We start from the raw sequence: 56,042 nt of genomic DNA, 5'->3' as shown, positions 1-56,042 counted from the left end.
GGGGTTCATGACTCTCCTTGTTCAGGCCCGACCGGGCCCGAGGCGGTGGGTGGGTGTGGCCTCAGGACGGGAACGCGCGCGGCGCCTTGCCCGCGGTCGCCTGCTCGAGCATCGGCGTGAGCCGGTCGAGGGCGTACTCCAGGCTCAGCGGGGTGAGGAAGTAGAGGGCTCCGGCGAGCGTGCCGTCGGTGTAGATCGCCCGGTTCTCGGCCACGGCCGGCAGCGTGTCGATCGTGCCGAAGCCCTGGAGCACGTCGAACATGTCGGCATCCTCGGTCGCGAAGACGACGACGTCCGCCTCGATCAGTGCGGTGTTCTCCGCCGAGATCTCGGCCTGCGACCCGAGGTCGGGCGCGAAGTCGTCGAGGCCCTGGGTCATCGTGAAGCCCAGGTCGGTGAGGAAGCTGGTGCTCAGGCCGTCCGGGTAGACGTAGAGGATCCCGTCGTAGGGCCCGCCCTGCGAGAACGTCGCGGTCCTGCCCTCCCACTCGGGGTGCTCGGCCCGCACCTCGGCGAACCGGCCCTCGACCTCGTCGATCAGCGCCTGGCCGTCGGCCTCGCGACCCAGCGCCTTCGCGACCTGGAGCACCTGGTCCTGCCAGGGCGAGAAGTACGGCGTGGAGCCCGCCACGTTGGTGACCGTCGGCGCGATCGCCGACAGCAGCTGGTAGTCCTTCTTGGTCATGCCGGAGTTCGTGCCGATGATCAGGTCGGGCTCCAGGGCCGCGATCTTCTCGAACTCGATGCCGTCGGACTGGCTCAGCACCTCCGGCTCCGCGTCGCCGAGCAGGTCCTGCGCCCAGGGCCAGGTGGCGTGCGGCTGCTCGCCGTACCACTCGGTGACCGCGACGGGGGTGACGCCGAGCTCGAGCAGCACGTCCTGCTCGGTCAGCCCGACGCTGACGACCCGCTCGGGTGCCTCCTCGATCACGGTCTCCCCGAGCCGGTGCTCGACGGTCACCGGGAAGGAGGCGTCGGCCGCACCGGAGGGAGGTGCGGCCGACGCGTCGGGCTCCTCGTCGGAGCCGCAGCTCGCGAGCAGCGTGACGGAGAGCGCGAGAGCCGCGGAGGCGGCGAGGGGACGCAGACGCATGATCGGCCTTTCAGTAAGGTAAGGCTTACCTTAGATCATGCGCCCCTGCGCGGAACAGGGGGTCCAGATTCCCGGCTCAGAGCCGGCTCAGAGGATGCGGTGCATCCAGCCGAAGGTGTCCTCGGCCCGGCCGAACTGGATGTCGACCAGCTGCTCCCGGATCCGGCTCCACAGGCCCGGTCCCCCGTCCGCCGTCTGCTGTGGGGTCGGCACCGAGCCGCCGTCCCACTTCAGCTCGCCGACGGGGGTGACGACCGCAGCGGTGCCGCACGCGAAGATCTCGGTGATCGCGCCGCTGGTGACGCCCTCGCGCCACTCGTCGATGGAGAACCTGCGCTCCTCGACCGGATGCCCCATCTTGCCGGCGAGCTCGATGATGCTGCCGCGGGTGATGCCCTCGAGGATCGTGCCGGTCGCCGGGGTGACGATCCGACCGTCGGCGTACACGAAGTACATGTTCATGCCGCCGAGCTCCTCGACGTACCTGCCCTCCTGGGCGTCGAGGAAGACGACCTGGTCGCAGCCGTGGCCGCTCGCCTCCTGCTGGGCGACCAGCGAGCTGGCGTAGTTGCCGCCGGTCTTGGCCGCACCCATGCCGCCGCGGCCCGCGCGGGTGTACTCCTCGGTGAGCCAGAGGCTCACCGGCTTCGCGCCGCCCTTGAAGTAGGAGCCCGCCGGGCTGGCGATCACCATGAACGTGACGTGCTGGGACGGGCGCACGCCGAGGAACACCTCGGAGGCGAACATGAACGGCCGCACGTACAGGCTCTTCTCGGTCGAGCCGGGGGCGGTGGTGTCGGGCACCCAGCGCTGGTCGGCCTCGACGAGGGCGTCGACCGCCTGCACGAAGAGGTCGGGCTCGAGCACCGGCAACGCCAGCCGGTGGCTCGAGCGCACCATCCGCGCGGCGTTCTCCTCCGGCCGGAACGACCAGATCGAGCCGTCGGCGTGCCGGTAGGCCTTCATGCCCTCGAACGTCTCCTGCGCGTAGTGCAGGACGGCCGTCGCGGGGTCCAGGGTGAGCGGGCCGTACGGCTCGATCCGCGCGGCGTGCCAGCCGGCGTCCGGGGTCCATTCGACCGTGAACATGTGGTCGGTGAAGTGGGTGCCGAACCCGGGGTCGGCAAGGATCTCGGCGAGGCGCTCGTCGGAGACCGGGGCGCTCGACCGGGTGATGCTGATCTCCATGGGGGACAACTTAGTAGGCCTTCCTAGCAAATGGAGCCGGAGGTCCCCCTCGGGCGTCGGGGTTTCGGCTGCTGACAGCCAGAACCCGCACGACGCGCCGAGGGCCACCGGCGTGTCGTGCGGGTTGCGGCTGCTGACAGCCGAAACCCGCACGGATCGCGGGCAGCCTCAGCCGGCTACTCGCGCGGCGATGGCGTCGCCGATCTCCGACGTACGCCGGGCGGCACCTGGCGTGCGGGCGGCGAGGTCCTCGACGACCGCGGTCTCGATGGCCGCGGCGGCGTCGGCGTGCCCGAGGTGGTCGAGCAGCAGGGACGCGGAGAGGATGGCGGCGGTCGGGTCGGCCTTCTGCTGGCCCGCGATGTCGGGCGCGGAGCCGTGCACCGGCTCGAACATGGAGGGGGTCGTCCGGTCGGGGTTGACGTTGCCGGAGGCCGCCAGGCCGATGCCACCGGTGATCGCGGCGGCGAGGTCGGTGATGATGTCGCCGAAGAGGTTGTCGGTGACGATCACGTCGAAGCGCGCGGGGTCGGTGGTCATGAAGATCATCGCCGCGTCGATGTGCATGTAGTCGGTGGTCACCTCGGGGTACTCCGCGGCGACCGCCTGGAAGATCCGCCACCACACCGAGCCGGCGTTGACGAGCACGTTGGTCTTGTGGACCAGCGTCAGCTTCTTGCGCGGGCGTCGCTGGGCTCGGGCGAAGGCGTCGCGGACGACGCGCTCGACACCGAACGCGGTGTTGACCGAGACCTCGGTGGCGACCTCGTGCGGCGTACCGACACGCAGGGCGCCGCCGTTGCCGGTGTAGGGACCCTCAGTGCCCTCACGGACGACCACGAAGTCGACCTCTCCGGGGTCGGCCAGCGGGCCGGGTACGCCGGGGAAGATCCGCGACGGCCGGAGGTTCACGTAGTGGTCGAGCTCGAAGCGGAGCCGCAGCAGCAGGCCGCGCTCGAGGATGCCCGGAGGCAGGTTGGGGTCGTTGGGCTTGCCGCCGACGGCGCCGAGGAGGATCGCGTCGTGCTCGCGGATCTCGCCGAGCACGGAGTCGGGCAGCACCTCGCCGGTGGCGAGGTAGCGCTCGGCGCCGAGGTCGTAGCGGGTCTGCTCGAACTTCACGCCCGCCGGAGACGCGACCTCGAGCACCTTGAGCGCCTCGGTCGTCACCTCCTGGCCGATGCCGTCGCCGGGGATGACGGCGAGCTTGATCGCGCCGGATGCGGTGGAGGTCGAGTCAGTGGTCATGGGGCGAGAGGTTAGTTGTCGTCGGGCCGCTGGCCGCCGTTGTCCCGCAGGTCGAGCGACGCCTGGACGGCGGCGGTGATGTTCTCGTGGCTGCGCGGGTTCTCGGGGTGGTGCTGGGCCGGGCCCCATTCGGGGTACATGTCGTACATCGGTCTGGTCTCTCTCGTGAAGGGTCGGATGTGCTGGGTGCCGAACGGCTCGATGCACCCGGAACGAAGACCCTCCGAAGCGGAGACCGGGCCACTCGTGGATCACACGAGGAGAAGGACCACCAGAGTGCGGATCGCGCTTGCCGTGATGGGCGATCACGCCGCGGAGACGTCTTCGATCGAGATGCATCGAGAGGCCGTCAACGCCGAACACCGCGGCGAGGTGGCCTCTCTGTCAGGCCTCGCCGCGGCAGTCGATAAGTACGAAGACGCTCCGCATGGTGACGCCACCGTACGGCAGGAGTCCCGGCGACGACATCTGATTCCGCGGAGTGTTCGGAATGCGAGACGATCGTCCCGGAGTGAAAGACTCGAATCCATGAGTGCTCCCCCGGATCTGCCCGAGATCGTGTCCCGCGCGTTCGAGGTCTCCCGCAAGGCCGGGTACGTGTCGTTCTGCCGCAACGAGACCGGCCGGCTGCTGGCCACCCTGGCCGCCACCCGCACCGGCACGATGGCCGAGTTCGGCACCGGCTGCGGGGTCGGCACCGCCTGGCTGCGCTCCGGCCTGCGCGGCGACGCCACCATCCTCACCGCCGAACTGGACGCGAGGCTCGCCGACGCGGCGGCCGAGATCTTCGAGGACGACCCTCAGGTCGAGGTGCGCTCGGCCGACTGGTCGACGCTGCTCGACCAGGGGCCGTTCTCCCTGCTCTTCCTCGACTCCGGCGAGCCGACCGAGGTGAGCGTCGACGCGATCGCCGACCTCGTCGAGGAGGGCGGCCTGGTCGTGCTCGACGACTTCACGCCCTGCGAGATGTGGCCCCCGGTGACCTACGGGCGCGTCGACACCCTGCGCGAGCAGTGGCTCACCGACGACCGGTTCACCGCCGTCGAGGTGATGGTCGCCCCGGACGCCTCCGTGGTGCTGGCCACCAGGCGCTGACGCGCCGGGTGGTTTCGAGGCTCAGGCCTGGCGGCCTTCGCACCTCAACCACCGGAGCGGTGGTTGAGGTGCGAGCGCAGCGAGCCTCGAACACCGATCCCTCAGATGTCGGTCGGCATCGCGTTGGTGCCCTGCTTCATCCGCTCGCGGAAGCTGCCGGTGGGGAACTCCCGGTCCTTGAGCCGCTCCATGAAGCCGCGCAGCGTGCGGGTGCCGTACGCCGGGGCGACGTGGTCGACCACGGACCAGTACTTCGCCGCCTCGAGGTAGTAGGCGACCGGTCGCAGCTGCTTGCTGACCCGGCCCAGCCGGGCCAGCCGCGCGGTCTTCCGGTCCCAGGCGGTCATCGTGACGACGTCCCACTGCGGCTCCCGACCGGTGACGTCGAACATCATCTGACCGGCGCCCCGGAGGGTGACCACGTTGTCCTCGACCCACGGGCCACCGACGGGCAGCACCCGGCCGATCGCGGCGTCGGCGAGCACCTGGTTGACGATGAACTCGGCGAGGTCCTCGCGTGCGATCGGGTTCACGACGCTGTACTCGCCGTGGTCGAAGATCCGGTAGGCCAGGCCGTTCTTGACGTCGCCGAAGGTCGCCGACAGGTACGGGAAGTACGCCGTGGGCCGCACGATCGTCCACGGGAGCGCGCCATGGTGCTCGCCGATCAGCTCGCCCTCGACCTGGAGCTTGTAGACCTGCGGGATCAGCTCGGGCCGGTAGACGCCGTAGTCGCTGACGTGGATGAACTGGCGCACGTCGTGCGCCACGGCCGCCCGGATGCCGTTGACGACCGCCTCGTGGTCGACGAGCCGGCACTCCTCGGCATCGTTGGGGCGGCGCCCGCTGAGCAACGAGACCACCACGGCGGTCGGGCCGGCGGCGACGGCGGCGACCACGTCGCCGGCCCGGGTCGGGTCCCCGACGATCACCTCCGCCTCGGCGTACTCGGGCTGGTTCTTGACCTCCGCGCTCCGAGCCAGCACGGCCGGCCGGTAGCCGCGGCGGGCGAGCTCGGGCACCAGGGCCCTGCCGATGTAGCCGGTGCCGCCCAGCACCAGCACCCGTTCGCCGTCGCCGGTGCCGCTCGGGCCGGTGGCGTACGCCGTGGAGTCGGTCGTCAGGAGCCGCCGGCGCAGCTCGCGGCTGTGCTGCTGGGCGGCGGTGGCGTCGAGGTGCGCGATCGTGCTGAAGGCCATGAATAGATCATATACAGATTTACCGGTCGAGGCGGACGGTCCACGCGGGGAGCCACAGCTGGGTGAGCGGCCCGATCGCCAGCGCATAGAGGACCGTGCCCAGCCCGAGCGTGCCGCCGAGCAGCAGGCCGACGAGCACGACCGCGACCTCGATGCCCGTGCGCACCAGGCGCAGCGAGCCGCCGGTGCGCCGGGCGAGGCCGGTCATCAGCCCGTCCCGCGGACCGCGGCCGAGCTGGGCGCCGATGTACATCGCCGAGGCCAGCCCGCAGAGCACCACGCCGCCCACCATGAGCCCGAGCCGGAGCACCATCGCGTCCGGCCGCTCGAGCACGGCCAGGGTCGCGTCGGCGGAGAGGCCGACCACGAGCGCGTTCGAGATCGTGCCCAGGCCCGGCATCTCGCGCAGCGGGATCCAGAGCAGCAGCACCACGAAGCTCATCAGCACGACCGCCTGGCCGAGTGTGAGCGGCAGGTGCCGGATCAGGCCGGAGTGCAGCACGTCCCACGGCGCCAGGCCGAGGTCGCCGCGCACCATCAGCGCGAGCGAGACGCCGTACGCGACCAGGCCGACGTAGAGCTGCGGCAGCCGGCGACCGAGCCGACCGGCGCGCAGCTGCGCGATCGGGCCGAGGTCGCTCAGTCCGGAGGGCGGGCCGGTCGGGGCGCTGGCTAGCGTGCTCACCGGGCCATTCTGCTGGCCGATTGGCCTTCTCCGAAATAGCCAATCGTGGAAGAGTGGTCTGCATGACCGCCTCGATCAGCGCCGGCCGCGTGGCCACTCTCGTCGGCGACTTCGACCGCTCCCCGGCGTACGCCGGCCTGGCCGACGCGCTCACACTGCTGATCGGCGACGGCCGGATCGCCGTCGACACCCGGCTGCCCAGCGAGCGCGAGCTGACCGCGGCGCTCGGCGTCTCGCGCACCACGGTCACCCGGGCCTACGCCGCGATCCAGGAGGGCGGGTACGCCGAGGCCCGGCGCGGCGCCGGCACGTTCACCCGGGTGCCGGGCGGGCGCAGCCGCGCGCACGACCGGGCGCTGCTGCCCCGGCCCGGCGACGGCGACGCGATCGACCTCAACTGCGCGGCGCCGTCGGCGCCCCCGGGCATCGCCCGGGCCTACGCCGAGGCCGCGGCCGACCTCCCGGCCTACCTGGGCGGCCACGGCTACTTCCCCGCCGGACTGCCGGAGCTCCAGGCGGCGGTCGCGGCCGCGTACGACGCCCGCGGGCTGCCCACGACGCCCGACCAGGTGATGATCACGCCCGGGGCGCTGACGGCCGGCGCCGTGGTCGCCCAGGCGTTCACCAGCCCCGGCGACCGGGTGCTGGTGGAGTCGCCGACCTACCCCAACGCGACCGACGCGCTCCGCCACGCCGGCGCGCGGCTGGTGCCGAGCGCGGTCGACCCCGACGGCTGGGACCTCGACGCGATCGCGGCGACGCTGCGGCAGACCGCACCCCGGCTGGCCTACCTGATCCCCGACTTCCAGAACCCGACCGGCCACCTGATGACCGACGCCCAGCGCGAGGAGTACGCCGCCCACCTACGGCGCAGCCACACCACGGCCGTCGTCGACGAGGCGCACCAGGCCCTCGCGCTCGACGGCCGGGCGATGCCGCGCCCGTTCGCGGCGCACGCCCCCGACACGATCACGATCGGCAGCGCCAGCAAGTCCTTCTGGGGCGGGCTGCGGCTGGGCTGGATCCGAGCGCCGCACGAGCGGATGGAGCGGCTCACCCGCGCCCGGATCAGCCTCGACCTCGGCGCCCCGGTGCTCGAGCAGCTGGTGCTGACCCGGCTGCTGGCCGACGCCGACGAGGTGCTGGCCGTCAACCGCGCCCGGCTGCGCGAGCAGCGCGACGCGCTGGCCGGCGCGGTGCGCGACCGGCTGCCCGCGTGGTCCTTCCACCTGCCGATCGGCGGGCTCGCGCTCTGGTGCCGGCTGCCCGCCGCCCTGGGCACCGCGCTGGCAGCCGAGGCCGAACGGCGCGGGGTGATCATCGCCCCCGGCCCGGTGTTCGCCGCCGAGGGCGGCCTGGACACGTTCGTGCGGATCCCCTGGACCCGGCCCGTCGACGAGCTGGTCGAGGCGGTGCACCGGCTCGCCGAGGCCTGGGCCGTGGTCCGCGAGCGGCCTGCCGGGGCGACCCCCACCGGTCGGGTGATGGTGGCCTGACGGCCGACCTCCTCGACCCGGACCGGCCTCGACCTGGATCCAGACTCAGTCCGCGAAGGAGTCCAGCAGCGCGTCGGCGGCGGTGTACGGATCGGTCTGCCCCGCGACGACGGCCGCGGCCAGGTCGTCGAGCTCGGAGCGGCCGTGCACGTCGCCCCAGCGGGCGCGCAGCGCGGTGACGGCGATCGCCTCGATCTCGTCGCGGGCGCGGCGGGCACGCCGGCGCCCGAGCTCGCCGCTCGACTCCAGCCAGGCGCGGTGCCGGTCGATCTCGGTCACGACCTCGGCGAGGCCCTCGCCCCGCTGCGCGACGGTCAGCACGATCGGCGGTCTCCAGGCACCCTCGGGGCGGTCGGCCAGCGCGAGCATCGAGCGGATGTCGCGGCGCACCTGCTCGGCACCGTCGCGGTCGGCCTTGTTGACGACGTAGAGGTCGCCGATCTCGAGGATGCCGGCCTTCGCCGCCTGGATGCCGTCGCCCATGCCGGGCGCGAGCAGCACCATCGTGGTGTCGGCCAGCCCGGCGATCTCGACCTCGCTCTGGCCGACGCCGACGGTCTCGATCAACACCACGTCGCAGCCCGCGGCATCGAGCACCCGCAGCGCCTGCGGGGTGGTCCAGGAGAGCCCGCCGAGGTGGCCGCGGGACGCCATCGACCGGATGTAGACCTCGCGGTCGAGCGCGTGGTCCTGCATCCGCACCCGGTCGCCGAGCAGCGCACCGCCGGAGAACGGCGACGACGGGTCGACCGCCAGCACGCCGACCCGCTTGCCGCTGCGGCGCAGCTCGGTCACCAGCGCGCTCGTCGACGTCGACTTGCCGACCCCCGGCGCGCCGGTGAGACCGATCACCTGGGCGTGGCCGGCATGCGGCGCCAGCGCCGCCATCACCTCACGCAGCAGCGGCGACTCGTCCTCGACGAGCGAGATCAGGCGCGCGACGGCCCGGGCCTCGCCGGCGCGAGCGCGCTCGACGAGGCCCGGGACATCGACGTCAGCTCTTCGGGACACGCACGATCAGGGCGTCGCCCTGGCCGCCGCCGCCGCACAGCGCGGCGGCACCGACGCCGCCACCACGGCGCTTCAGCTCGAGCGCGAGGTGCAGCACCACGCGAGTGCCGGACATGCCGACCGGGTGGCCCAGCGCGATCGCACCGCCGTTGACGTTGACGATCGAGGGGTCCAGCCCGAGCGCGCGGGTCGACTCGATGCCGACCGCGGCGAACGCCTCGTTGAACTCGACCAGGTCGAGGTCGGCGGCGCTCAGGCCCTCCTTCTCCAGCGCCCGCTTGGTGGCGTTGGCCGGCTGCATCTGCAGCGAGGAGTCGGGGCCGGCGACCATGCCGTGCGCGCCGATCTCGGCGAGCCACTCCAGGCCGAGCTCCTCGGCCTTCGCCTTGCTCATCACGACCACGGCGGCCGCGCCGTCGGAGATCTGGGAAGCCGAGCCAGCGGTGATCGTGCCGTCCTTCGCGAACGCCGGCGGCAGCTTCGCGAGCGACTCCGCGGTGGTGTCGCCGCGCACGCCCTCGTCGGCCGACACCACGATCGGGTCGCCCTTGCGCTGCGGGATCGTCACCGGGACGACCTCCTCGTCGAACACGCCGTTCTTCCAGGCCTCGGCGGCCTTGCGGTGCGAGGCGGCCGCGAACTCGTCCTGCTCCTGGCGGGTCAGCTTCACACCCTCGGCGTTCACCTGCTCGGTGAGGCCGCCCATCGCCTGCTGGGTGGCCTGGTCGTAGAGCGCGTCGTACGCCATCGAGTCGACCAGCTTCACGTCGCCGAACTTGAAGCCCTCACGCGACTTCGGCAGGAAGTGCGGGGCGTTGGTCATCGACTCCATGCCGCCGGCCACCACGATCTCGACCTCGCCCGCACGGATCAGCTGGTCGGCCATCGCGATGGTGTTGAGCCCGGAGAGGCAGACCTTGTTGATCGTCATCGACGGCATGGTCCACGGCAGCCCGGCCGCGATGCCGGCTGCGCGGGCGGGGTTCTGGCCGGAGCCGGCCAGGATGACCTGGCCCATGATCAGGTAGTCGACCTGCTCGGGCCGCACGCCGGCCTTCTCGATCGCCCCCTTGATGGCGATCCCACCCAGCTCGCTCGCCGACAGGCTCTTCAAGCCGCCGAGCAGGCGGCCGATGGGGGTGCGCGCACCCGCAACGATGACGGACGTACCGGACATGGATGCCTCCAGACTTCGTGGTCGATCTGTGACCGACCTTACCCACGCACGATGGCAGCGGCGAGGGTGGAAAACGTCACACGCACTCGCCGCGAGCAGCGCGGCGTAAGACCATGTCCGCCATGAGCATGGAGATCCCCGCGCAGCTGTTCACCGCCATCGACCACGTCGGCATCGCGGTCGCCGACCTGGACGCCGCGATCGCCTTCTACGAGGAGACCTACGGCATGCGGCTCGCCCACCAGGAGGTCAACGAGGAGCAGGGTGTGCGCGAGGCGATGATGGCCGTGGGCGACTCCGGGAGCCACATCCAGCTGCTGGCCCCGCTCAACGAGCAGTCCACGATCGCGAAGTTCCTCGACAGCAAGGGCCCCGGTATCCAGCAACTGGCCTACCGGGTCACCGACGTCGAGGCGGTGAGCGCCATCCTGCGCGAGCGCGGACTGCGCCTGCTGTACGACGAGCCGCGCCGCGGCACCGCCGACTCGCGGATCAACTTCATCCACCCCAAGGACGCCGGCGGCGTGCTCGTCGAGCTCGTCGAGCCGAACCCCGCCGCGACCGCTCACTGAGGCACACCTCACAGACGGTGTGCCGCACCGTTACCGATGGGTAATCTCCCGCCCAACCCAGCCGCTCGACCCACTCACGCAGGAGCCGACGTGCAGCACATCCTCGACGCGATCCTGGCCGGCGACTCCGCCGCCGCGGACTTCGCCGCCCTCGAGATCCCCGACCACTACCGCGCCGCGACCGTCCACAAGGACGAGGTCGAGATGTTCGAGGGCGTCATGACCCGGGAGAAGGACCCGCGCAAGTCGCTGCACGTGGAGGACGTGGCGCTGCCCGAGCTGGGGCCGGGTGAGGCGCTGGTGGCCGTGATGGCCTCGGCGATCAACTACAACACCGTGTGGACCTCGATCTTCGAGCCGGTCTCGACGTTCGGGTTCCTGGAGCGCTACGGCCGGCTCTCCCCGCTCACCAAGCGGCACGACCTGCCCTACCACGTGGTCGGCTCCGACCTGGCCGGCGTGGTGCTGGCGACCGGCCCGGGCGTGACGAAGTGGCAGCCGGGCACCGAGGTCGTCGCCCACTGCCTCTCAGTCGAGCTCGAGGACCCCGACGGCCACGACGACACGATGCTCGACCCGCAGCAGCGGATCTGGGGCTTCGAGACCAACTTCGGTGGCCTCGCCGACATCGCGCTGGTCAAGGCCAACCAGCTGATGCCCAAGCCGGCGCACCTGACCTGGGAGGAGGCCGCCTCCCCCGGCCTGGTCAACTGCACCGCGTACCGCCAGCTGGTCTCCAAGAACGGCGGCGACATGAAGCAGGGCGACAACGTGCTGATCTGGGGTGCCTCCGGCGGCCTCGGCGGCTTCGCCACCCAGTACGCCCTCAACGGCGGCGCCACCCCGGTGTGCGTGGTCTCCTCCGAGGACAAGGCCGAGATCTGCCGCTCCATGGGCGCCGAACTGGTCATCAACCGCAACGCGGAGGGCTACCGGTTCTGGAAGGACCCCCAGACCCAGGACCCGAAGGAGTGGAAGCGCCTCGGCGCGAAGATCCGCGAGCTCACCGGCGGCGAGGACATCGACATCGTCTTCGAGCACCCCGGCCGCGAGACCTTCGGCGCCTCGGTCTTCGTCACCCGCAAGGGCGGCACCATCACCACCTGCGCCTCCACCAGCGGCTACATGCACGAGTACGACAACCGCTACCTGTGGATGAACCTCAAGAAGATCGTCTCCTCCCACTTCGCCAACTACCGCGAGTCCTGGGAGGCCAACCGCCTGATCGCCAAGGGCAAGATCCACCCCACCCTCTCCCGGACCTACGCCCTCGACCAGGTCGGCCAGGCCGCCCTCGACGTCCACCAGAACGCCCACCAGGGCAAGGTCGGCGTCCTGTGCCTCGCCCCCGAGGAGGGCCTCGGCGTCCGCGACCACCAGATGCGCGAGCAGCACCTCGACGCCATCAACCGCTTCCGCGGCGTCTGAGCACCCCGGCCTCAAGGACCCGGGGGGTTTCTGGCGAGGCGGGGTGGGTTGTTGCGGGTGGATCGGCAACACTGGACCGCACACACCCGACCCGCGAAGGAGTAGCGCCGCGATGAGCGACCAGGGACTGTCCATCTTCGACGACAACGAGCCGGAAGAGGACGAGACCCGCGCCGCCGCGGACGATGGCGCGGACGCGACCCAGGTGCTCCCCGCCGTGCCGTCGCGCGCGCCGAGGTCTCCCGCCCAGGCGCCGGCCCGACAGCAGGGGTCGGGACAGCCGGGCTCCGGACAGCGGGCCCCGGAGCGGCCCTCCCCGGTCCCGCCGACGGCCGCGGCGGCGACCCCCGCCCCGGTGCTGCCTCCGCGGGCCCCGGCGACCGCCCAGCCCGCGGCGGCGGGGGCCCTCCCCGTGGTCCGTCGGGGCGGCTACGACCGCGAGGCGGTCGACGTCCGGCTGCACCAGCTCGCCAGCGAGAAGGCGGGCCTCAGCGCCAGCCTCGCCGAGTCCGAGCAGCGCGCCGTCGGCCTCGAACAGCAGGTCGCCGGGCTGCGCGCCGAGCTCGAGGAGAACAAGAACCCGTCGTACGCCGGACTCGGTGGCCGCGCGAGCGCGATGCTGCGCCTCGCCGAGGAGGAGGCCGCCGAGGTCCGCGCGACCGCCGAGCGCGACGCGGCCGAGATCCGCGAGCAGGCCGGGCGCGACGCCAAGGCGACCCGGGCCGATGCGATGCGCGAGGCCGAGGACATGCGGCTGGTCCAGCTCAAGGAGCTCGACGAGCACCGCAGCCGGCTGGTCGCCGACGCCGAGCAGGAGCGGTCGCTGGCGCGCAGCGAGGCCGAGGACCTGGTGGCGACCGCCAACCGGGAGGCCGCCCAGCTCCGGCTCGCCGCCGCCCAGGAGGCCAACGAGCTGCGCACGGCCGCCAAGCGCGAGGCCGAGCAGCTGCGCGCCGCGGCCGACCGGGAGGTCCAGGAGTCCCGGCGCACCCTCGCGGTCGAGAAGGAGCGGCTCGCCCGCGAGGCGACCGACCACCACGCCAGCGCCACGGCCGAGACCCGCCGGCTGGTCGAGGAGGCCGAGGAGCGCGCATCGGCGGCCGAGCAGCGCGCCCAGTCCGCGGCCGCCCAGGCCGCGGAGCACCGCGGCCAGGCCGCGACCGAGGCCGAGGCCCTGCTCAGCCGGGCCCGCCGCGAGGCCGAGCAGATCGTCGCGACCGCTCGCACCCAGGCGGAGTCGATCACGTCCTCCGGGGCGGCCGAGGCCGAGCGCGAGCTCGCGGCGATCCGGGCCGAGGTCGACCGGATCACCAAGCGCCGTGACGCGATCACCGCGCAGTTGGCGTCACTGAGCGAGGTCATCTCCGGCTTCGCGAAGGATGACGCGTGACCGAGCCGCCGGCGCGGGCGGAGGCAGAGGAGTCGGAGGAGTCGGAGGCGGAGGACGGCGTCGCCGGCATCCCCACCGACGAGGACTACCTCGGCGAGCCCGGCCCGCCGCTCGACCACCACGCACCGTTCTTCGTCGGCTTCGTCGGCGGGCTCGGCGTGCTGGTCGCCATCTGGATGGCGACGCAGATCCAGGCCATCGGCTCGACGCTGATGCTGATCGTGGTCTCGCTGTTCCTGGCGGCCGGCCTCGACCCGGCGGTGCGCTGGTTCGAGCGGCGGGGCATGCGCCGCTCCTACGCCGTACTCACGGTGATCCTGGCGTTCCTGGCGGCCCTCACGCTCTTCATCGTCGCCATCGTGCCGGTGATCGCCGACCAGGTCCGCTCGCTGACCGACAACGTGCCGCACTGGCTCGACCAGCTGCAGCGCAACCGCCAGGTGCAGCGGCTCGACGACGAGTACGACATCCTCGAGAAGGTCCAGGACTACGTCACCAACGGCGACTTCGCCGGGGCGCTCTTCGGCGGCGCCGTCGGCATCGGCCTGGCCGTCCTCGGAGCGCTCTTCAACGGCTTCATCATCGTGGTGCTGACGCTCTACTTCCTCGCGTCGCTCCAGACGACGAAGGGCGCGCTCTACCGCCTCGCCCCCGCCTCCCGGCGCGACCGGGTGTCCCGGCTCGGCGACCGGGTCGTCCGCAGCGTCGGCGGCTATGTCTCGGGTGCCTTCATCGTCGCGCTGTGCGCGGGCATCTCGTCGCTGATCTTCCTGTTCGCCGTCGGCCTCGGCGAGTACGCCGTGGCGCTGGCCTTCGTGGTGGCGCTCCTCGACGTGATCCCGATGATCGGCGCCACGCTCGGCGCGGTCATCGTCACCGCGATCGCGTTCGCGGAGGACTGGAAGATCGGTCTCGCCTGCGCGGTCTTCTACATCGTCTACCAGCAGGTCGAGAACTACGTGATCTACCCGCGGGTGATGTCGAAGTCCGTCGACGTCCCCGGCGCGGTCACCGTGATCGCCGCGCTGGTGGGCGCCGCGCTCTTCGGTGTCGTCGGCGCACTGCTGGCGATCCCGACCGCCGCGTCGATCCTGATGCTGGTGCGCGAGGTGTGGGTCAGGCGGCAGGACTCCCGCTAGTGGTCATCGCTGTTGATACGTCGGGGGTATCCGTGCTCAGGGTGCGTGCCTCGCAAGGCGGCGGCGCGACGGCATACCTGGTTGTCTACCGAGCGTCGCCAACGCGGCGAGGTGCGTGCACTGGGTGCGTAGACCCTGGGTGAATCAACGGTGATGGCCACTAGGCCGTGCTTAAGGCAGCTCGCCGGCGACCGGGGCCGCGGCGGTGGTGCGCTCCCCCAGCTTCACCCCGACGACGCCGACGAGGATCAACACCCCACCGAGCAGCTGGACCGGTCCGGGCAGCTCGTCGAGCAGCAACCACGCGAACACCACGGCAGCCACGACCTCGAGCAGCGCGACGAACGACGCGAGGCGCGAGCCGAGGCGGCGACCGGCGGCGATGCCGGTTGTGTACGGCACGGCGGCGGTGACGACCCCGAGGAGCACCAACGGCACCCACCAGGCGACGTCGGTGCCGGCGTACGCCACCTCGGCGGTCGCGCGCCGCATCGGGAGCACGCCGACCAGGCCGGCGAGGCCGAGCACCCCACCGCCGACGAGCAGGCCGCCGGCCGCGAGCGCCATCGGCGGCAGGCCGTTGTCCTCGTCTGCGGAGATGACGAAGTACGTCGCCGCGCCGACCATCGCGGCGAGCGCCCACAGGACCCCGGCCGCGGAGAGACCGACGCCGGAGACGAGGTCGAGGACCAGCACCAGGCCGACCGCGGCGATGCCGGCGCCGACCAGCGTCACCCGCCCGGGCCGGTGGCCGTGTCGCAGCCACATCCAGGCCACGACCGCGGCCGGCGCGGTGTACTCGATGAGGAGCGCCGGCCCGACCTGCATGTGCTGGACCGCCGAGAAGTAGCAGAACTGGGCACCCGCGACGGCGATCGTGCCGTACAGCAGGATCAGGCTGGCGTTGCGGCGCACCAGGCCCCACCGGCCGCGCAGTGCTAGCAGGCCGAACGGCAGCACGACCAGCGCCGCCAGGGAGATCCGGATCAGCACGATCGCACCCGGGCTCCAGCCGGACTCGAGCAGCGGGCGCGCGAGCGGGCCGGAGAGGCCGAACGTCGTCGCGGAGACGACCGCGAACGCCAGCCCGGCGGGCAGCCGGGAGCCCGCTGCCGCCTCCGGGGCGGTCGTCGACGGGTCGTCGGCCAGTTTGCTCACGGCTGATGCTATCCCGGCAATCTTCTACGAATGTCGTGACCTTTCAGTAATATGTCAACATGCCCTTGGCGAATGACACCACGATCACGCTGCAAGCAGCGGTCGTGCTCGCCAACTCCGCGATCGGCACCGACACGCTCACCGAGCTCGACCAGCTGGACGCCTGGTACGCCGAGTACCTCCACACCGGGCGGCGGGCGGCGGGCGGCGACGAGCTCGACAGCGTGCGGGCCGTGCGTCCGATCCTCTACGACCTGCTGAGCGCCGACCGCGACCGCGCGGCCGAGCTCGTCAACGAGCTGCTCGCGGAGTCGGGCACGGTCCCGCAGCTGGTGCGGCACGGCGACTGGGACTGGCACCTGCACGGGGTATCCCCCGACGCCGGGCCGGCGACCCGCATCGTCGTCGACACCGCGATGGCGATGGTCGACGTCATCCGCGACGACGAGATGTCCCGCCTGGGCATCTGCGCCGACGAGACCTGCACCGGCATCGTGCTCGACCTCTCGCGCAACCGGTCGCGCCGGTTCTGCTCCACGGCCTGCGGCAACCGCAACGCGGTCGCTGCCTACCGCGCGCGCCAGGCACGCGGCTCCTAGCCTCGCCCGTGACCGGCGTCAGCCCAGGAAGCGGCGCAGTACCTCGGTGAAGACCTGGGGCTGCTCGGAGTGCACCCAGTGCCCGGCGTCCTTGACGGTCACCCGCCGGTTGCGTGGGAACCAGCGGTCCATCGCGGCGGCGTACTCGTCGCGGACGTAGTCCGAGCGCTGACCCGCGATCCACAGCGTCGGGCCCTGGTACGGCGGGGTGCCGGCGAGCGCGTCCTCCGGCCAGCCGCTGAGTGCGGCGATGTCGCGGCCCAGCACCTCGAGGTTGGGCTGCCACGACCAGCCGTCATCGCCGCGGCGCAGGTTCTGGAGCAGGAAGCTGCGCACCGTCGGATGCGGCACGGCGGCGGTCAGGGCGGCGTCGGCGTCGCGCCGGTGCTCGAGCCCGTCGAGATCGAGGGCCCGCATCGCCTGGATGTAGCCGATGAACTCGCCCGCCGACCCGTAGCCGACCGGCGAGACATCGACGACGCACAGCCGCTCGACGAGCTCTGGGTGGCGCAGCGCCAGCACCATCGCCGCCTTGCCGCCCATCGAGTGTCCGACCAGCGCGACCGGGTCGTCGGCCCGGAACAGCTCCGCGACCCGGTCGGCGACGTCGACGTAGTCGAAGTGGTCGGGCCACGGCGAGCGACCGTGGTGCGGCATGTCGACCAGCAGCACCCGATAGTCCTCGGCGATCGCCTTGGCGACGGTGGTCCAGTTCTTGCCCTGGCCGAAGAGGCCGTGGCAGAAGGCCACCAGCGGACCGCTCTCCCCCAGCGTCGTGGTGTGGAGGGACATGGCGCGAGGTTAGTTCAGCACCCGGCGGTCGCGCCGCGCGGGCCCGGCCCTCGGTCGGCGGGCGAGGTCAGAAGTCGAAGCCGTCGAACATGTCGCCGAGGCCGTCGCCGAGACCACCGATCGCGTCGCCGATCCCGTCGCCGAGATCGCCGATGCCGTCGCCGATCGCACCGATGCCGTCGCCGAGCATGTCGAAGCCGCCGAGACCGCCGAAGAGCAGGCCGGTGAAGAGCACGGGGCCGAGGCCGCCGAAGGTGCCCACGGCGTACGGCTGGTAGGCGGGCCCGGCCTGGTAGTAGGGCACCCGCTGAGTCCCCGCCATCACCATCCGCGAGTCGGGGTCGGCGCCGGCGGAGACCCGCTCCGCGTCGAGCGCGCAGGCGGGCACGTCGCGCGGCACGCCGCCCGCGGGCGCCCACGGCACGTCCGTCACGGACAGGCCGTGGCGCGGGTCGAAGAAGCAGGGCGGCCGCCGGGTCGGCAGCGGCTCACCGGCCACCCGGGCCTGCACGCAGGCGATCGCGTAGCGGCCGTCGTCGAGGATCTCGGTCACGTGCCGGACGTGGTCGGGCTGCGTCATCGAGTCGGCGGCGGTCTTCGCGGACTCGTAGGCGTCCAGCGCCCGCTGGTAGTCGGCGTTCTCGCCCGGGCTCAGCTCGCGGCCGGCCAGCTCGAGATCGAGCTCCTGCAGCTGCTCGCCGAGCGACGTCACGTCCTCGAAGACGAGCTTGCGCACCGGCGCCAGCTCGGCCTCGCGGCGCTGGAGCTCGCGCTCCTTCGAGCGGCGCGACGCGACGACGGCCACCCCGATCGCGGCGGCGATGAGGAGCAGGATCAGCAGGCCTTCCATGGCACCAGCGTACGTGGACCGCCACAGGCGGCCGAGGCTCAGGCGCGAGCGGGCTCGTCCGCCTCCTCGGCCCGGTCGTCGGCGGTGAGGGGCTGGGCGACGCTCTCCAGCGACCGCCCCTCGGCCTTGACCCCGAGGAACGCCTCGACGATGCCCGCGCCGATCATCAGCACAGCGCCGACGAGGTAGCCGAGCGCGATGCCGGTGATGTCCTGGTCGGCCGACGCCCGGTCGATGAGCCAGCCGAAGAGGAGCGGCCCGCTGATGCCGCCAGCAGCCGTTCCGATCGCGTAGAAGAACGCGATGCAGAGCGCTCTGGTCTCCATGGGGAAGACCTCGCTGGCGGTCAGGTACGCCGCGCTCGCACCGGCCGAGGCGAAGAAGAAGATCACCGCGCCCAGGATCGTCAGCGACAGCGCGGTCACCGAGTCGAGCAGGAGGCCCGTCACGCCGAGCAGCGCACCCGAGAACACGTAGGTGAAGGTGATCATCCGCACCCGGCCGATCCGGTCGAAGAGCGGGCTCAGCACCAGGGCGCCCGCGAAGTTGCTGGCCGCGAACGCCGCGATGTACCAACCGGTCTGCTCCACGCCGAGGAACGTGCTGAGAGTGTCGCCGTAGGTGAAGAAGAAGGCGTTGTAGAGGAACGCCTGGCCGACGAACAGCGAGAAGCACAGCACCGTGCGCTTGGGATAGAGCGTGAACACGGTGCGGGCGATCATGGTGAACGGGATCGTCTTGCGCTGCCGGATCGTGATCGTCTCGCCGGTCTCGGGCAGCCGCTCTCCGGACTCCTCCTCGACGGTGTCCTCGATGCCGCGGACGATGCGCTCCGCCTCGCCGTCGCGGCCGTGGATGAACAGCCAGCGCGGGCTCTCCGGCACGTTGCGGCGCACCAGGAGGATGCCGAAGGCGAGGATCGCGCCGAGGCCGAACGCCAGTCGCCAGCCCCACTCGGCGGAGATCACCGTCGGGTCGAGCAGCGGGATCGTCAGCAGCGCCCCGCCGGCAGCGCCGATCCAGTAGGAGCCGTTGATGGCGACGTCGACGCGGCCCCGGTACCTCGCGGGGATGAGCTCGTCGATGGCCGAGTTGATCGCGGCGTACTCGCCGCCGATGCCGAAGCCGGTGAAGAAGCGCGCCGTGAAGTACCACCATGGCGCCATCGAGAAGGCCGTCAGCACCGTCGCGCACGTGTAGACGACCAGGGTGACGATGAAGAGCTTCTTGCGTCCGAACCGGTCGGTGAGCTGTCCGAAGAACAGCGCACCCAGGCACGCGCCAGCGACGTAGATCGCGCCGGCGAAGCCGACGTCCCAGCTGCTCAGCCCCAGCCCGGTCTCCGGGTCCTTGAGCGCGTCCGACATCGAGCCCACGATCGTGACCTCGAGCCCGTCGAGGATCCAGACGGTGCCGAGCCCGATCACGATCAGCCAGTGCCACCGAACCCAGGGCAGCCGGTCCAACCGGGCCGGGATGTCGGTGGTGATCCGTCCTGTCTCCGCTCCCATGGGCCGATCCGTACCCGGGGATGCGGATCGGCAAGCCGGGTGGTGGTTTCGAGGCTCGCTTCGCTCACACCTCAACCACCGTCACTGCGGTTGAGGTGCGAGGAGTGCCAGCGACGAGCCTCGAATCCACCGCGCAGGGCTCAGCGGCTGCTGTAGTCCCGGAACCCGCGCTTCGTCTTGCGGCCCAGGTAGCCCGCGGTGACCAGGTGCTCGAGCAGCGGCGCCGGCGCGAACCCGGGCTCGCGGAACTCCAGGTAGAGCTCGCGCTGGATCGCCAGCGACACGTCGTTGCCGACCACGTCGAGCAGCTCGAAGGGACCCATCGGCAGCGCGCAGCCCTGCTTCATCGCGGTGTCGATGTCGTCGGCGGTGGCGTAGTGCGCCTCGAGCATCTTCACGGCGTCGTTGAGGTAGGGGAAGAGCAGCGCGTTGACGATGAAGCCGGCCCGGTCGCCGCAGGAGACGGCGACCTTGCCGAGGCCGGCGCACAGCGCGCGGGTGGTCTCGGTGACGTCGTCGGCGGTCACGACGGTCGAGACGACCTCGACGAGCTTCATCACCTGGGCGGGGTTGAAGAAGTGCATGCCGATCACGTCCTGCGGCCGCGACGTCGCCTGGGCGCACGCGATGATCGGCAGGCTCGACGTGGTGGTGGCGAGGATGGCACCGGGCTTGCAGATCTCGTCGAGGTTCTCGAACAGCGTGGTCTTGATCGCGAGGTCCTCGGCGATCGCCTCGACGACCAGGTCCACGGAGGCGAGGTCGTCGAGCGAGGTCGTGCCGGTGAGCCGCGCGAGGATCTCGGTCTTGGCCTCCTCGGTGGCCCGGCCCCGCTGGATCTGCTTGTCGAGGGACTTGGCGATGGCGGAGCGCACGCCGGCGACCTTGTCGTCGGAGCGGCCGACGTACCGCACGTCGTACCCACCCTTGGCGAAGACCTCGACGATGCCGGTCGCCATGGTGCCGGTGCCGACGACACCGACGACCTTGATGTCGTGACGCAGCTGCGGCGTGGCGTCGGCGGACGGGGTCCGGTCGTCGGGCACGACGACCGGGCTGTCGGGCGCCTCGTAGGTGTAGAAGCCGCGGCCGGTCTTGCGGCCCAGCCAGCCCGCGGTGACCATCTGCTTGAGGATCGGTGACGGCGCGTGCAGCCGGTCGCGGCCCTGGCGGTACATCGTCTCGAGGATCTCGTACGCCGTGTCGAGGCCGATCAGGTCGAGCAGCGCGAGCGGACCCATCGGGTAGCCGCAGCCGAAGCGCATCGCGGCGTCGATGTCCTCGCGGGTCGCGTAGCGGGCCTCGTACATCGAGACCGCGTGGTTGAGGTAGCCGAAGAGCAGCGTGTTGGCGATGAATCCGGCCTTGTCCCCGCACACGACCGGCGTCTTGCCGAGCTCGGCGACCAGGGCCGTCACGTCCTCGAGCACCTGCTCCTCGGTCACCACGGTGCGCACGATCTCGACGAGCTGCTGCACCGGAGCGGGGTTGAAGAAGTGTGTGCCGATCACCCGCCCGGGTCGCGAGTTGGCGGTCGAGATCTCGGTGACGGACAGGCTGGAGGTGTTGGTCGCCAGGATCGTGTCCGGTCCCACGATCGCGTCGAGCTCGCGGAAGAGCTCCTTCTTGGTCTGGAGCGACTCGACCACCGCCTCGATGACCAGGTCGGCGCCGGCGACGTCGGCCAGCGCGGTGGTGAAGGTGATCCGGCCGAGCAGCTCGCGCTGCTCCAGGTCGGTCATCTTCTCCCGCTTCACCGCGCGAGTGGTGGAGTGCTCGAGGTACTGCCGGCCGCGGGCCAGCGCGTCGTCGTCCTTCTCGACCCCGACCACGGAGTAGCCGTGCCGCGCGAAGACCTCGGCGATGCCGGCACCCATGGTGCCGAGGCCGAGGACGCCGATGGTCGTGTAGCTCCGCGAGGCGGCGGCTGGGGTGCTCATGCGGCGCATCGTGGCACGGGATCGCCGATCTCGGCAGTGGCGTAGTTCACTCGCAGGTAACTTGACGGTCCGATCGTCGGCGTCCGACCGGCCTCGACTAGATTCGTCGCCCGTGAGACTCGTCGTAGCCAGGTGCCAGGTCGACTACGCCGGGCGGCTGACCGCCCATCTCCCGATGGCCACGCGGGTGCTGATGATCAAGGCCGACGGCTCGGTGCTCGTGCACTCCGACGGCGGCTCCTACAAGCCGCTGAACTGGATGTCGCCCCCGTGCACCCTCCGCGAGGGCACCAACGACGACGGCCAGGTCGAGTGGACGGTCAGCAACCCCAAGAGCGACGACACGCTGCGGATCCTGATCGAGGAGATCCACCACGAGTCGAACCACGACCTCGGCGTCGACCCCGGCCTGCGCAAGGACGGCGTCGAGAAGCACCTCCAGGAGCTGCTCGCCGAGCATCCCGCCACACTCGCCCCCGGCCTGACCCTGGTACGCCGTGAGTTCCCCACCGCGATCGGCCCGGTCGACCTCATGTGTCGCGACGCGGACGGCGCGTCGGTCGCCGTCGAGATCAAGCGGCGCGGCGAGATCGACGGCGTCGAGCAGCTCACCCGCTACCTCGAGCTGCTCAACCGCGACCCCCTCCTCGCTCCGGTGCGCGGCATCTTCGCCGCCCAGGAGATCAAGCCCCAGGCCCGCGTGCTCGCCACCGACCGCGGCATCGCCTGTGCCGTCGTCGACTACGACGCGCTGCGCGGACTCGACGACCCGAGCCACCGGCTGTTCTGATCGTCCACAGCCGCGAACGACCTCCTGGCACGCCCCGGCGGGAGCACGTACGGTGACCGGCATGACCGGTGACGCCAGCCTCCACCTCCGGGTGAGTCGACTCGAGAACGAGACCGAGTCGATCTACGAGCTCATCACCGAGGTCAGGTCCACCCAGCAGGAGCACACTCAGCGCCTCACCAGGGTGGAGGAGCGCCTCACCACGGTCGACGAGCGCCTCGCCGGGGTCGACGAGCGCCTCGCCGGGGTCGACGAGCGCCTCGCCGGGGTTGACGAGCGCCTCGCCGGGGTCGACGAGCGCCTCGCCGGGGTCGACGAGCGCCTCGCCGGGGTCGACGAGCGCCTCGCCACGATCGAGTCCACGCTGCACGAGGTCGTACGCCGCCTGCCGGAGCCGCCCGCGGGGTCGTGAGGCTCAGACCCGGCAGCCCAGCTCGGTCAGGGCCGCGCGCCCGGGGTCGGTGAGCCGCAGCGCGCGCGAGTCGGTCGCGCGGCGCACGAACCAGCCGCGATCGACCAGGGCGTCGGTGATCCCGGCGGCCAGGGCACCGGCGAGGTGCGGTCGGCGCTCGGTCCAGTCCAGGCACGGCCGGGCGAAGGAGCGACGCTGCGACCGGGCGGCCGCGACGTCGACGCCCCACGCGCCGAGGGCGTCCGCACCCACGGGCGTCACGTCGTACGCCGGCGTCAGCCACCCGCGCTCGAGCAGCACGTCGTGCAGGGCGACGCCGCACACGCCGGCGAGGTGGTCGTAGCAGGTGCGGGCGAAGCCGAGCGCTCGGGCGTGCCCGGCCTGGCGCAGCGAGACCACCGGACGCGGCGGCGCGACCTGCGAGAGCGCCTCGAGGGCGGCGCCGACGTCGGGCCCGGCGATCCGGTGGTAGCGGTGCCGCCCCTGGCTGACGACCTCGACGAGTCCACCCTCGCGCAGACGGGCGAGATGCTCGCTGGCGGTCGACGCGCTGACACCGGCGGCCCGCGCGAGCTCACCGGCGGCGAGCGCCCTACCGCCCATCAACGCGTCCAGGATGCGGGCCCGGCTCGGGTCTCCGATCAGCGCGCCGACGGCGGCGAGGTCGGTGTCGTGCACCAGGCGAGGCTACGCCGCCGATGCTTCGGCCGGCGCCGAAGCGTCCGGCCCCTAGCGTCCGGCACATGGAGAATCCCGGATCCCTGGTCGAGGAGGCCGTCGAGCACTGCCTGGAGGTCGCCGCCACCTGGCTCGCCTGGAACGGCCGGCCGGCGGTGAGCGACGCCGGCGACCGGATCTACACGCCCCACAAGGCGATCCGCCGGATCGGCGACCATCTCATCGACCACCTCGCCGAGGTCGAGGCGCTGCTCGCGGGCGTGCCCACCCGGCCCGACCACTGGCACGCCAGCCTGGTGACCGTCGACGCCGACTGGGCGCGCTTCACCGAGCTCGACCTCGACGAGGCGCGCGAGCGGCTGAGCCGGCTCGGCCGCACCTTCGCACTGCGCCTCGCGGCGGCCGGGCCCGGCGAGTGGGACCTCCCACGCGGGGAGAACTGGACCCTGCGCGAGATCGCCGAGCACCTCGCCCACATCCGCTGGTACGCCGACCAGATGGGGCGGCTCGCCGGGTAGGCCCCCTGTCCGCCGACTGTCACGATGGCGACATGAGGATCTTCCACATCGCCACCCTCGCCGACTGGGAGGCCGCCCAGGAGTCCGGCGCCTACCGGACCTCGACGCGCGGGGTGACCCTCGATGAGGAGGGCTACCTCCACGCCAGCCGGGCCGACCAGTGGGAGCGCGTACGGGCGGCGTACTACGCCGACGTCACCGAGCCCCTGGTGCTGCTGGAGATCGACACCGAGCTGCTCGACGTACCCGTGGTCGAGGAGGCGCCGGCGCCGGGCGTCGATGAGACGTTCCCGCACGTCTACGGGGAGCTCGCCCCGGCCGCGGTCGTCGCGGTCAGGCGGCTCTAGGCCGGGCTCAGGCGCCGGCCTGCCGCGGCGCGGTCGGGTCGTCGCCGCCGTTGCTCTGCTCGCGGGCGACGTACTCCTCGATGTCCTCGATGTCGTCGACGTTGCGGTGCACCACGGCGAGCAGGTCGCTCATCGTGGCGACCTCCTCGACCTGCTCCTTGATGAACCACTGCATGAACTGCTCGGAGGCGAAGTCGGACTCCTCGCGGGCGATCCGGAGCAGCCCGTTGATCTGGTCGGTGACCCGCTTCTCCTGCTCCAGCGCCAGCTCCACCGGGGCGACCACGTCGTCGAACCGGCTGACCGGGGCCGGCACCGCGGGGATGGTCACCGCGCTGTCGGTGTCGAGGAGGTACTGGATCATCATCGAGGCGTGCGCCCGCTCCTCGAGCGCCTGGCCGTAGAAGAGCGCGGCGGTCTGCGGCATCGTCAGCGCGTCGTAGTGGACGGCGCACGCGAGGTACTGGTTGTGCGCGGCGAGCTCGTTGCCGATCTGGACGTTGAGCTGCTCGACGAAGCGGGGTGCTGCCACAGGAGGCTCCTCGGGGGTCGGGCCGGATCCAGAGCCCGGGCTGGGGGCTCAGGCTGCCTTCGCAAGCTTCTTCTTGGTGACCTTCTTGCCGTCGGCACGCACCAGCTTGCGCTTCTTGACCGTATACCCGGAGGGCAGCGTGCCTTCCTTCAGCATCCGCAGTGGGCACCGGCCGCACTGCGGCTTCGAGACGCAGCACTCCAGCTTCGGCAGCTTGGCCACCTTCTTGGAGTCCTTCTTCTTGCCCACGACCGGAACGGTAGCACGAAGATTAGGGCAGCCTTACCTCATTGTCGGCATTCCATCAGTCCAGATCGTGCGCCGCCCGGACGATGTCGACGATGCCGTCCATGATCTGGGTCAGCCCGTAGTCCTTGGGCGTGTAGACAGCGGCCACGCCGCGCTCGCGCAGCCGGCGGCCGTCCGAGTCGGGGATGATGCCGCCGACGACGACCGGGACGTCCGCGGCGCCGGCGTCGCGCAGGCCGTCGAGCACCGCCGGGACCAGCTCCATGTGCGAACCGGAGAGGATCGAGAGCCCCACGCAGTGGACGTCCTCGGCCACGGCGGCGGCGACGATCTGCTCCGGGGTGAGCCGGATGCCCTGGTAGACGACCTCGAAGCCCGCGTCCCGGGCCCGGACGGCGACCTGCTCGGCGCCGTTGCTGTGCCCGTCGAGGCCGGGCTTGCCGACCAGCAGCCGCAAGCGGCCACCCGGACGCCCGGCCAGCTGCTCGCCGGTCTCCTTCACCCGCGCCCGGACGGCGGCCAGCTCGGCGCCGGCCATGCCGGCCTGGGCGGCGACCCCCACCGCGCCGCTGACGCCGGTCGGTGCGCGGTACTCGCCGAACACCTCGCGCAGCGTGGCGGCCCACTCCCCCGTGGTCGCCCCGGCACGCGCGGCGGCCAGGGTCGGGCCCATCAGGTTGGCGTCGGTCGCGGCGGCCTCGGCCAACACCGCCAGCGCCGCGCCGACCTCGGCCTCGTCGCGCTGGGTCTTCCAGGCCTCGACGCTGGCGATCGCGGTCTTCTCGGCCTCGGGGTCGGCGACCATGATCGCGCTGTCGAGGTCGGCGGTCAGCGGCGACGGCTCGGTCGACTCGAACCGGTTGACGCCGACGATCACCTCGTCGCCGGACTCGATCCGGGCCCGCCGGGCGGCATGGGAGGAGACCAACTGCGACTTCATGTACTCGACCGCCGCGATCGCGCCGCCCATCGCCTGCACCCGGTCGATCTCCGCCCGGGCGCCCTCGACCAGCTCGGCGACCTTCGCCTCGATGACATGGGAGCCGTCGAAGATGTCGTCGTACTCCAGCAGGTCGGACTCGAAGGCCAGCACCTGCTGCAGCCGCAGGGACCACTGCTGGTCCCACGGACGCGGCAGGCCGAGGGCCTCGTTCCAGGCGGGCAACTGGAGCGCCCGCGCGCGGGCGCTCTTGGACAGGGTGACGCCGAGCATCTCCAGCACGATGCGCTGCACGTTGTTCTCGGGCTGGGCCTCGGTCAGCCCGAGCGAGTTGACCTGCACGCCGTACCGGAACCGGCGCATCTTCGGGTCCTGGACGCCGTACCGCTCGCGGGTGATCTCGTCCCACAGCCGGCCGAAGGCCCGCATCTTGCAGGTCTCCTCGACGAACCGGACGCCGGCGTTGACGAAGAACGAGATGCGTCCGACGACCTTCTCGAAGTCCGCCGCGTCGACCTGGCCCGCGTCCCGCACCGCGTCGAGGACGGCGATCGCGGTGCTCAGCGCATAGGCGAGCTCCTGCGTCGGCGTCGCGCCCGCCTCCTGCAGGTGGTAGCTGCAGATGTTGATCGGGTTCCACTTCGGGACCTGGTGCACCGTGTAGGAGATCACGTCGGCGATCAGCCGCATCGAGTGCTCGGGCGGGAACGCGTAGGTCCCCCGGGAGAGGTACTCCTTGATGATGTCGTTCTGGGTGGTGCCGGCCAGGCGGGCGGCGACCTGCTCCGGCGGCAGGTCGGGGTTCTGCTCCTCCGCGACCACCTGGTAGAGCGCCAGCAGCCACATCGCCGTCGCGTTGATCGTCATCGAGGTGTTCATCTCGACCAGCGGGATGTCCTCGAACAGGCGCCGCATCTCACCCAGGTGCGGCACCGGCACCCCGACCTTGCCCACCTCACCGCGCGCCAACGAGGAGTCCGGGTCGTAGCCGGTCTGCGTCGGCAGGTCGAAGGCCACCGACAGCCCGGTCTGCCCCTTCGCCAGGTTGGTGCGGTACAACGCGTTCGACGCCGCCGCCGTCGAGTGCCCGGCGTACGTGCGCATCACCCACGGCCGGTCCTTGGCGTGGCTCGCCTGCTGCTCGGGCACTGCCTGCTCGCTCATACGAGGGAGGGTAGGCCGGGGACTACCCCGAGGTAACCGGTCGGACGTGTGGGGTATCCGACACGTCGGGCGGCGAGCTCAGGCGCTGGCCCGGGCGCGCTCGACCTCGACGACCCGGATCAGCCGGGACAGGTGCAGCATCCGGCGCACGGAGGGACCGCAGCCGCGCAGCATGAGGTGCTGGCCGGAGCGGCTCGCCTGCCGGGTGGCGACCGCGAGCACCTTGAGCGCGGTCATGTCGATGGTGGTCACGTCGGTCAGGTCGACGACCACGTCGCTGTCGTGGCCCTCGAGGTGGTCGTAGATCGCGTTGCGGACCTCCATCGTGCTGCGGACGTCGAAGTCGCCACTGAGGAGGAGGGTCGAACCGTCGGTGATGATCTCCATCTTGCGCCCCGTTTCTCGGGATCCCGCGTCCCGATCAGCCGTCCTTGGCCTTGTCACCCACTATGACGCGGATCGCGACGGAATGGTTGCCCCATAACGGGTGGTTTTTCGTCGTGTCGCGGCGCGGCCGGTGCTGACCCGCCCGCGCCCGGCCTCGACGCGGGTCCCGGCTACGCTCACGGCATGGTGCACCTGACCCGGATCTACACGCGCACCGGAGACGCCGGCGAGACCCGGCTCGGTGACATGAGCACGACCTCCAAGACCGACCCGCGGCTCGCGGCGTACGCCGACGTCGACGAGGCCAACGCCCACCTCGGCGTGGCGCTCGCCCAGGGCGCGCTCGACGACGACGTCGTCACCGTGCTGACCCGGGTCCAGAACGACCTCTTCGACGTCGGCGCCGACCTCTGCACCCCGGTCGTGCCGGACCCCGAGTTCCCGCCGCTGCGGATCGAGCAGGAGTACGTCGACCGACTCGAGGCGTGGTGCGACGAGTACAACGAGGACCTGCCCAAGCTCCGGTCGTTCATCCTCAACGGCGGCACGCCCGGGGCCGCCCACCTGCACGTCGCCCGCACGGTCGTACGCCGCGCGGAGCGGTCGGCGTGGGCGGCGCACGAGGTCCACGGCGCGACGATGAACCTGCTCGCGATCACCTACCTGAACCGGCTCTCCGACCTGCTGTTCATCCTGGCGCGGCACGCCAACCGCGCGAACGGCGACGTGCTCTGGGTGCCCGGAGGCGAACGGCAGTAGTCACTTTCTGCCGCTGCCCCTGGCCGGCACGCCACGGCGACGGCCCCTCGGAACCGCGACGACGGTGGGCGGAGTCCCCTTCCACCCACCGTCGCCGCGCGCCAGCGCCCTCCGGTCAGGAGCCGGACTGCGCGAACGGGGCGACCATGACGGTCAGGTCGGGCAGCGTGTCCTCCTGGACGACCGACCCCTCGACGAGGATGTCGACGTACTTCTCGAGCCCGGGCATGTTGACGTCGGCCATGATCGGGTTCATCGGAGTCTGCTTCAGCGCCTCGACCGTCTGCCCGCAGTGCGACGACATGACGTCGTACATCTCCTCGGCGTTGGCCGGATCGTTGAGCTGCTCGCCGGCCTCGGTCAAGGCGTCGAAGAACGCCTCCGACTGCTCCTGGTGGGACTCGTAGAAGTCGGTGGTCTGCGCGTATCCGGCGAAGGGCATCGAGACGCCGCCGGTCACCAGCGTGTGCGGGCTGCCGATGTTCCTCAGCCCCTCCATCGACTCCACCGGCAACGGGGTCTGGGCGACGTCGACCTTGCCGGACAGGACGGCCTGCAGGAGCTGGCCACCGGGGAGCGCGACCCACTTGACGGACGACGGATCGCCGCCGTCGGCACGGATCGCGCCGGCGACCGTCGCCTCGCTGACGCCACCGACCGCGGTCAGCGCGACGGTCTTGCCCTCCAGGTCGCTGAAGCGCTCGACGTCGCTGTCCTCCTTGACCATGGCGCCCGAGGTTGCGGCCTTCTCGTCGGTCGGGAAGCCGTAGGCCGTCGCGATCCAGGTCAGCGGGGTTCCGCCCTGGATCGCCTGGATGACCTCGCCGGGGGCCGTGAACGCGACGTCGACCGATCCGCCCACCGCGGCCGCGATCGTCGTCGAGCCGCCACCGCCGGCCTCGACCAGCTCGACGTCGAGGCCGTGGTCCGCGAACAGGCCCTTGTCCTTGGCCCACCACAGCGGAATCTCGCTGCAGTAGCCCAACGAGCTGACCTTGAGGCTCTGGTCGGTGGAGCCGCCGCCGTCCGACCCTCCGCCGCCGCAACCGGCCGCGAACAGGAGCGTGGCCGCCAGCGCGGCGATCGAGCCGCCGCGGATACCTCTGGGCAATGTGCCGTGCCTCTTCATTGATGTGAACCTCTTGTCAGTTGAGTTCCGATGGGTGTCGTGGTGCCTTCGTTGCCGGAGCTGCTGGTGCTGCGTGGTTGCTGCAGGTGGTTGCTGCAGGTGGTTGCTGCGCGTGGCGCTACAGGGCGCTGCCCTCGCGGGCCGCGGGGACCCAGCGCAGGAGCCGTGCCTCCAGGAGGCTGAAGAGCGCGTTCGAGACGACGCCGATGAACGCGATCATCACGACGCCGCTCCAGGTGTCGAGGAAGCGGAACTGGTTGCTCGACAGGACGACGTAGGCGCCGATGCCCTCCGACGCCGCGAACATCTCCGAGACGACGACCAGGATCAGGGCGATGCCCAGGCTGACGCGCAGCCCGGCCAGGATCCCGGGGCTCGCGGCCGGCAGGACGATCCGGGTGAAGTAGGACCGCCGCTTCATCCTGAGGCTCTTGGCCGATCTCAGGTAGCCCTCGTCGATCGATCGAGCGCTGTCCATCGTGTTGACCAGGATCGTCCAGAACGTGCCCAGGACGACGATCGTGATGTTCATGCCGTTGCCGATCCCGAACAGCATGATCGCCACCGGCAGCAGGGCCGTCGCTGGGATGGCGATCCCGAACCTCACGATCGGCGCCATGAGCGCGTAGGCCGTCCGATTCATTCCGAGCAGCATCCCCAGGGACACGCCCAGGACGATGCTGATCGCCCAGCCCTCGGCGAACCGCCCCGCGCTCGCGACCAGTTGCTCCCACACCGTCTCGGAGAGGAAGAGGGTGCTGGCCCCGCCCGTGAACCAGGTGTCGCGCAGGTTCGCGAATATCTCCGAGACGGGCGGGACGAAGGGCGTCGACCAGAGGCGTGCGACGACCTCCCACAGGACCAGCAGGAGGAGGCCGAGCCAGACATGGCTGCCGACCTGCACCACCGCGCGGTGCAGTGCTTGGCCTGCGCGCCGCAGGCTCCCCCTGGTGGACAAGGCGCCGCCGTTCGACTGGATCAAGGTGTGCGACATGGTCCGACCGCCTCCTTCATGGCCGCTGCCGACGATTTGCGTGGGACCACGGGACGAACCTGCGCTCGAGCACCATGAACCCCGTGTACTGGATGAAGCCGAGGACTCCCGTGATGACGATCCCGGCGTAGGCGTAGTCGGGATGCGTGGGGATGTCGGCCTGGAACTTGATGATCAGGTGGCCGAGGCCGGAGCCCGCCGCGACGATCTCGACACTCAGGATCACGATCAGCGCAACGCTGCCGGCGACCCGGATCCCGGTCGCGATCATGGGCAGGGCCGAGGGCAGCACCACCCTGCGCAGCACGGTGACCTTGCTCCACTGGAGGCTCTTGGCCACGGTCAGCAGCTGTGGCTCGGTGCTGCTGACCCCGTAGATCGTGTTGAGCAGGATGAGCCAGCTGATCGACGAGACGGTCAGGGCCACCTTCATGTTGGTTCCCAGCCCCAGGACCAGCACCGCAACCGGGATCAGGGCGACCAGCGGCACCGCCCGACAGGCATGCACCACCGCCAGGCTCGGCTTGCGCATGGCGGCGACGGCACCTGCGACCAGTCCCAGTGGCACCGCGATCGCGACGCCCAGCACCATCGCGAGGACCCAGGCGCGGACCGTGTCGAGGATCTCGGCGCGATATCCACCGTCTCCGACCAGGTGCACGACGCCCCGGGCCACGTCCATCGGTGGCGGCAGCGACGACGAGGCGACCAGGTCGCCGCGGGTCACCGCCCACCAGCCGAGGAGCAGCAGGCCGACGCCCAGCAGGCCCAGGAGCGGATCGCGCATCGCGAACAGGAGCGGCGTACGCCCTGGCCGCGCCGCCTTCGCCTGCGCCTCCATGGACCCCGCGGCCGCGACCCGAGCACCGGGTCGTTCCATGAGGTCGCTCACGATGCCTCGCGATCGACCTTGTGGGCGCCCATGATCAGCTCGTAGAGCTCGGCCCGGATCTCCCCGAACCGCGGATCCTGCTTGGACAGGAGCTGATCGCGCGGCCTGCTGATCGGCACCTCCAGGTCGGCGATCGTCGAGGCCGGCGAGCCCGAGAGCACCATGATCCGGTCCGACAGATAGACCGCCTCGTCGATGTCGTGGGTCACGAAGATGATCGTCTTGTTCCACTCCTGCCAGACGTTCAGGACCAGGTCCTCGAGCACGTTCCTGGTCTGGGCGTCGACCGACGCGAACGGCTCGTCCATCAGCAGGACCTTGGGCCGCGAGACCAGCGCTCGCGCGATCGCCACTCGCTGCTGCATGCCGCCCGAGAGCTGCCAGGGGTACATCGGGCCGGTCTTCTCGGGCAGACCGACCTGGGCCAGCAGGCGGTACACGCTCTCCCGACGCTCCGCCTTGCTGCTCGAGTCGCGGATCGGAACCGCGATGTTCTGTTCCACGCTCATCCACGGGAAGAGCGAACGGCTGTAGTCCTGGAACACGATCGACAGCTCTTCCGGCGGACTCGAGTAGGCCCTCCCGTCGAGCGCCAGCTCGCCCGTGGTGGGCTGGATCAGGCCGGACAGGCAGTTGAGCAGGGTCGTCTTGCCACATCCCGATGGACCCACGATCGAGACGAACTCCCCCGGGTGCACGGCGAGGTCGATCTGCTCGATGGCCTGGACCTTGCCGTGCTTGGATCGGTACTGCTTCGAAAGACCGTCGACGCGGAGCATCGGCACGGTCTCCGTCGTCGGCTCGGCGACCTTGGTGTCGGTCGTTGGCTGTGAATGCATGATGTCAATCCCGCTTCTCTGGAAGAGCTCCTCGGCATGACCGCGGGGGCGCAGGAGGCCGCGCGGTCCCGTCGTCGTGGTGGACGCCGGCTGGCCCGAGCCAGCTGGCCCGGCGAGCGCTCGTGGTCATCGCTGTTGATACGTCGGGGGTATCCGTGCTCAGGGTGCGTGCCTCGCAAGGCGGCGGCGCGACGGCATACCTGGTTGTCTACCGAGCGTCGCCGACGCGGCGAGGTGCGTGCACTGGGTGGGTAGACCCTGGGTGAATCAACGGTGATGGCCACTAGGCCCGGTAGGTCACGTTGCTCACGGCGTACTCGGGAGCGAACTCGTAGTAGTCGCGAAGCGTGACCCAGAACCTGATCAGGTCCCGCTTCATGTCGTACGCCTCGTGGTCCTCGTACTCGGTGCGCGAGTGGACGATCAGGTGGTTGTTCAGGAACTGCATGTCACCGGGCTGGAAGATCATGTCGAGGTAGATCGAGGGCGAGCTGGCCACCTCGTCGAACATGTCGAGCGCCGCGATGGATCGCTCGGTCAGCCGCGGTGCGTCCTCATGGCGCTGGGACGACTCGATGTAGCTGCGGCCGTAGCGCGCGCTGAGCCGGCCCTGGTGGGCGCTGAAGATGGGCGACAGCTGGAAGCCGGGTCCCTCCGCGTCGATCGGGAGCCGCTTGTCGAAGGCGAAGCTCTCGTAGAGCTCGGCCACCAGCTGCGGATCGCGCCGCAGCATCTCGTTGTGGATGGCGGAGGAGCTCGCGATCCGGCTTGCTCCGCCGCTCTTCGCGGCCCGTCGGCACAGCAGCGCCACGACGTCCGAGCCGTCCACGTGGTAGTCGAGGGTGGCCGTGGTCTGGTACCCGCGGACCTCGGGGTCCCGGTAGTCCTTGCCCTGATCGCGGACGTGGACCAGGAGGTCGTTGCGGGCGTTCTGCGGCAGCGGGATGCCGATGTGCGAGCCGAGGATCCAGTAGGCCAGCTCGCACTCGGGCTCGCTCAGCTCGAAGACCGGAAGCCCTCGCACCAACGAGAACCCGAGCCCGTCCGTCAGCTGGTCCAGCACCTTCGCGATCAGCGGCTCGGTACGCGGCAGCGGGTAGTCGTCGCGCGTGATCTCCCCCAGGGGCGCCCCGCTCGCCTGGGCGTCCGCCACGGCCTGCAGCAGCTCATCGATGTTCTCCTGCTCGAGAACGACGGTCGCCTCCGGCGAATCGGCCACCTCGGGGCCGACCCAGGCAGCCGGGGAGTCAATGGGCTGGATGTTGGTGTGGTCCATCGTGTGCACAAACCTTCCATCGTCGGAATTCATGGTGCGGAAACAGATCTCGTGGATACGGATCACGGCCGCGATTCGACCTGTGTTGCGTCTCACATTGCGATCCAACGTACCGTAGAACGAGATGATCGGGACTGTCTAGAGGATCCTGGAAAAGTCCTGAAAATAGATTTCAAATAGCAAACAAGGGCGCGCCGAAGTGCGCGGTAGAGGGGGTCTCTCCGCGCTCTCGACACGCCCTTCTGAGGCATGTTTCACGGGGCGTCCGGCACCGGGGCCGAAGCGCTGGAAAAGAATCGCCTTTGCATTTCTTGACCGCAGGCGACGCGCGCCGCGCAGACCGGCCTGTCACTCACCGGAAATGCAATATGCGTCCGATATCTAAAATGACGATCTATCGATGGCAGGAACCACCCGAATCTGACGGAGACATCCGTTCGGGCATTCCCACCCTCCTCACGATCTCCGTCTCCTCATCCCTTCGCCATGCCGGCAGCGCCGATCGACATCTCGCCCGCCAGCCGCTCGGCGGCACCCTGCAGCAGCGGAACGGCGCGAGCGATGATGTCGTCGGTCATGCGGGCCCGAGGACCCGACACCGACACGGCCATCCAGGACATCCGCTCCGCCTTGATCGGGACGGCCACGCACCTGACCCCGATCTCCTTCTCCTCCTCGTCCATCGCATAGCCGAGTCGGCGGATCTCCGCCAGGTCGGCGAACAGTGCGGTCTCGGTGGTCAGGGTGTGTGGCGTGTAACCCGGCAGGCCGACCCGGTCGATGACACTGCGGATCTGGTCGTCGTCCAGCTGCGCGAGCAGAGCCTTGCCCACCCCGCTGCAGTGCAGCTCGACCTGGCGTCCCACCTCGGTGAACATGCGCATCGCGTGACGTGAGGGGACCTGGGCGACGTACTCGGCGTGCGCTCCGGTCAGGATCGCGAGGTTCGCGGTCTCGCCGAGCGCATCGACCAGCTCGCCGAGGATCGTCTGGGTGTTGACGCCCACCATCGAGCTGGCGGTCGCCCCCAGCGGAACCAACCGGAACCCGAGCGCGTAGCGACGATTCGGCATCTGGCGCATGTAGCCCCGGTCGACCATGGTCTGCAGGAGCCGATGGATCGTCGGCAACGGGATGTCGGACGCCGCCGCGATCTCCCCGATCGCCAGATGGCCGCCCCCGGCGGCCACGATCTCCAGCAGGTCCAGGGCGCGATGAACCGACTGGACGCCGCCGCTGCTACGGCGCGATTCGCCGTCAGGAACCACCATCCGCCGTACCCCTCTCCTCGCCAGCGGGCCGTTTGACAACCACCCTCAGGCTGTCTAGTTTCCACTATCCAGACAGAGATTTCCACATCTCGGAAACTTACGCAAGGGGTTGGCATGCCAGATCGGGTACGCGTCGGACGGCTGAGCGTCGCGGAGGTGCTGCATCGGTTCATCGTCGAGGAGGCGCTACCGGGCTCCGGAGTCGAGCCGGACAGCTTCTGGGCGGGCGCGGACGCGATCATCCACGAGCTCTCCGGTCGCAACGCCGCCCTGGTCGCTCGGCGCCGTGAGCTGCAGCAGCTCATCGACGACTACCACCGGGCCGCCCCGGGCTCGCCCGACCCCGCCGCCTACCGGCGCTTCCTCGAGGAGATCGGCTACCTGGCCGAGGACCCCGAGGACTTCGCGATCACCACCGCGGGCGTGGACGTCGAGATCGCCGAGCAGGCCGGTCCGCAGCTCGTCGTACCGCTGCTCAACGCCCGGTTCGCGACGAACGCCGCCAACGCGCGGTGGGGGTCGCTGTACGACGCGCTCTACGGCACCGACGCGATCCCGGAGGACGACCTCCTCGCCCGCGGCGCCGGCTACAACACCGTGCGCGGCGCCGAGGTCATCGCGCGGGGACGCGCACTGCTCGACGCCCACTTCGGCCTTGCCGGCGGCTCCCATGTCGACGCGACGTCGTACTCGATCGACGCGCAGGGCCTGGCCGTCCACGTCAAGGACGAGGTGCTGCGCCTGGCGGACCCGACACAGCTGGTCGGTCACCGCGGGCCGGCCGGCGAGCCCGACGCGATCGTCCTGGTCCACCACGGACTGCACCTCGAGATCCTGATCGACCGCGCCGACACCGTCGGCTCGACGGACACCGCCGGCGTCAAGGACCTCGTGCTGGAGTCGGCGGTCTCGACGATCATGGACCTCGAGGACTCGGTCGCGGCGGTCGACGCCGACGACAAGGTGCAGGCCTACCGCAACTGGCTGCGCCTCATGCAGGGCACGTTGGCCGCGGAGGTCACCAAGAACGGGCGCACGTTCACCCGCGCGATGAACCCCGACCGGGAGTGCACGTCGCCCGGAGGCGAGACCGTGACGCTCCACGGTCGCTCCCTGCTCTTCATCCGCCAGGTCGGGCACCTCATGACGACCGACGCGGTGCTCGACGAGCACGGCGACGAGGTGCCCGAGGGCATCCTCGACGCGCTGGTCACCGGGCTCGGCAGCGTCCACGATCTGCGCGGCAACTCGCGCCTGCGCAACTCACGCACGGGCTCGATGTACGTCGTCAAGCCCAAGCTGCACGGCCCCGACGAGGTCGCCTTCACGTGCGAGCTGTTCGCCCGGGTCGAGGAGGTCCTGGGCCTGGCCCCGCTCACGATCAAGATCGGCATCATGGACGAGGAGCGGCGGACCAGCCTCAACCTGAAGTCCTGCATCTCGGCCGCGCGCGATCGGGTCGCCTTCATCAACACCGGGTTCCTGGACCGGACCGGCGACGAGATCCACACCTCGATGCAGGCCGGTCCCCTGGTCCGCAAGAACGACATGCGAAGCGCGACCTGGATCCGCGCCTACGAGGCGTCCAACGTCGACATCGGCCTGGCCTGCGGTCTCCGGGGGCGCGCGCAGATCGGCAAGGGCATGTGGGCCGCGCCCGACAACATGGCCGAGATGCTCGCCAAGAAGATCGACCATCCCCGGTCGGGCGCCACCTGCGCCTGGGTGCCGTCGCCGACGGCCGCGACCCTCCATGCGATCCACTATCACCAGGTCGACGTGCACCGGGTGCAGCGCGAGCTCGCGGGAAGGAGCCGCACGTCGAAGGCGGAGCTCCTGACGATCCCCCTGGGCGACCCGGCCGCGTGGTCCGCCGCCGACCGGCAGGCCGAGCTCGACAACAACATCCAGGGGACGCTGGGGTACGTCGTGCGGTGGATCGACGCGGGCGTCGGCTGCTCGAAGGTGCCGGACATCGACGGCGTTCCGCTCATGGAGGACCGCGCGACCTGCCGGATCTCCTCGCAGCACGTCGCGAACTGGCTCGCGCACGGCGTCGTCTCGGCCGACCAGGTCGAGGAGACGCTGCGCCGGATGGCCATGGTCGTGGACGGTCAGAACGCCGACGACCCGACGTACGTCCCGATGGCGCCCGCCTACGACGGCGAGGCCTTCCTCGCCGCACGCGACCTCGTCCTCCAGGCGACGGAGCAGCCCAGCGGCTACACCGAGCCGATCCTGCATCGGCGCCGGGTGACCGCCAAGACCCACACCACCAGGAGCAGCTGATGTCCCTCGACCTCGCCACCGCCCGCGCGATGATCGCCGCCGCCCTCGACCATGGATCCGCGGCGGGCCTCAAGCCGCTGACGGCGGTGGTGCTCGACGCCGGCGGCCATCTCATCGCCGCCGAGCGCTCCGACGGCTCGTCCAACAAGCGGTTCGAGATCGCCTTCGGCAAGGCCCACGGGGCGATCTCGCTCGGCATGGGGTCCCGCGCGCTGATGGCCCGCGCCGAGCAGCAGGGCTACTTCGTCGCCGCCGTGACCTCGGCCGTCGGCGGGGCGCTCGTGCCGGTCCCCGGCGGCGTGCTGGTCAAGGACGGTGGCGGGACCGTGATCGGCGCCCTCGGTGTCACCGGGGACACCTCGGACCACGACGAGGCGGCCGCCGTGGCCGGCATCGAGTCCGTCGGACTCCTCCCCCAGCCCGACTGAGCCGCCGGTCCCAGGGAGGCATCAGCCGGTGGTGCCGGGCGTCAGTGCTCGGCCCGGCCCACCGGCTGGTCCGGAGCCGCGGCGGACGTCGGCGCCCGCCGCTCCCGCGCGGCGAACACCGTGGCGGCCGCGGGGATCATCAGCGCCGCGATGACGAGCAGCGTCTCCAGGGTGCCGACCTGGTCGGCGAGCAGCCCGAGCAGCGGCGGCCCGGCCAGGAAGGCGGTGTAGCCGATCGTGGAGACCGCGCTCACCCGGCGGGCGGCGCGCAGCGGGTCGTCCGCGGCCGCGCTCATGCCGACCGGGAAGCCCAGCGAGGCACCGAGGCCCCACACCACGATGCCGATCCCGACGAGCACGATGCTGCCGCCGAACACGATGAGCAGGATGCCGACGAACGCCGCGGCGGCACTGCTCCACAGCACGGGGGCGCGGCCGTAGCGGTCGAGGACCACCGGGCCGTAGAGGCGGCCGGCCATCATCGAGCAGACGAAGACGGTGAAGCCGGTGACGCCGACCCAGTGCCGCACGTCGTACCCGTCGATCAGCGCGAGCGACAGCCAGTCGTTGGCGGCCCCCTCGGAGAGCGCGAACGCCATCACCATGACGCCGATCGCCAGCGTGCGCGGCTCGCGCCACGGCGACCAGCCGGTCGACGTGGCGCTGTCCGGGTGCTCCTCCTTCGCGGGGAGGTACGCCGCGGCCGCGCGCCAGGTCGCGATCGCGGCCAGCACCGCGAAGCCGGGCACGTGCAGCAGCAGCGGCGCGTGCAGGGCCGCCATCGGGATGCCGATGCCGGCGCCGGCGAACGAGCCGAGGCTCCAGCCGGCGTGGAAGCGCGGCATGATCGTCCGCTCGAGGCGGTGCTCCACCTCGGCGGCCTCGACGTTCATCGAGATGTCCCAGGTCGCGATGCCGATGCCGTCGACGAAGAAGCCGATCGCGGTCAGCGCGATCAGGTCGGTCACCACGCCGGTCATCGCGACGGTCAGCCCGACGGAGACCAGCACCGCACCGAACCGGGTCACGGCGGCGGCGCTGTAGCGGTCGATGAGCCGGCCGCTGAGCGGCAGCGCGATCACCGATCCGATCGAGATGGCGAGCAGCAGCAGGCCGAGGGAGGCGTTGCCGAGGTCGAGCGCGCTGCGGATGTCGGGCAGCCGGGAGACCATGGTGGCGAAGCAGAAGCCGTTGAGTGCGAAGCTCAGCGCCACCGCGTTGCGGGTGTGGAGCAGGGACGTCACCGCCCCAGCGTTCCCGATCCGGCACCGCTCCTCCAAACCGGTACCCGACCGGTCCCAGACGGGCCGCGTCAGAAGCCGTGGGTACGGCGCAGGCCGGCGAACCAGTCGGCGAACACCGGGATCCGCCACGACGCGGCCTGCACGAGCGCGGCATCGGCGTGCCGGGCCGCGAGCTCCGACTCCCCGACCGCTGCCGCGGCCATGGCCAGGTAGGCGTCCACCGGGCCGATCGCCAGCGCGGAGCCACCGCAGGCGCTGCGGCCCGACGCCGGCGCCAGCCGCTCGTAGGCGCCCGCGGCGAGGCCGCGCTCGCCGAGGTAGAGCGCCAGCTCGGCGCCGTGGGCCCAGGCGAGCAGCGAGATCTCGTTGTGGTGCTCCAGCGGCGCGCCGCGGGCGGCGTACGTCGCCCGCGCCCGCTCGTGCTCCCCGGCCCGCCAGAGGAAGACCGCGATGCTCGCCGCGAAGGGGTACGACGACTCGTCGAACATCTCGAGCACCGGCACCATGTCGAGCGACCGCCCCTGCCACAGGGAGATCGCGAGCCGCGCGGCGAGCACGGTCTCGCCGCCGGTGTCGTGCGTGATCCGCCGGTCGAGCGCCTCCAGGTGCTCCAGGTGACGCGCGCAGTCGTCCCAGCGGCCCGCCATCGCCAGCCACGGCAGCTCCAGGCCCTCGAGCGCCAGCTCGCCGAACGCGATCCGCAGCTCCTCGGCCTGCGCTCGCGCGGCGGCGGCCTGGGACCACATCTCGTCGATCCGGCCGGCCTCGCCCAGCGCCGCCGCTCGCAGCACCGAGGAGACCAGGTGCGCCCGGGGTCGGCCGAGTCGGTCGGCCAGCTCGACGGCCTCGGTGATGATCTCCAGGCGGTACGGCGCGTTGCTCGGCGCCCAGAGCCCCGCGAAGTAGATCTGGCAGGCGTCCAGCAGCAGCACCGGGTCGCCGAGCCGCCGGGCCATCGCCAGCCCCTCGTCGGCGAGCGCGGTCAGCTCGTCGAAGGAGGCGCTCTCGCCGAGTTCGTTGGCCAGGGCGAGCAGCACCCGGCAGCGCAGCGCGCCGTCCTCCGGCGGGAGCCGGTCCAGGCTGCCCCGCAGCGCTCCCACGACGGTCGGGTTGACCTCGCCGGGCCCGGCCGAGCGCCACAGCACGCCCTGGCTGGTCGACACCGCGGCGGCGGCGACCGCCTCGGGGTCGCGCAGCTGCTTGCCGGTCTCGATCGCCTGCTCGACGCTCGCGACCAGGTCGGGCAGCTGAGCGGCCCAGCGGTAGGACTCGATCAGCGCGGTCAGGATCGCGTAGCGGTCCCGCGGCGTCCCCTGCCCGTCGCCGTCGAGGGAGACCAGCGCGCCCTCGAGCAGCTCGGCCGCCTCGTCGTACGCATAGAGCCGCCGGGAGAGGTCAGCGGCGTCGACGGCCGCGCGCCAGGCCCGGTCGGCGTACGACGGGCCGGCCTCGCGCCAGTGCCGGGCCAGCTCCGTCTCGCGTCCGGGCGCGCCGCTGAGCGCCTCGGCCACCCGGGCATGGGTGCGCGCCCGACGGCTCAGGCTCAGCCCGGCCCGGAGGGTATCGCGGACCAGGGCGTGCGCGAAGAGGTACCGGTCGATGCCGTCCTCGCGGACCAGCCCGGCCGCCTGCGCGGGCTCCACGACGTCGAGCAGGTCGTCCTCGTCGATGCCGGCGACGGTCGCCAGCGTCGGGACGTCGAACGTCCGGCCGATCACCGACGCCGACCGCAGCGCCGCGACCGTCGCCTCCGGCAGCCGGGCCAGGCGCTGGTTGAGCACGTCGGCGACCGCGCCCGGCAGCTCCTCACCCTCGCCGCCCCCGCTGCCGAGCCGGGCGAGCTCGACCAGGAAGAACGGGTTGCCGTCGGTGCGCTCGCGCAGCACCGCAACGGCGGCCGGGGCCAGCTCGCGGGACGCGATGCTGGCGAAGACCGCCGCCGCCTCGGTGGGGGCGAGGCCGGACAGCTCGACGCGGACGGCGTGCATCCGGGCGAGCGCCTCCGAGACCTCGGCCAGCAGCCCGCTCGCCTTCGCCGGGCTGCGCCAGGTGGCGACGACGAGGAGCCGGGCCAGGTCGCTGGTCTCCACCAGCAGCCGGAGCACGCGCAGGGTCGAGGCGTCGGCCCACTGCAGGTCGTCGAGCACCACCACGACGGTCCGGTCTCGAGCGGCGCTCCGGACCGTCTCGACGATCCGCTCCCAGGCCCGGAACTGCTCGCCGTCCCCGCCGTCACCGGCGGCACCGGTCGTCGTCTCGTCGAGGAGGCTGGCGCCGAGTCCCTCGAGCACGGAGCGCCACGGCCACAGCGGCGGCGCGCCGTCGTCCTGCGAGCACCGGCCCACCAGGGCGAGCATGCCCCGCTGCCGAGCGCGGGCGATCAGCTCGGCCGCGAGCCGCGACTTGCCGATGCCGGGCTCGCCGGTGATCACGGCGTACGACGGAGCGCCCCCGTCGGCGCGCTCGATGGTCGCGAGCAGCGCCGCCAGGTCCTCGTCCCGCCCGACCATCGGCCAGGGCGCGACCGGCTCGGCCTCGGCGGCCGGCCCCGGGCCGGGCCGCGGGGCATCGGGAGTCTCGGGAACCGGCGGCGACGCGGTCGCGGCAACGCGGGGGCGCACCCACTCCAGGTCAGGGTCCTGACGCAGCACCGCGGCCTGCAGCTCGCGCAGGTCGGCCGACGGCTCGATCCCGAGCTCCTCGTCGAGGACCCCCCGCAGCCGGGCGAGCGCGTCGAGCGCGTCGGCCTGGCGGCCGCTGCGGGTCAGGGCGACCGCGCAGAGCGCCCACAGCCGCTCGCGCAGCGGGTGGGCCGCGATCAGCGCCTCGAGCTCGGCGACCACCGCCGCGTGCCGGCCCAGGGCCAGCTCGACGACCGCCCGGTCCTCGACCGCGACCAGCCGCAGCTCCTCGAGGCGCGCACGCTCGGCGACCGCCGGGTCGGCGTCACCGAGCTCGGCGTACGGCGTACCGCGCCAGAGGTCGAGCGCCTCGGCCAGCACCGCGGCGGAGCGCTCCAGGTCGGGCTCGCCCAGCGGTGCCGCTCCCCAGGCCGGCAGTGGCTGCAACCTCCGGTGCTCGTCGGAGACGGCCCGCTCGAACCGGTGCGCGTCGAGGTCGTCGCCGGGCACCCGCAGCGCGTAGCCCGGTGCCACGGTGACCAGCACCTCGGCCGGCGCCCGGCGCTGCCGCCCCGGCTCCAGCACGCGCCGCAGGTGGGAGACGTACCCCTGGAGCGTGCCGGTCACCCCGGGCGGAGCACCGTCTCCCCAGAGCAGGTCGACGATCCCGTCCACCGAGACCGGCCGGCCGCGGGAGAGCGCGAGCGCTGCGACGAGTGCGCGCTGCTTCGGGGTGCCGAGGTCGACCGGCGCGCCCGCGAGCCGGACCTCGACCGGACCCAGCACCGACACCTCCACGCCGGAAGCGTAGATCCCGGCGGCCCGGCTCCGCTCCCAGTCGGCTCGAAGCGATCTCCAAGTCGGCGGGCGCAAGGTCATCCCACCGATCGATCCACCACCACAGGAGTCATCACCATGACCATCGAGCTCAACGACGCACCTGCCGCGGCCCTGAGCGGGCTGCTGCCCGGTCGCCTCCACCTCCCCGGCGACGCGGGCTACGACACGGCCCGGATCGCCTGGAACCTCGCCGTCGACCAGCGCCCGGCTGCCGTCGCGCTCCCCCGCAACGCCGCCGAGGTCACCACCGTCGTCCGCCAGGCCGCCGCGGCCGGCCTGCGGGTCGCCCCGCAGAGCACCGGCCACAACGCCGGCCCGCTGGCCGCCCAGGGACTCGACGACGTCGTCATCCTGCGCACCTCGGAGATGAGCACCGCCATCGCCGACCCGGTGCGCGGCATCGTCCGGGTCGAGGGCGGTGCGACCTGGGAGCCCGCCGTCGACGCCGCGGCCGCGCACCACCGCGCCGTGCTGCACGGCTCCTCCCCCGACGTAGGCGTCGCCGGCTACAGCCTGGGCGGCGGCATCGGCTGGTACGCCCGCAAGCTCGGCCTCGCCACCAACAGCATCACGGCCGTCGAGATCGTGATCGGCGACGGGACGCTGGTCCGCGCCGACGCCCACACCAACGCCGAGCTCTTCTGGGCGGTGCGCGGTGGGGGCGGCAGCTTCGGCATCGTCACGGCACTCGAGTTCGCGATGTTCGACATCGCGACGGCGTACGCCGGCTTCCTCATGTGGGACCTCGCCGACATCGAGCCGGTGCTGCGCGAGTGGGCGGCCTGGGCGCCCGGCGCTCCGGACGAGATCACCACCGCCTTCCGGGCGATGCGGATCCCGCCCCTGCCGGACCTGCCGGACTTCCTCAGCGGCAAGGAGATCGCGATCATCGACGGCGCGGTGCTCGGCTCCGACGAGCGCGGCGAACAGTTGCTCGCCGGTCTGCGGGCGCTGCGGCCGACCATGGACACCTTTGCCCGGGTCCCCGCAAAGTCGCTGGTGCGACTGCACATGGACCCCGAGGGCGGGGCCCCCGTGGCCGGGGACTCGACGATGCTCGGCTCCTTCCCCGACGCAGCGGTCGATGCCTTCATCGCCGAGGCCGGGCCGGACGCCCGGAGCTCGCTGCTGATGGCCGAGCTCCGTCAGCTCGGCGGCGCGCTCGCCCGCCCGCACCTCGGTGGCGGCGTGCTGCACCGGCTCGACGCGCAGTTCCTGACCTTCGCCGCCGGCATGGCGATGACCCCGGAGATGGGTGCGCAGGCGCACGCGGACGCCGTACGGCTCAACCAGGCGCTCGAGCCGTTCCAGAACGGGCGGCAGTACTCGAACTTCGCCGAGAACCCGGTCGACTCCCGGTCGTTCTTCGACGCCGGGGCCTGGACCCAGCTCGCCGGCATCCGCAGCGCCGTCGATCCGCACGGCGTCTTCGTGGCCAACCACCCGATCCCGCGCCTGTTCGAGGACGGGCAAGCGACCAGCGGCGTGCGAGCGTAGCGAGCACGGCGCGTGAGGTCGCGCAGGTTGAGCAAGCGCGCGGCCGAGCCTGCGAGGCCGCGACCGCGCGTCGAAACCCAGTGAGGCGGGGCAGGGCGGTGACCACGGTCACCGCCCTGCGCGTCGGGACGGTGGCTTTCGAGGCTCGGGCCTGGCGGCCCTCGCACCTCAACCACCGAGACCGACCACGGGCACGGGCGCCGCACCTACCGCGGACCGCGGGTCCAGTCGGTGCCGGGAGGGCCGGACTCGAGCCAGGACTGGAAGCCCATCAGCGAGGCCGGCGACATCGCCAGCTCGACCGAGCCGGACGGCGTCCGGCAGGAGATGACGACGTGCTCGGGGTAGAGCGAGATCTGCTCCGGGCCCTCGGGCTCGCGCCGGCCGGTGTAGGTCACCTCGGAGCGCTGGAGCACCCGCTTGGGTCGCGGCCAGAGCGAGAAGTAGCGGAACCACTCCAGGGACTCCCCGGAGTAGCGGCCGAGGCCGAGAAGCCAACCGCGCCCGACATGAGCATGTCGGACGCGGTAGCTGAGCTCGAAGGTGCCGCCGTGGCGAGAGAGCAGACGTCGCCGGACGATCAGGCCCAGGCCGTAGAGGACGGCGAGAACGAGCAGCACGCCAGCGGCATCCAGGAGCCACTGCCACACCGGCATCCACGCCCTCCGTCCACTCCATTGCCGTGGGTGCACACCCTAGCGGCACCTCGGCAATGGAGCGGAAGCGGGTCGCTCAGGATCAGGAGGCCTTCTCGACGGCCCGGATCCGGGCCTCGGCACGACGCAGCCGGCGCTCGGCCTCGTCGTTCGCGCCGACGACGTTGCGGGCCTCCTCCAGCTCCGCACGCGCGGCGTCGACGTCGATCTCGTGCGGCAGCTGGGCGTGGTCGGAGAGGATCGACACCCGGCCGTCGGCGACCGACACGAAGCCGCCGTCGACGACCGCCACCACGACACCGCCGTCGGGGGTGGAGATCTCCACCACCGCATCGGTCAGCAGCGACAGGAGTGGCGCGTGGCCACGCAGGATGCCGACATCGCCCTCGGTGGTCCGGGCGATGACCATCTCCGCCTCCCCGGACCACACGGTGCGGTCCGGGGCGACCAGCTCGACCCGGAGCGGGGCGCTCTCGGCAGCCATCAGAGGTTCTTCTGGATCTCGGCCCACTTCTGCTCGACGTCGTCCAGACCGCCGCACATGAAGAAGGCCTGCTCGGCCACGTGGTCGTACTCGCCGTCCGCGATCTTGTTGAACGCCTCGATGGTGTCGGCCACCGCGACGGTCGAGCCCTCGATGCCCGTGAACTGCTTCGCCACGTAGGTGTTCTGGGAGAGGAACCGCTGGATCCGGCGGGCCCGGGACACGATGATCTTGTCCTCTTCGGACAGCTCGTCGACACCGAGGATCGCGATGATGTCCTGGAGCTCCTTGTTGCGCTGCAGGATCTGCTTGACCCGGATCGCGCAGTTGTAGTGCTCGGCACCGATGTACTGCGGGTCGAGGATCCGCGACGTGGAGGTCAGCGGGTCCACGGCCGGGTAGATGCCGAGCGACGCGATCTCACGCGAGAGCTCGGTGGTCGCGTCGAGGTGCGCGAACGTGGTCGCCGGTGCCGGGTCGGTGTAGTCGTCCGCGGGCACGTAGATCGCCTGCATCGAGGTGATCGAGTGGCCGCGGGTCGAGGTGATCCGCTCCTGGAGCACGCCCATCTCGTCGGCGAGGTTCGGCTGGTAGCCCACCGCAGAGGGCATCCGGCCGAGCAGCGTCGAGACCTCGGAGCCGGCCTGGGTGAACCGGAAGATGTTGTCGATGAAGAGCAGCACGTCCTGCTGCTGCACGTCGCGGAAGTACTCCGCCATCGTCAGCGCGGACAGCGCGACCCGGAGACGGGTGCCCGGGGGCTCGTCCATCTGGCCGAAGACGAGGGCGGTCTGACCGAGAACGCCGGCCTCCTCCATCTCGACCATCAGGTCGTTGCCCTCACGGGTGCGCTCGCCGACACCGGCGAACACCGAGACACCACCGTGGTCGCGGGCGACCCGCGCGATCATCTCCTGGATGAGCACGGTCTTGCCCACGCCCGCGCCGCCGAACAGGCCGATCTTGCCACCCTGCACGTACGGCGTGAGCAGGTCGATCACCTTGATGCCGGTCTCGAACATCTGCGTCTTCGACTCGAGCTGGTCGAAGGCGGGCGCCTTGCGGTGGATGCCCCACCGCTCGTTGACCTCGAAGGTCTCGCCCTCGGCGAGGTTCAGCACGTCGCCGGTGGTGTTGAAGACCTTGCCCAGGGTCGCGTCGCCGACCGGCACGGTGATCGGGCCGCCGGTGTCGGTCACCTGCGCGCCGCGCACCAGGCCGTCGGTCGGCTTCAGCGAGATCGCGCGGACCATGCCGTCGCCGATGTGCTGGGCGACCTCCAGCGGGAGCACCGAGGTCTCACCGCTCAGGGTGACGTCGACCTCGAGCTTGTTGTAGATGTCGGGCATCGCGTCCACGGGGAACTCGATGTCGACCACGGGGCCGATGACCCGGGCGATGCGGCCGACGCCAGCAGTGCCGGTCCCCTGCGTCTCTTCGATCGTTGCAGTCATGTCTTTCACTCACTCCCGGCTTGGGCGTCGGCGAGCGCGTTGACGCCTCCGACGATCTCGCTGATTTCCTGGGTAATGCCGGCCTGGCGGGCCTGGTTGGCGATTCGCGTGTACTTCTTGATCAGCTCTTCGGCGTTGTCGGTCGCCGACTTCATCGCCTTCTGGCGAGCGGCGAGCTCGGAGGCCGCGGCCTGCAGCAACGCGAAGAAGATCCGGCTCTCGACGTACCGCGGCAGCAGCGAGTCGAGCACGGCCTCGGCGGACGGCTCGAACTCGTAGAGCGGCAGCGCCTCCTCCTTGGACGGCGCCTCGGTGCCCTCGACGACCTCGAGCGGCAGCAGCCGCACCGCCGTGGGCTCCTGCACCAGCATCGAGCGGAAGCGCGTGAAGACCACGTGCACCTCGTCGACGCCCTCGCCCTCCTCGTCGACGAACGCCGAGATCAGCGCCTGCGACACCTCGTGGGCGGCCTCGAGCGACGGCTGGTCGGAGAAGCCGGTCCAGGACCGGACCACCGAGCGGCCGCGGAACTTGAAGTAGGTCTCGCCCTTGCGGCCGCAGATGTACGTCGCGACCTGCTTGCCCTCCTCGCGGAGCTTCTCCGCCAGGCGCTCGGCCTCCTTGATCACGCTCGAGCTGTAGGCACCGGCCAGACCGCGGTCGCTGGTCACGACCAGCACCGCGGCCCGGGTGGCGTTCTCCGGCTCGGTCGTCAGCGGGTGGTCGACGTTCGAGAACGTCGCCACCGCGGAGACGGCACGGGTCAGCTCACGCGCGTACGGCGCGGCCGACTGCGCCCGCTGCTGCGCCTTGATGATGCGGGACGCAGCAATGAGCTCCATGGCGCGCGTGATCTTCTTCATCGACTCCGTCGACTTGATCCGCGCGCGGTACTCACGCAGCGATACGGCCATGGAGGATCAGCCCCGCTTCTGCTTGACGATCTGCTCCTGCTCGACGTCCTCGTCGGCCAGCGCCTCGGCCTGCGCCTCCTTGCCGACCTTGATCGAGCCACCGTCGGAGGTCTCGAACTGGTCGAGGAAGGCGTCGTAGGCCAGCACGAGCGAGGCCTCGTCCTCGAACTTCAGCGTCTCGCGGATGCCGGCGAGGATGCCGTCGTGCGAGCGGCGGAGGTAGTCGAGGAACTCCTGCTCGAAGCGGATCACGTCGTTGACCGGGACCCGGTCGAGGCGGCCGGAGGTGCCGAGCCAGAGCGACACGGTCATGTCCTCCAGCGCGTACGGCGAGTACGCCGGCTGCTTCAGCAGTGCCATCAGGCGCTGGCCGCGGTCGAGCTGCTGGCGCGAGGCGGCATCGAGGTCGGAGGCGAACATCGCGAACGCCTCCATCGCGCGGAACTGCGCCAGGTCGACCTTGAGCGAGCCGGTAACGGCCTTCATCGCCTTGGTCATCGCGGCGCCACCCACGCGGGAGACCGACACACCGACGTCGATCGCCGGGCGTTGGTTGGCCGCGAAGAGGTCGGACTGCAGGAAGATCTGGCCGTCGGTGATCGAGATGACGTTGGTCGGGATGAACGCCGAGACGTCGTTGGCCTTGGTCTCGATGATCGGCAGGCCGGTCATCGAGCCCGCGCCGAGGTCGTCGGAGAGCTTCGCGCAGCGCTCGAGCAGGCGGCTGTGCAGGTAGAACACGTCACCCGGGTAGGCCTCACGGCCCGGCGGGCGGCGCAGCAGCAGCGACACGGCGCGGTAGGCCTCGGCCTGCTTGGTCAGGTCGTCGAAGACGATCAGCACGTGCTTGCCGTCGTACATCCAGTGCTGGCCGATGGCCGAGCCGGTGTACGGCGCGAGGTACTTGAAGCCCGCGCTGTCGGACGCCGGGGCGGCCACGATCGTGGTGTACTCCAGCGCGCCGGCCTCCTCGAGGGCGCCACGCACGGAGGCGATGGTCGAGCCCTTCTGGCCGATCGCGACGTAGATGCAGCGCACCTGCTTCGTCGGGTCGCCGGAGTCCCAGTTCTGCTTCTGGTTGATGATCGTGTCGATCGCGATCGTGGTCTTGCCGGTCGCGCGGTCGCCGATGATCAGCTGCCGCTGACCGCGGCCGATCGGCGTCATGGAGTCGATCGCCTTGATGCCGGTGGCCAGCGGCTCGTGGACCGACTTGCGCTGCACGACCGTGGGCGCCTGCAGCTCGAGGGCGCGGCGCTCGCTGGACTCGATCGTGCCGAGCCCGTCGATCGGGTTGCCGAGGGGGTCGACGACGCGGCCCATGTAGCCGTCGCCCACCGGGACCGAGAGGATCTCGCCGGTACGACGGACCGTCTGGCCCTCCTCGATCTTGTCGAAGTCACCGAGGATGACCACGCCGATCTCGCGGGTGTCGAGGTTCAGCGCGATGCCGAGCGTGCCGTCCTCGAACTCCAGCAGCTCGTTGGCCATCGCCGAGGGCAGGCCGCTGACGCGCGCGATGCCGTCACCGGCCGATGCGACGGTGCCGACCTCTTCCTTGCTGGCGGCGTCGGGCTGGTACTCGGACACGAACCGCTGCAGCGCGTCCCGGATCTCCTCCGGACGGATCGAAAGCTCCGTCATATCTGCGTCCCTACTCTCTTGGGCTCTGGTGGGGCTGGTGTTCTACGTGTGTGGGTGCCGGCTGGGTGGCGGTCAGCCGGCCAGCTTGCGTCGGGCGGAGTCGAGGCGGGCGGCGACGGTGCCGTCGATGACGTCGTCGCCGATCTCGACCCGCATGCCGCCGAGCAGGCCCGGGTCCACCTCGACGTTCAGGTGCACCGGGCGGTCGTACTGCGCGCTGAGCGCCGCCGCGAGGCGGCTCTGCTCGGCATCGGTGAGCTGGCGAGCCACCCGCACGTGCGCGACTCCCTCGCCCTGGGTCGCCGCAGCGACCTTCTGGTACTCCGTGACCGCGGCGTGGAAGGAGCGGAACGAGCCCGCGAGGGCCTGCTCCACCAGCGCGATCGTCGCCGGCAGCGCGCGGTCGTCGAGCAGCCGCCGCAGCAGCTGTCGCTTGTCCGCCTCCGTGCGAGCCGGGTCGGAGAGCGCGATGCGGAGATCGGCGTTCTCCTCGACGACCTGGGCGACGGTGAACAGCTCGTCGGAGAGCCGACCCGCCTCGCGACGGCCGGCCGACCGGACGGTGGCGATCACGCCGAGGTGCTCGAGCGCGTCCGCGAGATCGCGAGCCGCGACCCAGCGCAGCCCGACGCCCTCGGCGAGCACCTCGAGGCCCTCCGACCCGACCTTGCCCTCGAGCAGCCCCCGGACCAGGGCGGCCTTGGCCGCCGCCGGCGTCGAGACGTCGGTGACCGCCCGGCGCAGCGCCGGCTCGGACCGCAGGAGCTCGGCCAGGCGGAACAGGTCCTGGCCGAGGTCCGCGAACTGCTCGAGCGTGTCGCGGTCGTTGTCGACGCGCTCGCCGAGGACCTGCAGCGCCTCCGCGGAGGAGCCTCGCAGGGAGCTCAGGGCGTGCACCATCAGTTCGCTCCGTTGCCCGCGGCCGCGGAGGCCTCGATCGTCTCGAGGTCGACGAGGAACCGCTCGACGACGCGCGCGGAGCGGTCGTCGTCCTCGAGGCTCTCGCCGACGATGCGGCCGGCGAGGCTGGTCGCCAGCGAGCCCACCTCGGCCCGCAGGGCGGTGACCGCCTGCTGACGCTCGGCCTCGATCTGGGCCTTGCCGTGCTCGACGATGCGCGCGGACTCGGCCTGGGCCTGGTCCCGCATCTCGGCGACGATCGCGGCACCGTGCTCACGGGCCTCTTCGCGGATCCGAGCGGCCTCGTGGCGGGCGTCCGCCAGCTGCTGCTCGAGGTCGGCGAGCTTGGCATCGGCCTCGGCCTGCTTGTCCTCGGCCGCGGCGAGGCCACCCTCGATGGCCTTGGTCCGCTCCTCGAAGGTGGTCTCGAAGTTCGGAACCACCCACTTCTTCACCGCGAAGAAGAGCAGGCCGAAGACGACCAGCGAGAGGACGATCTCGATGGTGTGCGGCAGGAGCGGGTTGAGCTTCCCGTCCTCCGCCGCCTGCGTCGCCAAGGGGGCGATCAGTGCTTGCATGGCAGGTCCTTCCGGGGTCCTACGTCAGAAGTGGGTCGGACCGGTCAGAGAACGAACGCGAGGGCGATACCGATGATCGCCAGCGCCTCGGCGAGCGCGAAGCCGAGGATCGCGATCGACTGCAGGCGGCTCTGGGCCTCGGGCTGGCGGGCGACACCGCTGATGTAGGCGGCGAAGATCAGACCGATACCGACACCGGGGCCGATCGCAGCCAGGCCGTAACCGATCATGTTGAGGTTGCCGTCCACGGCAGTTTCCTTTCGGTTGGTACTACTTCAGGTACTGATTCAGGTGTTGTGCGGGGTGAGACTTGGGGGAACGCCGGAGGGCGTGGGGCAGGTCAGTGCTCCTCGGCGACCGCGCCCGAGATGTACATGGCGTTCAGCAGGACGAACACGTAGGCCTGCAGGAACTGGATCAGGATCTCGAGGAACGCCACGAGGATGAACAGCACCCAGGCGAGCACGCCGACCGGGGCGTAGGCGCCGCCCATCTCGACGATGAGGTACTCGCCGCCGAGGGCGAACAGGATCAGCAGCAGGTGGCCGGCGAACATGTTGCAGAACAGACGCAGGGCCAGCGTGACCGGGCGGACCAGGATGTTCGACATGAACTCCAGCGGCACCAGCAGGATGAGCATGGGGCCGCCGATGCCCGGCGGCACCGTCTGGTGCTTGAGGTAGCCGACGAAGCCGTGCCGCTGGATGCCCGCGGCGTTGTAGATCACCCAGCTCAGGATCGCGAGGCTGTAGACCATGCCGGCCCGCGAGAAGGTCGGGAACTGGATGAACGGGATGGTCGCGAAGAGGTTGTTGACCAGGATGAAGAAGAACAGCGCGAAGAGGTACGGCACGTACCGCGCGAAGTCGTGCGCCCCGATGATGTCGCGGCCCATCGAGTTGCGGACGAAGCCGTAGGCGCCCTCGCCGACGAACTGCAGCCTGCTCGGCACCATCGCCCGGCGCCGCGACGCGGCCCAGAAGAAGACGAACACCACGACCGCTGCGAGCACGATCTGCAGCATCGGCTTGGTGACACCGAGCACGAAGGACTGGCCGAACATCTCGAAGGTGTCGTGGCCACCCCCGATCGCCGGGAGATCGAAGTCCCCCGGTCCGGGCGGCGTGAAGCCATCGGCGCGCACCACGGCGGCTGCGTAGGTCACCGGTTCTCCTCTACTTCTTCTGGTCGTGCGGCTGGTCTGGTGGCAGTGCGCGGTTGAAGCGGCTGAAGGTGAGATAGATCCCCAGCGCCGCGCCGATCAAGATCCCGATCGCGACGACGAACCCGGTCCCGAGCCATCGGTCCACCAGCCACCCCAGGACGCCGTAGAACGCGACCCCGGAGACGATGTACCCGAAGGCGTGCCACGGGTCGCCCTTCGGGCGCTCGCCCTGAGGTCGAGCCGACGGATCCTGCTGACTCATTGCGAACCGGAGGATAGCAGTCGAGTTTGGTCACCGATCCCTCCCCTCCGCCGACGTGGACGCCGCCCCGGCGGGACGGTGCTCGGGCAGGTCGTAGATCGGGATCCGGCGGCTCGTCGAGAGCACGACCTGGACCACCATCCACCCCAGGGTGCCGGCGATCACGGTGCCGCCGAGCCAGGCGCGGTCGATCGTCTCGTCGAGCAGTCCCGATCCCGACAGCGCGACGAAGGCCAGCGCCATCGCGACCACCTGGAGCGTGTAGGTCAGCAGCGCCACGAGCAGCGACGCCGCCGGCAGCAGGGCGGCCACGGCGTTCACCGTGAAGGTGCCGAAGCCGAAGACGGCCACCACGAGGACGGTGCCGATCAGGGCGCCGTACGCCGCGGCCGAGCCGGCCGTCAGCGCGCCGAGCAGCGCCGCGGCCAGGCCCAGAAGGGCCGTCGCCGACGCCGTCCGCACGAGCGCAGCCGTCCCCCGGTCGCGAGGTGCGGAGCGGGTGTCGGTCGTCATGTCGGCGGCCGTTCGTCGAGGGTGATGGTCGAGCGCCCGGCGTTCCTGGAGAGCGCTTGTGAAAAGTAGCACAAAGTCCCCGTGGGCGAGAAAACGCCCCCCGACACTCGGACCCGGGGTCTAGATCTGCACGCCCGGCTGGTCGGGCAGCTCGGGGCGGCGCAGGCGCGGCAGCAGGAAGGTCGCGGCGACGGTCACGGCCGCCATCGCCGCGACGGTCGCCCACATCCACGACTCGTCGCTGGCCAGGCTCATCAGCACCGTGCCGAAGGCCACCAGCGCGGCCCACAGGTACATGATCAGCACCGCCCGGCGGTGCGAGTGGCCGATCTCGAGCAGCCGGTGGTGCAGGTGCTGCTTGTCGGGGGCGAACGGCGACCGGCCGGCCCGGGTGCGGCGCACGACGGCGAGAACCAGGTCGAGGATCGGCACGATCAGGATCGAGACCGGCAGCAGCAGCGGGAGCAGCGTCGGCAGGAAGCTCGCCTGTGAGCCCGCGGCACCGGCCGTGATCTGGCTGGGCGTGAACTGGCCGGTCAGCGTCACCGTGCTCGCCGAGAGCACCAGGCCGATCAGCATCGAGCCGCTGTCGCCCATGAAGAGGCGCGCCTGGTGGAAGTTGTGGGGCAGGAAGCCGATGCACGCCCCGGCCAGCGAGGCGCTGAGCAGGGCGCCGGTGGTCGCCAGCGAGACGTTGTTGAAGTCGGCCAGCGAGTAGCAGAAGACGAAGTAGGCGAGTGCACCGATGCCGACGACCCCGGCGGCGAGGCCGTCGAGGCCGTCGACGAAGTTCACGGCGTTCACCGTCGCCACGACCACGAACCCGGTCAGCAGCGCGCCCTGGGAGCCGTCCAGCACGAACTGGGTGCCGTCGCTGCCCGGGAAGAAGACGTACTGGATGCCGAACGCGATCAGGAAGCCGGCGGCGAGCACCTGGCCGCCGAGCTTGGTGAGGGCGTCGAGCTCGAAGAGGTCGTCGAGCACGCCGACCGCGCAGATCAGCGCGCCGGCGATGAGCACGATGCCGGCGTCGCGGAAGACGAACGGCTGGCTGGTCGACAGGAAGGGCAGCTGCCGCGCCACGACGTACGCCGCCACCAGGCCGCCCAGCATCGCCAGCCCGCCGAGGTAGGGGATCGGTACGGCGTGCACGTCGCGGTCGCGGACCTTCGCGACCGCCCCCGTGCGCAGCGCGATCTCACGGGCGATCACCGTGAGCAGGTACGTCGCCGCCGCGGCGACCAGGAAGACGAGGAGGTACTCCCGCACCGCCTCAGCCTTCGTCCGTCAACGCGGTGCCGAGGGGTTCGAGGACCTCGTTGAGCCGGTCGAGCGACAGCGCGCCCCGGCGCAGGATCCGGCCGCGGTCGCCGGTGCAGTCGACGATCGTGGACGCCTCGCCACCGGGACTCGCACCGGAGTCGACGAAGACGGACACCTCGTCGCCGAGCATCTCGACCGCCTGGTCGGCGTCGGTCGCGGCGGGCATCCCGGACTTGTTGGCCGAGCTGACGGCGAGCGGGCCGGTGCGCTCGAGGATGGCCAGCGCCACCGGGTGGTCCGGCATCCGCACGGCGACCGTGCCGCGGGTGTCGCCGAGGTCCCACTGCAGCGAGGTCTGCTGGTGGCAGACCACGGTGAGCGGGCCCGGCCAGAACTCCTCGACGAGGGCGCGGGCGTAGCCGGGCACCCGCACGGCCAGCGCGTCGAGCGTGGTCGCGGCGCTGACCAGCACCGGCGGCGGCATCTCGCGGCCCCGGCCCTTCGCGGCCAGCAGCTCGCGGACCGCGGCCGGGTCGAACGCGTCGGCGCCGACGCCGTACACGGTGTCGGTGGGCAGCACGACGAGCTCGCCCTGCTGCACGGCCAGGGCGGCCGCCTCGACGGCCGCCTCCCGCTCCTCCTCGGACGTCGTCGGGTAGCGCTCCACAGAGGTCATCGTGCCAGCCGGGCCGTGGTGAACCGTGCGCGACCTGCCAGGTCGTGGTGGTCTCGTACGTCGACCCAGCGCCCGGTCGCGGTCAGCACGGCCGGCGCCGACTCCCCCTGCACGTCGGCGTGCTCGAAGCCGAGCAGCCCGCCGGGTCGCAGCAGTCGCGCCGCCCGGTGGGCCAGCACCCGGATCGCGTCGAGGCCGTCGGCGCCGGAGAACAGCGCCAGGTGCGGATCGTGGTCGCGTGCCTCCGGGGCGACCGACTCCCAGGCCTCGAGCGGGATGTACGGCGGGTTGCAGGTCACCACGTCGACGGTGCCGAGCAGGTCGTCGAACGCCGTCGCGAAGTCGCCCTGGCGCAGGTCGACGCCGGTGCCGGCCAGGTTGCGCTCGGCCCAGGCGTACGCCGGCTCGTCGAGCTCGACCGCGTGCACCCGCGCACCGGGTACCTCGTCGGCGACCGCCTTGGCGACCGCCCCCGATCCGGTGCACAGGTCGACCACGACGCTGCCGGGTCCGGCGTGCTCGATCGCCCAGCCCGCCAGCAGCTCGGTCTCCGGGCGCGGCACGAACACCCCCGGACCGACGGCGAGCTCGACGTGGCGGAACCACGCCACGCCGGTCAGGTGCTGCAGCGGCTCGCGGGCGGCCCGGCGGGCCACCAGCACGTCGTACTCCCCCGCCGCCGCGTCGGACACGTCGTCGACGAGCGGCAGCCGGCTGCGCGTGGTGCCGAGCACGTGGGCGAGCAGCTCCGCCGCGTCGTGCTCGGGGCTGGCGACGCCCGACTCGCGCAGGCGGGCGGCGGCGCCGGAGACCAGCTCCCGGGGCCGGGTCACCACCGGCTCACGACTCCAGCGCGGCGAGCCGCTGCTCGAGGTCGGCCTCGACGCAGGTGTCGAGCACCGGCTGCAGGTCGCCGTCGAGCACCTGGTCGAGGTTGTAGGCCTTGTAGCCGGTGCGGTGGTCGGAGATCCGGTTCTCCGGGAAGTTGTAGGTGCGGATCCGCTCCGAGCGGTCGACGGTGCGCACCTGGCTGCGGCGGGCCTCGCCGGCCTCGGCGTCGGCGGCGTCCTGGGCGGCCTGGAGCAGCCGCGAGCGCAGGATGCGCAGCGCCTGCTCCTTGTTCTGCAGCTGGCTCTTCTCGTTCTGGCAGCTGACGACGATGCCGGTCGGCACGTGGGTGATCCGCACGGCGGAGTCGGTGGTGTTGACGCTCTGGCCGCCCGGGCCGCTGGAGCGGAAGACGTCGATGCGCAGGTCGTGCTCGTCGACCTGGACGTCGACCTGCTCGGCCTCCGGCAGCACGAGGACGCCGGCGGCGCTGGTGTGCACCCGGCCCTGGGACTCGGTGACCGGCACGCGCTGCACGCGGTGCACGCCGCCCTCGAACTTCAGCAGCGCGTACGGCGCCTCGCCTGGCTCGGGAGCGCCCTTGGCCTTCACCGCGACCGTGACCGACTTGTAGCCGCCGAGGTCGGACTCGGCCGCGTCCAGCACCTCGACCTTCCAGCCCCGGGCCTCGGCGTAGCGGGTGTACATGCGCAGCAGGTCACCGGCGAACAGCGCGGACTCCTCTCCGCCCTCCCCCGACTTCACCTCGAGGATCGCGTCCTTGTCGTCGGCCGGGTCGCGCGGCACCAGCATCCGACGCAGCCGCTCCTCGGCCTCGTGCCGGCGGGCGACCAGCTCCTCGGCCTCCTCCGCGAAGGCCGGGTCCTCCCCCGCCAGCTCACGGGCCGCCTCGAGGTCGTCGCCGAGCCGCTGCCAGTCCCGCCAGGCCCCGATGATCGACGACAGCGCGGCGTACCGCTGGTTGAGCTGCTTGGCGAGCCGCGCGTCGGCGTGCGTCTCGGGCGCCGCGAGGCGCCC

General features: G+C 71.3%; 57 protein-coding genes (2 of these 57 running past the window's edge). 15 read left to right on the top strand and 42 right to left on the bottom strand.

Going from position 1 to position 56,042, the window contains the following annotated elements:
- From KM427_RS09285 to KM427_RS09265, 5 genes are all read right to left on the bottom strand, one after another.
- A protein-coding gene (locus KM427_RS09285) for an ABC transporter substrate-binding protein (protein ID WP_183590692.1) crosses the window boundary here: on the bottom strand, positions 1-9 show its 5' portion. It extends 1,059 nt beyond the left edge of the window; 9 of the gene's 1,068 nt are visible here — the first part of the coding sequence; the start codon lies at positions 7-9; its stop codon lies beyond the left edge, outside the window.
- Between the two features lie 52 nt (positions 10-61).
- Positions 62-1,093: an iron-siderophore ABC transporter substrate-binding protein gene (locus KM427_RS09280; RefSeq protein WP_183590693.1), complete on the bottom strand. Its 1,032-nt coding sequence runs from the start codon at positions 1,091-1,093 to the stop codon at positions 62-64.
- Positions 1,094-1,180: 87 nt separating this feature from the next.
- Complete coding sequence (locus KM427_RS09275) at positions 1,181-2,281, bottom strand: branched-chain amino acid aminotransferase (protein WP_183590694.1); 1,101 nt, start codon at positions 2,279-2,281, stop codon at positions 1,181-1,183.
- Positions 2,282-2,449: 168 nt separating this feature from the next.
- The gene (locus KM427_RS09270) at positions 2,450-3,529 is read right to left on the bottom strand and encodes a 3-isopropylmalate dehydrogenase (protein WP_215527018.1); all 1,080 of its coding nucleotides are present in this window, start codon (positions 3,527-3,529) and stop codon (positions 2,450-2,452) included.
- An 11-nt stretch (positions 3,530-3,540) separates the two neighbouring features.
- Entirely contained in the window at positions 3,541-3,678 is a 138-nt protein-coding gene (locus KM427_RS09265; protein ID WP_183590696.1) for a hypothetical protein, read from the bottom strand.
- 379 nt (positions 3,679-4,057) lie between these two features.
- On the opposite strand from KM427_RS09265, the gene KM427_RS09260 reads away from it, so the two are divergent.
- Positions 4,058-4,624 carry an O-methyltransferase gene (locus tag KM427_RS09260; protein WP_183590697.1) on the top strand — a complete coding sequence of 189 codons (567 nt, stop codon included), beginning with the start codon at positions 4,058-4,060 and terminating at the stop codon, positions 4,622-4,624.
- A 101-nt stretch (positions 4,625-4,725) separates the two neighbouring features.
- Here the strand turns inward: KM427_RS09260 and KM427_RS09255 are convergent, their stop codons facing one another.
- A complete protein-coding gene (locus KM427_RS09255; RefSeq protein WP_215527017.1) occupies positions 4,726-5,823 on the bottom strand; it encodes an NAD(P)H-binding protein in 1,098 nt (365 codons plus the stop codon).
- Positions 5,824-5,842: 19 nt separating this feature from the next.
- Positions 5,843-6,508, bottom strand: coding sequence for a membrane protein YczE (gene yczE, locus KM427_RS09250; protein ID WP_183590699.1), 666 nt, complete (start codon positions 6,506-6,508; stop codon positions 5,843-5,845).
- A gap of 62 nt (positions 6,509-6,570) precedes the next feature.
- On the opposite strand from yczE, the gene yczR reads away from it, so the two are divergent.
- Positions 6,571-8,004: a MocR-like transcription factor YczR gene (gene yczR, locus KM427_RS09245; protein WP_215527016.1), complete on the top strand. Its 1,434-nt coding sequence runs from the start codon at positions 6,571-6,573 to the stop codon at positions 8,002-8,004.
- A gap of 45 nt (positions 8,005-8,049) precedes the next feature.
- Here the strand turns inward: yczR and meaB are convergent, their stop codons facing one another.
- Together meaB and KM427_RS09235 are read right to left on the bottom strand one after the other, a co-directional pair.
- Positions 8,050-9,015 carry a methylmalonyl Co-A mutase-associated GTPase MeaB gene (gene meaB, locus KM427_RS09240; RefSeq protein WP_183590701.1) on the bottom strand — a complete coding sequence of 322 codons (966 nt, stop codon included), beginning with the start codon at positions 9,013-9,015 and terminating at the stop codon, positions 8,050-8,052.
- On the bottom strand, positions 8,999-10,192 hold the full coding sequence (locus KM427_RS09235; protein WP_183590702.1) for an acetyl-CoA C-acetyltransferase: 1,194 nt from the start codon (positions 10,190-10,192) through the stop codon (positions 8,999-9,001). Before KM427_RS09235 ends, meaB begins: the two co-directional genes overlap by 17 nt.
- A gap of 113 nt (positions 10,193-10,305) precedes the next feature.
- Here KM427_RS09235 and mce point away from each other — a divergent pair, with 113 nt between their 5' ends.
- From mce to KM427_RS09215, 4 genes are all read left to right on the top strand, one after another.
- Positions 10,306-10,764, top strand: coding sequence for a methylmalonyl-CoA epimerase (gene mce, locus KM427_RS09230; RefSeq protein ID WP_183590703.1), 459 nt, complete (start codon positions 10,306-10,308; stop codon positions 10,762-10,764).
- 90 nt (positions 10,765-10,854) lie between these two features.
- Positions 10,855-12,192, top strand: a complete 1,338-nt coding sequence (ccrA, locus tag KM427_RS09225; protein ID WP_215527015.1) for a crotonyl-CoA carboxylase/reductase — start codon at positions 10,855-10,857, stop codon at positions 12,190-12,192.
- Between the two features lie 112 nt (positions 12,193-12,304).
- Entirely contained in the window at positions 12,305-13,582 is a 1,278-nt protein-coding gene (locus tag KM427_RS09220) for a coiled-coil domain-containing protein (protein WP_215527014.1), read from the top strand.
- Positions 13,579-14,721 carry an AI-2E family transporter gene (locus tag KM427_RS09215; protein ID WP_215527013.1) on the top strand — a complete coding sequence of 381 codons (1,143 nt, stop codon included), beginning with the start codon at positions 13,579-13,581 and terminating at the stop codon, positions 14,719-14,721. Before KM427_RS09220 ends, KM427_RS09215 begins: the two co-directional genes overlap by 4 nt.
- 171 nt (positions 14,722-14,892) lie before the next feature.
- Here KM427_RS09215 and KM427_RS09210 read toward each other — a convergent pair whose 3' ends face one another.
- Positions 14,893-15,879, bottom strand: a complete 987-nt coding sequence (locus KM427_RS09210) for an EamA family transporter (RefSeq protein WP_252275217.1) — start codon at positions 15,877-15,879, stop codon at positions 14,893-14,895.
- A 59-nt stretch (positions 15,880-15,938) separates the two neighbouring features.
- Between KM427_RS09210 and KM427_RS09205 the strand changes: the two genes are divergently transcribed.
- Complete coding sequence (locus KM427_RS09205; RefSeq protein WP_215527012.1) at positions 15,939-16,478, top strand: CGNR zinc finger domain-containing protein; 540 nt, start codon at positions 15,939-15,941, stop codon at positions 16,476-16,478.
- An 18-nt stretch (positions 16,479-16,496) separates the two neighbouring features.
- Here KM427_RS09205 and KM427_RS09200 read toward each other — a convergent pair whose 3' ends face one another.
- The 4 genes from KM427_RS09200 to KM427_RS09185 form a co-directional block, all read right to left on the bottom strand.
- On the bottom strand, positions 16,497-17,270 hold the full coding sequence (locus tag KM427_RS09200; RefSeq protein ID WP_215527011.1) for an alpha/beta fold hydrolase: 774 nt from the start codon (positions 17,268-17,270) through the stop codon (positions 16,497-16,499).
- 67 nt (positions 17,271-17,337) lie between these two features.
- Positions 17,338-18,120, bottom strand: coding sequence for a hypothetical protein (locus tag KM427_RS09195; protein ID WP_215527010.1), 783 nt, complete (start codon positions 18,118-18,120; stop codon positions 17,338-17,340).
- A gap of 38 nt (positions 18,121-18,158) precedes the next feature.
- The gene (locus KM427_RS09190) at positions 18,159-19,631 is read right to left on the bottom strand and encodes an MFS transporter (protein ID WP_215527009.1); all 1,473 of its coding nucleotides are present in this window, start codon (positions 19,629-19,631) and stop codon (positions 18,159-18,161) included.
- 140 nt (positions 19,632-19,771) lie between these two features.
- On the bottom strand, positions 19,772-21,571 hold the full coding sequence (locus KM427_RS09185) for a 3-hydroxyacyl-CoA dehydrogenase family protein (RefSeq protein ID WP_215527008.1): 1,800 nt from the start codon (positions 21,569-21,571) through the stop codon (positions 19,772-19,774).
- 112 nt (positions 21,572-21,683) lie between these two features.
- Here KM427_RS09185 and nucS point away from each other — a divergent pair, with 112 nt between their 5' ends.
- A complete protein-coding gene (nucS, locus tag KM427_RS09180; RefSeq protein ID WP_215527007.1) occupies positions 21,684-22,361 on the top strand; it encodes an endonuclease NucS in 678 nt (225 codons plus the stop codon).
- A gap of 61 nt (positions 22,362-22,422) precedes the next feature.
- Complete coding sequence (locus KM427_RS09175) at positions 22,423-22,773, top strand: hypothetical protein (protein WP_215527006.1); 351 nt, start codon at positions 22,423-22,425, stop codon at positions 22,771-22,773.
- A gap of 3 nt (positions 22,774-22,776) precedes the next feature.
- On the opposite strand, the gene KM427_RS09170 is transcribed toward KM427_RS09175, so the two are convergent.
- Positions 22,777-23,451 carry an ArsR/SmtB family transcription factor gene (locus tag KM427_RS09170; protein WP_252275215.1) on the bottom strand — a complete coding sequence of 225 codons (675 nt, stop codon included), beginning with the start codon at positions 23,449-23,451 and terminating at the stop codon, positions 22,777-22,779.
- A 65-nt stretch (positions 23,452-23,516) separates the two neighbouring features.
- On the opposite strand from KM427_RS09170, the gene KM427_RS09165 reads away from it, so the two are divergent.
- Together KM427_RS09165 and KM427_RS09160 are read left to right on the top strand one after the other, a co-directional pair.
- Positions 23,517-23,969: a hypothetical protein gene (locus KM427_RS09165; protein ID WP_215527005.1), complete on the top strand. Its 453-nt coding sequence runs from the start codon at positions 23,517-23,519 to the stop codon at positions 23,967-23,969.
- Between the two features lie 32 nt (positions 23,970-24,001).
- Positions 24,002-24,316: a DUF952 domain-containing protein gene (locus tag KM427_RS09160; RefSeq protein ID WP_215527004.1), complete on the top strand. Its 315-nt coding sequence runs from the start codon at positions 24,002-24,004 to the stop codon at positions 24,314-24,316.
- A 7-nt stretch (positions 24,317-24,323) separates the two neighbouring features.
- On the opposite strand, the gene KM427_RS09155 is transcribed toward KM427_RS09160, so the two are convergent.
- The 4 genes from KM427_RS09155 to KM427_RS09140 form a co-directional block, all read right to left on the bottom strand.
- Positions 24,324-24,848 (bottom strand): ferritin, encoded by a 525-nt coding sequence (locus KM427_RS09155; protein ID WP_215527003.1) that lies wholly within the window; start codon positions 24,846-24,848, stop codon positions 24,324-24,326.
- 48 nt (positions 24,849-24,896) lie between these two features.
- Positions 24,897-25,097 (bottom strand): hypothetical protein, encoded by a 201-nt coding sequence (locus KM427_RS09150; RefSeq protein ID WP_183592290.1) that lies wholly within the window; start codon positions 25,095-25,097, stop codon positions 24,897-24,899.
- Between the two features lie 55 nt (positions 25,098-25,152).
- Positions 25,153-27,201 carry an ethylmalonyl-CoA mutase gene (locus KM427_RS09145; protein WP_215527002.1) on the bottom strand — a complete coding sequence of 683 codons (2,049 nt, stop codon included), beginning with the start codon at positions 27,199-27,201 and terminating at the stop codon, positions 25,153-25,155.
- 78 nt (positions 27,202-27,279) lie between these two features.
- A complete protein-coding gene (locus tag KM427_RS09140) occupies positions 27,280-27,588 on the bottom strand; it encodes an STAS domain-containing protein (protein ID WP_215527001.1) in 309 nt (102 codons plus the stop codon).
- A 183-nt stretch (positions 27,589-27,771) separates the two neighbouring features.
- Here KM427_RS09140 and KM427_RS09135 point away from each other — a divergent pair, with 183 nt between their 5' ends.
- The gene (locus KM427_RS09135) at positions 27,772-28,347 is read left to right on the top strand and encodes a cob(I)yrinic acid a,c-diamide adenosyltransferase (protein ID WP_215527000.1); all 576 of its coding nucleotides are present in this window, start codon (positions 27,772-27,774) and stop codon (positions 28,345-28,347) included.
- Positions 28,348-28,462: 115 nt separating this feature from the next.
- Here KM427_RS09135 and KM427_RS09130 read toward each other — a convergent pair whose 3' ends face one another.
- From KM427_RS09130 to KM427_RS09105, 6 genes are all read right to left on the bottom strand, one after another.
- Entirely contained in the window at positions 28,463-29,458 is a 996-nt protein-coding gene (locus KM427_RS09130) for an ABC transporter substrate-binding protein (RefSeq protein WP_215526999.1), read from the bottom strand.
- 136 nt (positions 29,459-29,594) lie between these two features.
- On the bottom strand, positions 29,595-30,470 hold the full coding sequence (locus KM427_RS09125; protein WP_215526998.1) for an ABC transporter permease: 876 nt from the start codon (positions 30,468-30,470) through the stop codon (positions 29,595-29,597).
- Between the two features lie 16 nt (positions 30,471-30,486).
- Complete coding sequence (locus KM427_RS09120; RefSeq protein WP_183590723.1) at positions 30,487-31,362, bottom strand: ABC transporter permease; 876 nt, start codon at positions 31,360-31,362, stop codon at positions 30,487-30,489.
- Positions 31,359-32,201 carry an ABC transporter ATP-binding protein gene (locus KM427_RS09115; protein WP_252275213.1) on the bottom strand — a complete coding sequence of 281 codons (843 nt, stop codon included), beginning with the start codon at positions 32,199-32,201 and terminating at the stop codon, positions 31,359-31,361. The genes KM427_RS09120 and KM427_RS09115 overlap by 4 nt, the downstream gene beginning before the upstream one ends.
- 283 nt (positions 32,202-32,484) lie before the next feature.
- The gene (locus KM427_RS09110) at positions 32,485-33,477 is read right to left on the bottom strand and encodes a TauD/TfdA family dioxygenase (RefSeq protein WP_183590724.1); all 993 of its coding nucleotides are present in this window, start codon (positions 33,475-33,477) and stop codon (positions 32,485-32,487) included.
- A gap of 473 nt (positions 33,478-33,950) precedes the next feature.
- Positions 33,951-34,748, bottom strand: a complete 798-nt coding sequence (locus KM427_RS09105; RefSeq protein WP_183590725.1) for an IclR family transcriptional regulator — start codon at positions 34,746-34,748, stop codon at positions 33,951-33,953.
- A gap of 114 nt (positions 34,749-34,862) precedes the next feature.
- On the opposite strand from KM427_RS09105, the gene KM427_RS09100 reads away from it, so the two are divergent.
- Both KM427_RS09100 and KM427_RS09095 read left to right on the top strand, forming a co-directional pair.
- Positions 34,863-37,037, top strand: coding sequence for a malate synthase G (locus tag KM427_RS09100; protein WP_215526997.1), 2,175 nt, complete (start codon positions 34,863-34,865; stop codon positions 37,035-37,037).
- A complete protein-coding gene (locus KM427_RS09095) occupies positions 37,037-37,465 on the top strand; it encodes a GlcG/HbpS family heme-binding protein (RefSeq protein ID WP_183590727.1) in 429 nt (142 codons plus the stop codon). The genes KM427_RS09100 and KM427_RS09095 overlap by 1 nt, the downstream gene beginning before the upstream one ends.
- 41 nt (positions 37,466-37,506) lie before the next feature.
- Here the strand turns inward: KM427_RS09095 and KM427_RS09090 are convergent, their stop codons facing one another.
- Together KM427_RS09090 and KM427_RS09085 are read right to left on the bottom strand one after the other, a co-directional pair.
- Positions 37,507-38,709: an MFS transporter gene (locus KM427_RS09090; protein ID WP_252275211.1), complete on the bottom strand. Its 1,203-nt coding sequence runs from the start codon at positions 38,707-38,709 to the stop codon at positions 37,507-37,509.
- A 68-nt stretch (positions 38,710-38,777) separates the two neighbouring features.
- On the bottom strand, positions 38,778-42,128 hold the full coding sequence (locus tag KM427_RS09085; protein ID WP_215526996.1) for an ATP-binding protein: 3,351 nt from the start codon (positions 42,126-42,128) through the stop codon (positions 38,778-38,780).
- A gap of 117 nt (positions 42,129-42,245) precedes the next feature.
- Here KM427_RS09085 and KM427_RS09080 point away from each other — a divergent pair, with 117 nt between their 5' ends.
- Positions 42,246-43,667: an FAD-binding oxidoreductase gene (locus KM427_RS09080; RefSeq protein ID WP_215526995.1), complete on the top strand. Its 1,422-nt coding sequence runs from the start codon at positions 42,246-42,248 to the stop codon at positions 43,665-43,667.
- Between the two features lie 206 nt (positions 43,668-43,873).
- Here KM427_RS09080 and KM427_RS09075 read toward each other — a convergent pair whose 3' ends face one another.
- From KM427_RS09075 to prfA, 15 genes are all read right to left on the bottom strand, one after another.
- On the bottom strand, positions 43,874-44,323 hold the full coding sequence (locus KM427_RS09075; protein ID WP_215526994.1) for a DUF2550 domain-containing protein: 450 nt from the start codon (positions 44,321-44,323) through the stop codon (positions 43,874-43,876).
- A gap of 82 nt (positions 44,324-44,405) precedes the next feature.
- Positions 44,406-44,807 carry a F0F1 ATP synthase subunit epsilon gene (locus KM427_RS09070; RefSeq protein WP_183590732.1) on the bottom strand — a complete coding sequence of 134 codons (402 nt, stop codon included), beginning with the start codon at positions 44,805-44,807 and terminating at the stop codon, positions 44,406-44,408.
- Complete coding sequence (atpD, locus tag KM427_RS09065; protein WP_183590733.1) at positions 44,807-46,261, bottom strand: F0F1 ATP synthase subunit beta; 1,455 nt, start codon at positions 46,259-46,261, stop codon at positions 44,807-44,809. Before atpD ends, KM427_RS09070 begins: the two co-directional genes overlap by 1 nt.
- Before the next feature lie 5 nt (positions 46,262-46,266).
- Positions 46,267-47,175, bottom strand: a complete 909-nt coding sequence (locus tag KM427_RS09060) for a F0F1 ATP synthase subunit gamma (RefSeq protein ID WP_215526993.1) — start codon at positions 47,173-47,175, stop codon at positions 46,267-46,269.
- Between the two features lie 6 nt (positions 47,176-47,181).
- Complete coding sequence (atpA, locus tag KM427_RS09055; RefSeq protein WP_183590735.1) at positions 47,182-48,819, bottom strand: F0F1 ATP synthase subunit alpha; 1,638 nt, start codon at positions 48,817-48,819, stop codon at positions 47,182-47,184.
- A 72-nt stretch (positions 48,820-48,891) separates the two neighbouring features.
- The gene (locus KM427_RS09050; protein ID WP_215526992.1) at positions 48,892-49,719 is read right to left on the bottom strand and encodes a F0F1 ATP synthase subunit delta; all 828 of its coding nucleotides are present in this window, start codon (positions 49,717-49,719) and stop codon (positions 48,892-48,894) included.
- Positions 49,719-50,297, bottom strand: coding sequence for a F0F1 ATP synthase subunit B (locus KM427_RS09045; protein WP_183590737.1), 579 nt, complete (start codon positions 50,295-50,297; stop codon positions 49,719-49,721). Before KM427_RS09045 ends, KM427_RS09050 begins: the two co-directional genes overlap by 1 nt.
- A 44-nt stretch (positions 50,298-50,341) precedes the next feature.
- Positions 50,342-50,545 (bottom strand): ATP synthase F0 subunit C, encoded by a 204-nt coding sequence (gene atpE, locus KM427_RS09040; RefSeq protein ID WP_056908071.1) that lies wholly within the window; start codon positions 50,543-50,545, stop codon positions 50,342-50,344.
- 92 nt (positions 50,546-50,637) lie between these two features.
- Entirely contained in the window at positions 50,638-51,462 is an 825-nt protein-coding gene (gene atpB, locus KM427_RS09035; RefSeq protein ID WP_183590738.1) for a F0F1 ATP synthase subunit A, read from the bottom strand.
- Between the two features lie 10 nt (positions 51,463-51,472).
- Positions 51,473-51,724, bottom strand: a complete 252-nt coding sequence (locus tag KM427_RS09030; protein WP_183590739.1) for an AtpZ/AtpI family protein — start codon at positions 51,722-51,724, stop codon at positions 51,473-51,475.
- Between the two features lie 30 nt (positions 51,725-51,754).
- On the bottom strand, positions 51,755-52,237 hold the full coding sequence (locus KM427_RS09025) for a hypothetical protein (protein ID WP_215526991.1): 483 nt from the start codon (positions 52,235-52,237) through the stop codon (positions 51,755-51,757).
- Positions 52,238-52,357: 120 nt separating this feature from the next.
- Complete coding sequence (locus tag KM427_RS09020) at positions 52,358-53,506, bottom strand: MraY family glycosyltransferase (RefSeq protein ID WP_215526990.1); 1,149 nt, start codon at positions 53,504-53,506, stop codon at positions 52,358-52,360.
- Positions 53,507-53,510: 4 nt separating this feature from the next.
- Complete coding sequence (locus KM427_RS09015; protein WP_215526989.1) at positions 53,511-54,176, bottom strand: L-threonylcarbamoyladenylate synthase; 666 nt, start codon at positions 54,174-54,176, stop codon at positions 53,511-53,513.
- Positions 54,173-55,009: a peptide chain release factor N(5)-glutamine methyltransferase gene (gene prmC, locus KM427_RS09010; protein ID WP_215526988.1), complete on the bottom strand. Its 837-nt coding sequence runs from the start codon at positions 55,007-55,009 to the stop codon at positions 54,173-54,175. Before prmC ends, KM427_RS09015 begins: the two co-directional genes overlap by 4 nt.
- A gap of 7 nt (positions 55,010-55,016) precedes the next feature.
- Positions 55,017-56,042, bottom strand: the 3' portion of a protein-coding gene (gene prfA, locus KM427_RS09005; RefSeq protein WP_215526987.1) for a peptide chain release factor 1. It continues 48 nt past the right edge of the window; only the last 1,026 of its 1,074 coding nucleotides appear in the window; its start codon lies off the right edge, out of view; its stop codon occupies positions 55,017-55,019.

This window comes from Nocardioides sp. LMS-CY (assembly GCF_018732145.1).
GTDB lineage: Bacteria > Actinomycetota > Actinomycetes > Propionibacteriales > Nocardioidaceae > Nocardioides > Nocardioides soli.
This window is presented reverse-complemented; position numbering and strand designations above follow the sequence as displayed.

What these genes read in the sequence shown, in the direction of transcription:
- KM427_RS09200 (WP_215527011.1), bottom strand. Translation starts at nt 17,270, where the DNA reads ATGTCCCTCCACACCACGACGCTGGGGGAGAGCGGTCCGCTGGTGGCC.
- KM427_RS09045 (WP_183590737.1), bottom strand. Translation starts at nt 50,297, where the DNA reads ATGCAAGCACTGATCGCCCCCTTGGCGACGCAGGCGGCGGAGGACGGG.
- KM427_RS09030 (WP_183590739.1), bottom strand. Translation starts at nt 51,724, where the DNA reads ATGAGTCAGCAGGATCCGTCGGCTCGACCTCAGGGCGAGCGCCCGAAG.
- KM427_RS09255 (WP_215527017.1), bottom strand. Translation starts at nt 5,823, where the DNA reads ATGGCCTTCAGCACGATCGCGCACCTCGACGCCACCGCCGCCCAGCAG.
- KM427_RS09135 (WP_215527000.1), top strand. Translation starts at nt 27,772, where the DNA reads ATGGTGCACCTGACCCGGATCTACACGCGCACCGGAGACGCCGGCGAG.
- KM427_RS09275 (WP_183590694.1), bottom strand. Translation starts at nt 2,281, where the DNA reads ATGGAGATCAGCATCACCCGGTCGAGCGCCCCGGTCTCCGACGAGCGC.
- atpA (WP_183590735.1), bottom strand. Translation starts at nt 48,819, where the DNA reads ATGACGGAGCTTTCGATCCGTCCGGAGGAGATCCGGGACGCGCTGCAG.
- KM427_RS09080 (WP_215526995.1), top strand. Translation starts at nt 42,246, where the DNA reads ATGACCATCGAGCTCAACGACGCACCTGCCGCGGCCCTGAGCGGGCTG.
- KM427_RS09050 (WP_215526992.1), bottom strand. Translation starts at nt 49,719, where the DNA reads ATGGTGCACGCCCTGAGCTCCCTGCGAGGCTCCTCCGCGGAGGCGCTG.
- KM427_RS09165 (WP_215527005.1), top strand. Translation starts at nt 23,517, where the DNA reads ATGGAGAATCCCGGATCCCTGGTCGAGGAGGCCGTCGAGCACTGCCTG.
- KM427_RS09195 (WP_215527010.1), bottom strand. Translation starts at nt 18,120, where the DNA reads ATGGAAGGCCTGCTGATCCTGCTCCTCATCGCCGCCGCGATCGGGGTG.
- KM427_RS09265 (WP_183590696.1), bottom strand. Translation starts at nt 3,678, where the DNA reads ATGTACGACATGTACCCCGAATGGGGCCCGGCCCAGCACCACCCCGAG.
- KM427_RS09100 (WP_215526997.1), top strand. Translation starts at nt 34,863, where the DNA reads ATGCCAGATCGGGTACGCGTCGGACGGCTGAGCGTCGCGGAGGTGCTG.
- KM427_RS09070 (WP_183590732.1), bottom strand. Translation starts at nt 44,807, where the DNA reads ATGGCTGCCGAGAGCGCCCCGCTCCGGGTCGAGCTGGTCGCCCCGGAC.
- KM427_RS09280 (WP_183590693.1), bottom strand. Translation starts at nt 1,093, where the DNA reads ATGCGTCTGCGTCCCCTCGCCGCCTCCGCGGCTCTCGCGCTCTCCGTC.
- mce (WP_183590703.1), top strand. Translation starts at nt 10,306, where the DNA reads ATGTCCGCCATGAGCATGGAGATCCCCGCGCAGCTGTTCACCGCCATC.
- KM427_RS09175 (WP_215527006.1), top strand. Translation starts at nt 22,423, where the DNA reads ATGACCGGTGACGCCAGCCTCCACCTCCGGGTGAGTCGACTCGAGAAC.
- KM427_RS09145 (WP_215527002.1), bottom strand. Translation starts at nt 27,201, where the DNA reads ATGAGCGAGCAGGCAGTGCCCGAGCAGCAGGCGAGCCACGCCAAGGAC.
- KM427_RS09220 (WP_215527014.1), top strand. Translation starts at nt 12,305, where the DNA reads ATGAGCGACCAGGGACTGTCCATCTTCGACGACAACGAGCCGGAAGAG.
- KM427_RS09015 (WP_215526989.1), bottom strand. Translation starts at nt 54,176, where the DNA reads ATGACCTCTGTGGAGCGCTACCCGACGACGTCCGAGGAGGAGCGGGAG.
- KM427_RS09060 (WP_215526993.1), bottom strand. Translation starts at nt 47,175, where the DNA reads ATGGCCGTATCGCTGCGTGAGTACCGCGCGCGGATCAAGTCGACGGAG.
- KM427_RS09140 (WP_215527001.1), bottom strand. Translation starts at nt 27,588, where the DNA reads ATGGAGATCATCACCGACGGTTCGACCCTCCTCCTCAGTGGCGACTTC.
- KM427_RS09110 (WP_183590724.1), bottom strand. Translation starts at nt 33,477, where the DNA reads ATGGACCACACCAACATCCAGCCCATTGACTCCCCGGCTGCCTGGGTC.
- KM427_RS09260 (WP_183590697.1), top strand. Translation starts at nt 4,058, where the DNA reads ATGAGTGCTCCCCCGGATCTGCCCGAGATCGTGTCCCGCGCGTTCGAG.
- KM427_RS09075 (WP_215526994.1), bottom strand. Translation starts at nt 44,323, where the DNA reads ATGCCGGTGTGGCAGTGGCTCCTGGATGCCGCTGGCGTGCTGCTCGTT.
- KM427_RS09025 (WP_215526991.1), bottom strand. Translation starts at nt 52,237, where the DNA reads ATGACGACCGACACCCGCTCCGCACCTCGCGACCGGGGGACGGCTGCG.
- yczR (WP_215527016.1), top strand. Translation starts at nt 6,571, where the DNA reads ATGACCGCCTCGATCAGCGCCGGCCGCGTGGCCACTCTCGTCGGCGAC.
- KM427_RS09115 (WP_252275213.1), bottom strand. Translation starts at nt 32,201, where the DNA reads ATGCATTCACAGCCAACGACCGACACCAAGGTCGCCGAGCCGACGACG.
- atpD (WP_183590733.1), bottom strand. Translation starts at nt 46,261, where the DNA reads ATGACTGCAACGATCGAAGAGACGCAGGGGACCGGCACTGCTGGCGTC.
- KM427_RS09205 (WP_215527012.1), top strand. Translation starts at nt 15,939, where the DNA reads ATGCCCTTGGCGAATGACACCACGATCACGCTGCAAGCAGCGGTCGTG.
- KM427_RS09095 (WP_183590727.1), top strand. Translation starts at nt 37,037, where the DNA reads ATGTCCCTCGACCTCGCCACCGCCCGCGCGATGATCGCCGCCGCCCTC.
- KM427_RS09160 (WP_215527004.1), top strand. Translation starts at nt 24,002, where the DNA reads ATGAGGATCTTCCACATCGCCACCCTCGCCGACTGGGAGGCCGCCCAG.
- KM427_RS09105 (WP_183590725.1), bottom strand. Translation starts at nt 34,748, where the DNA reads ATGGTGGTTCCTGACGGCGAATCGCGCCGTAGCAGCGGCGGCGTCCAG.
- KM427_RS09190 (WP_215527009.1), bottom strand. Translation starts at nt 19,631, where the DNA reads ATGGGAGCGGAGACAGGACGGATCACCACCGACATCCCGGCCCGGTTG.
- KM427_RS09235 (WP_183590702.1), bottom strand. Translation starts at nt 10,192, where the DNA reads ATGTCCGGTACGTCCGTCATCGTTGCGGGTGCGCGCACCCCCATCGGC.
- KM427_RS09125 (WP_215526998.1), bottom strand. Translation starts at nt 30,470, where the DNA reads ATGTCGCACACCTTGATCCAGTCGAACGGCGGCGCCTTGTCCACCAGG.
- KM427_RS09270 (WP_215527018.1), bottom strand. Translation starts at nt 3,529, where the DNA reads ATGACCACTGACTCGACCTCCACCGCATCCGGCGCGATCAAGCTCGCC.
- KM427_RS09185 (WP_215527008.1), bottom strand. Translation starts at nt 21,571, where the DNA reads ATGAGCACCCCAGCCGCCGCCTCGCGGAGCTACACGACCATCGGCGTC.